47 protein-coding genes, 1 other RNA gene and 2 pseudogenes (2 of these 50 running past the window's edge) are annotated in these 57,671 nt (G+C 45.5%); 29 read left to right on the top strand and 21 right to left on the bottom strand.

Translation table 11 applies throughout. From position 1 onward, the window contains the following. Together nifJ and rho are read right to left on the bottom strand one after the other, a co-directional pair. Positions 1–3,406, bottom strand: partial view of a pyruvate:ferredoxin (flavodoxin) oxidoreductase gene (gene nifJ / locus ACHZA1_RS13120; protein WP_320052322.1) — the 5' portion only. Its footprint begins 128 nt before the window's first position; only the first 3,406 of its 3,534 coding nucleotides appear in the window; it begins with the start codon at positions 3,404–3,406; its stop codon lies off the left edge, out of view. Between the two features lie 238 nt (positions 3,407–3,644). Then, entirely contained in the window at positions 3,645–5,528 is a 1,884-nt protein-coding gene (gene rho / locus ACHZA1_RS13115) for a transcription termination factor Rho (protein WP_320052321.1), read from the bottom strand. Positions 5,529–5,795: 267 nt separating this feature from the next. Here rho and ACHZA1_RS13110 point away from each other — a divergent pair, with 267 nt between their 5' ends. From ACHZA1_RS13110 to ACHZA1_RS13090, 5 genes are all read left to right on the top strand, one after another. Then, positions 5,796–6,656, top strand: coding sequence for an RNA polymerase sigma factor RpoD/SigA (locus ACHZA1_RS13110; RefSeq protein WP_320052320.1), 861 nt, complete (start codon positions 5,796–5,798; stop codon positions 6,654–6,656). A gap of 57 nt (positions 6,657–6,713) precedes the next feature. Beyond that, positions 6,714–7,364 (top strand): ribulose-phosphate 3-epimerase, encoded by a 651-nt coding sequence (gene rpe / locus ACHZA1_RS13105; RefSeq protein WP_320052319.1) that lies wholly within the window; start codon positions 6,714–6,716, stop codon positions 7,362–7,364. A gap of 52 nt (positions 7,365–7,416) precedes the next feature. Then, positions 7,417–7,820, top strand: a transfer-messenger RNA (tmRNA) gene (gene ssrA, locus ACHZA1_RS13100). 717 nt (positions 7,821–8,537) lie between these two features. Next, positions 8,538–9,302, top strand: coding sequence for a 23S rRNA (guanosine(2251)-2'-O)-methyltransferase RlmB (gene rlmB, locus ACHZA1_RS13095; protein WP_320052318.1), 765 nt, complete (start codon positions 8,538–8,540; stop codon positions 9,300–9,302). 359 nt (positions 9,303–9,661) lie between these two features. After that, entirely contained in the window at positions 9,662–10,234 is a 573-nt protein-coding gene (locus ACHZA1_RS13090; RefSeq protein ID WP_320052317.1) for a sigma-70 family RNA polymerase sigma factor, read from the top strand. A 77-nt stretch (positions 10,235–10,311) separates the two neighbouring features. On the opposite strand, the gene ACHZA1_RS13085 is transcribed toward ACHZA1_RS13090, so the two are convergent. Then, entirely contained in the window at positions 10,312–10,824 is a 513-nt protein-coding gene (locus ACHZA1_RS13085) for a hypothetical protein (protein WP_320052316.1), read from the bottom strand. A gap of 115 nt (positions 10,825–10,939) precedes the next feature. Here ACHZA1_RS13085 and mltG point away from each other — a divergent pair, with 115 nt between their 5' ends. Beyond that, positions 10,940–12,013, top strand: coding sequence for an endolytic transglycosylase MltG (mltG, locus tag ACHZA1_RS13080; RefSeq protein ID WP_320052315.1), 1,074 nt, complete (start codon positions 10,940–10,942; stop codon positions 12,011–12,013). Between the two features lie 58 nt (positions 12,014–12,071). On the opposite strand, the gene murB is transcribed toward mltG, so the two are convergent. The 7 genes from murB to ACHZA1_RS13045 all read right to left on the bottom strand — a co-directional run bounded on the left by murB (position 12,072) and on the right by ACHZA1_RS13045 (position 19,821). Then, on the bottom strand, positions 12,072–13,076 hold the full coding sequence (murB, locus tag ACHZA1_RS13075) for a UDP-N-acetylmuramate dehydrogenase (RefSeq protein WP_320052314.1): 1,005 nt from the start codon (positions 13,074–13,076) through the stop codon (positions 12,072–12,074). Between the two features lie 74 nt (positions 13,077–13,150). Continuing rightward, a complete protein-coding gene (locus tag ACHZA1_RS13070; protein WP_320052313.1) occupies positions 13,151–13,555 on the bottom strand; it encodes a hypothetical protein in 405 nt (134 codons plus the stop codon). 446 nt (positions 13,556–14,001) lie between these two features. Beyond that, positions 14,002–14,937, bottom strand: a complete 936-nt coding sequence (locus ACHZA1_RS13065; RefSeq protein ID WP_320052312.1) for an NYN domain-containing protein — start codon at positions 14,935–14,937, stop codon at positions 14,002–14,004. Between the two features lie 356 nt (positions 14,938–15,293). Next, positions 15,294–16,880, bottom strand: a complete 1,587-nt coding sequence (locus ACHZA1_RS13060; RefSeq protein ID WP_320052311.1) for a carboxypeptidase-like regulatory domain-containing protein — start codon at positions 16,878–16,880, stop codon at positions 15,294–15,296. After that, positions 16,870–17,892, bottom strand: a complete 1,023-nt coding sequence (locus ACHZA1_RS13055; protein WP_320052310.1) for a FecR domain-containing protein — start codon at positions 17,890–17,892, stop codon at positions 16,870–16,872. Before ACHZA1_RS13055 ends, ACHZA1_RS13060 begins: the two co-directional genes overlap by 11 nt. 21 nt (positions 17,893–17,913) lie before the next feature. Then, a complete protein-coding gene (locus ACHZA1_RS13050) occupies positions 17,914–18,471 on the bottom strand; it encodes an RNA polymerase sigma-70 factor (RefSeq protein ID WP_320052309.1) in 558 nt (185 codons plus the stop codon). 84 nt (positions 18,472–18,555) lie between these two features. Continuing rightward, positions 18,556–19,821, bottom strand: a complete 1,266-nt coding sequence (locus tag ACHZA1_RS13045) for a carboxypeptidase-like regulatory domain-containing protein (protein ID WP_320052308.1) — start codon at positions 19,819–19,821, stop codon at positions 18,556–18,558. A gap of 569 nt (positions 19,822–20,390) precedes the next feature. Between ACHZA1_RS13045 and ACHZA1_RS13040 the strand changes: the two genes are divergently transcribed. Then, positions 20,391–21,125, top strand: a complete 735-nt coding sequence (locus ACHZA1_RS13040; protein WP_320052307.1) for a DUF6261 family protein — start codon at positions 20,391–20,393, stop codon at positions 21,123–21,125. Positions 21,126–21,792: 667 nt separating this feature from the next. Here ACHZA1_RS13040 and ACHZA1_RS13035 read toward each other — a convergent pair. The 6 genes from ACHZA1_RS13035 to mnmD all read right to left on the bottom strand — a co-directional run bounded on the left by ACHZA1_RS13035 (position 21,793) and on the right by mnmD (position 30,588). Then, a complete protein-coding gene (locus ACHZA1_RS13035; RefSeq protein ID WP_320052306.1) occupies positions 21,793–23,865 on the bottom strand; it encodes a ComEC/Rec2 family competence protein in 2,073 nt (690 codons plus the stop codon). A gap of 104 nt (positions 23,866–23,969) precedes the next feature. Then, the gene (carB, locus tag ACHZA1_RS13030; protein ID WP_320052305.1) at positions 23,970–27,197 is read right to left on the bottom strand and encodes a carbamoyl-phosphate synthase (glutamine-hydrolyzing) large subunit; all 3,228 of its coding nucleotides are present in this window, start codon (positions 27,195–27,197) and stop codon (positions 23,970–23,972) included. Between the two features lie 39 nt (positions 27,198–27,236). After that, a complete protein-coding gene (gene carA, locus ACHZA1_RS13025) occupies positions 27,237–28,319 on the bottom strand; it encodes a glutamine-hydrolyzing carbamoyl-phosphate synthase small subunit (RefSeq protein ID WP_320052304.1) in 1,083 nt (360 codons plus the stop codon). Between the two features lie 308 nt (positions 28,320–28,627). Further along, positions 28,628–29,107: a methylglyoxal synthase gene (locus tag ACHZA1_RS13020; protein WP_394701035.1), complete on the bottom strand. Its 480-nt coding sequence runs from the start codon at positions 29,105–29,107 to the stop codon at positions 28,628–28,630. A gap of 172 nt (positions 29,108–29,279) precedes the next feature. Beyond that, complete coding sequence (locus ACHZA1_RS13015; RefSeq protein ID WP_320052303.1) at positions 29,280–29,843, bottom strand: hypothetical protein; 564 nt, start codon at positions 29,841–29,843, stop codon at positions 29,280–29,282. Between the two features lie 61 nt (positions 29,844–29,904). Then, complete coding sequence (gene mnmD, locus ACHZA1_RS13010) at positions 29,905–30,588, bottom strand: tRNA (5-methylaminomethyl-2-thiouridine)(34)-methyltransferase MnmD (RefSeq protein ID WP_320052302.1); 684 nt, start codon at positions 30,586–30,588, stop codon at positions 29,905–29,907. 170 nt (positions 30,589–30,758) lie between these two features. Between mnmD and ACHZA1_RS13005 the strand changes: the two genes are divergently transcribed. The 5 genes from ACHZA1_RS13005 to lpdA all read left to right on the top strand — a co-directional run bounded on the left by ACHZA1_RS13005 (position 30,759) and on the right by lpdA (position 37,435). Further along, the gene (locus ACHZA1_RS13005) at positions 30,759–32,618 is read left to right on the top strand and encodes a sigma 54-interacting transcriptional regulator (RefSeq protein WP_320052301.1); all 1,860 of its coding nucleotides are present in this window, start codon (positions 30,759–30,761) and stop codon (positions 32,616–32,618) included. Between the two features lie 168 nt (positions 32,619–32,786). Then, positions 32,787–33,692, top strand: a complete 906-nt coding sequence (locus tag ACHZA1_RS13000; RefSeq protein ID WP_320052300.1) for a metal ABC transporter solute-binding protein, Zn/Mn family — start codon at positions 32,787–32,789, stop codon at positions 33,690–33,692. After that, positions 33,689–34,447, top strand: a complete 759-nt coding sequence (locus tag ACHZA1_RS12995; protein ID WP_320052299.1) for an ABC transporter ATP-binding protein — start codon at positions 33,689–33,691, stop codon at positions 34,445–34,447. The genes ACHZA1_RS13000 and ACHZA1_RS12995 overlap by 4 nt, the downstream gene beginning before the upstream one ends. After that, complete coding sequence (locus ACHZA1_RS12990) at positions 34,447–35,274, top strand: metal ABC transporter permease (RefSeq protein WP_320052298.1); 828 nt, start codon at positions 34,447–34,449, stop codon at positions 35,272–35,274. The genes ACHZA1_RS12995 and ACHZA1_RS12990 overlap by 1 nt, the downstream gene beginning before the upstream one ends. A gap of 769 nt (positions 35,275–36,043) precedes the next feature. Further along, a complete protein-coding gene (gene lpdA, locus ACHZA1_RS12985) occupies positions 36,044–37,435 on the top strand; it encodes a dihydrolipoyl dehydrogenase (RefSeq protein ID WP_320052297.1) in 1,392 nt (463 codons plus the stop codon). Positions 37,436–38,152: 717 nt separating this feature from the next. Here lpdA and ACHZA1_RS12980 read toward each other — a convergent pair. Further along, complete coding sequence (locus ACHZA1_RS12980) at positions 38,153–38,899, bottom strand: hypothetical protein (protein ID WP_320052296.1); 747 nt, start codon at positions 38,897–38,899, stop codon at positions 38,153–38,155. Between the two features lie 365 nt (positions 38,900–39,264). On the opposite strand from ACHZA1_RS12980, the gene ACHZA1_RS12975 reads away from it, so the two are divergent. From ACHZA1_RS12975 to ACHZA1_RS12930, 10 genes are all read left to right on the top strand, one after another. Beyond that, on the top strand, positions 39,265–39,546 hold the full coding sequence (locus ACHZA1_RS12975; protein WP_320052295.1) for a hypothetical protein: 282 nt from the start codon (positions 39,265–39,267) through the stop codon (positions 39,544–39,546). 489 nt (positions 39,547–40,035) lie between these two features. Beyond that, the gene (locus ACHZA1_RS12970) at positions 40,036–40,830 is read left to right on the top strand and encodes a hypothetical protein (RefSeq protein ID WP_320052294.1); all 795 of its coding nucleotides are present in this window, start codon (positions 40,036–40,038) and stop codon (positions 40,828–40,830) included. 174 nt (positions 40,831–41,004) lie between these two features. Further along, positions 41,005–41,217: a hypothetical protein gene (locus tag ACHZA1_RS12965; RefSeq protein WP_320052293.1), complete on the top strand. Its 213-nt coding sequence runs from the start codon at positions 41,005–41,007 to the stop codon at positions 41,215–41,217. A gap of 36 nt (positions 41,218–41,253) precedes the next feature. Next, entirely contained in the window at positions 41,254–41,766 is a 513-nt protein-coding gene (locus ACHZA1_RS12960; protein ID WP_320052292.1) for a hypothetical protein, read from the top strand. 505 nt (positions 41,767–42,271) lie between these two features. Beyond that, on the top strand, positions 42,272–42,904 hold the full coding sequence (locus ACHZA1_RS12955; RefSeq protein WP_320052291.1) for a porin family protein: 633 nt from the start codon (positions 42,272–42,274) through the stop codon (positions 42,902–42,904). Positions 42,905–43,131: 227 nt separating this feature from the next. Next, positions 43,132–43,653 (top strand): hypothetical protein, encoded by a 522-nt coding sequence (locus ACHZA1_RS12950; RefSeq protein WP_320052290.1) that lies wholly within the window; start codon positions 43,132–43,134, stop codon positions 43,651–43,653. Positions 43,654–44,222: 569 nt separating this feature from the next. Further along, positions 44,223–44,600: a type II toxin-antitoxin system RelE/ParE family toxin gene (locus ACHZA1_RS12945; protein ID WP_320052289.1), complete on the top strand. Its 378-nt coding sequence runs from the start codon at positions 44,223–44,225 to the stop codon at positions 44,598–44,600. Positions 44,601–44,603: 3 nt separating this feature from the next. Further along, positions 44,604–44,927: a helix-turn-helix transcriptional regulator gene (locus tag ACHZA1_RS12940; protein WP_320052288.1), complete on the top strand. Its 324-nt coding sequence runs from the start codon at positions 44,604–44,606 to the stop codon at positions 44,925–44,927. A 256-nt stretch (positions 44,928–45,183) separates the two neighbouring features. After that, positions 45,184–45,627, top strand: coding sequence for a hypothetical protein (locus tag ACHZA1_RS12935; RefSeq protein ID WP_320052287.1), 444 nt, complete (start codon positions 45,184–45,186; stop codon positions 45,625–45,627). A gap of 341 nt (positions 45,628–45,968) precedes the next feature. After that, positions 45,969–47,927 (top strand): sulfatase-like hydrolase/transferase, encoded by a 1,959-nt coding sequence (locus tag ACHZA1_RS12930; protein WP_320052286.1) that lies wholly within the window; start codon positions 45,969–45,971, stop codon positions 47,925–47,927. A gap of 101 nt (positions 47,928–48,028) precedes the next feature. Here the strand turns inward: ACHZA1_RS12930 and ACHZA1_RS12925 are convergent. Next, positions 48,029–48,382, bottom strand: a pseudogene (locus tag ACHZA1_RS12925) (methionine-R-sulfoxide reductase); the annotation flags it as partial. A gap of 363 nt (positions 48,383–48,745) precedes the next feature. Between ACHZA1_RS12925 and ACHZA1_RS12920 the strand changes: the two are divergent. Next, positions 48,746–49,960: a glycoside hydrolase family 27 protein gene (locus ACHZA1_RS12920; protein WP_320052285.1), complete on the top strand. Its 1,215-nt coding sequence runs from the start codon at positions 48,746–48,748 to the stop codon at positions 49,958–49,960. Positions 49,961–50,120: 160 nt separating this feature from the next. Here ACHZA1_RS12920 and ACHZA1_RS12915 read toward each other — a convergent pair whose 3' ends face one another. Beyond that, positions 50,121–50,303: a 4Fe-4S binding protein gene (locus ACHZA1_RS12915; protein ID WP_320052284.1), complete on the bottom strand. Its 183-nt coding sequence runs from the start codon at positions 50,301–50,303 to the stop codon at positions 50,121–50,123. Positions 50,304–50,594: 291 nt separating this feature from the next. Between ACHZA1_RS12915 and ACHZA1_RS12910 the strand changes: the two are divergent. Further along, positions 50,595–51,419: pseudogene (locus ACHZA1_RS12910) on the top strand (formylglycine-generating enzyme family protein); the annotation flags it as partial. 137 nt (positions 51,420–51,556) lie between these two features. Here ACHZA1_RS12910 and ACHZA1_RS12905 read toward each other — a convergent pair. Then, on the bottom strand, positions 51,557–51,946 hold the full coding sequence (locus tag ACHZA1_RS12905; protein ID WP_320052283.1) for a cyclic-phosphate processing receiver domain-containing protein: 390 nt from the start codon (positions 51,944–51,946) through the stop codon (positions 51,557–51,559). Between the two features lie 201 nt (positions 51,947–52,147). On the opposite strand from ACHZA1_RS12905, the gene ACHZA1_RS12900 reads away from it, so the two are divergent. The 3 genes from ACHZA1_RS12900 (at position 52,148) to ACHZA1_RS12890 (ending at position 54,020) form a co-directional block, all read left to right on the top strand. Further along, positions 52,148–52,780: a cytochrome b/b6 domain-containing protein gene (locus tag ACHZA1_RS12900; protein WP_320052282.1), complete on the top strand. Its 633-nt coding sequence runs from the start codon at positions 52,148–52,150 to the stop codon at positions 52,778–52,780. 212 nt (positions 52,781–52,992) lie between these two features. Next, positions 52,993–53,334, top strand: coding sequence for a CidA/LrgA family protein (locus ACHZA1_RS12895; protein ID WP_320052281.1), 342 nt, complete (start codon positions 52,993–52,995; stop codon positions 53,332–53,334). Further along, positions 53,322–54,020 carry an LrgB family protein gene (locus tag ACHZA1_RS12890; protein ID WP_320052280.1) on the top strand — a complete coding sequence of 233 codons (699 nt, stop codon included), beginning with the start codon at positions 53,322–53,324 and terminating at the stop codon, positions 54,018–54,020. The genes ACHZA1_RS12895 and ACHZA1_RS12890 overlap by 13 nt, the downstream gene beginning before the upstream one ends. 118 nt (positions 54,021–54,138) lie before the next feature. Here the strand turns inward: ACHZA1_RS12890 and ACHZA1_RS12885 are convergent, their stop codons facing one another. Continuing rightward, positions 54,139–54,900: a DeoR/GlpR family DNA-binding transcription regulator gene (locus ACHZA1_RS12885; protein WP_320052279.1), complete on the bottom strand. Its 762-nt coding sequence runs from the start codon at positions 54,898–54,900 to the stop codon at positions 54,139–54,141. 218 nt (positions 54,901–55,118) lie between these two features. Here ACHZA1_RS12885 and ACHZA1_RS12880 point away from each other — a divergent pair, with 218 nt between their 5' ends. Together ACHZA1_RS12880 and glpK are read left to right on the top strand one after the other, a co-directional pair. Further along, positions 55,119–56,684: a glycerol-3-phosphate dehydrogenase/oxidase gene (locus tag ACHZA1_RS12880; RefSeq protein ID WP_320052278.1), complete on the top strand. Its 1,566-nt coding sequence runs from the start codon at positions 55,119–55,121 to the stop codon at positions 56,682–56,684. A gap of 30 nt (positions 56,685–56,714) precedes the next feature. Continuing rightward, on the top strand, positions 56,715–57,671 hold the 5' portion of the coding sequence (gene glpK, locus ACHZA1_RS12875; RefSeq protein WP_320052277.1) for a glycerol kinase GlpK. 558 nt of this gene lie beyond the right edge of the window; the window shows 957 of its 1,515 coding nt (coding positions 1–957); the start codon lies at positions 56,715–56,717; its stop codon lies beyond the right edge, outside the window.

The raw sequence follows: 57,671 nt of genomic DNA, 5'->3' as shown, positions 1-57,671 counted from the left end.
GAACCTCACTCATAAGGAAGTTTTGGAACTTCGCCCATTCTGGTTCTTTAGAGTCGATGGTAAATGGATTTTTGCCTTCTGCTTCCAGTTGTGGGTTGAAGCGATATAGATGCCAGTAACCACATTCTACAGCTAACTTCGCTTCCTTTTGAGAGTGCCCCATACCATTCTTCAAACCATGGTTAATACATGGAGAATATGCAATTATAAGCGATGGTCCTGGATAAGCCTCTGCTTCCTTAATAGCCTGGAAGTATTGGTTCTGATTTGCGCCCATCGAAACTTGGGCAACATATACATAACCATACGACATAGCAATCATGCCTAAGTCTTTCTTACGAATACGCTTACCTGATGCAGCAAATTTTGCTACTGCAGCAACAGGAGTCGACTTAGAAGACTGTCCCCCGGTATTTGAGTAAACCTCAGTATCCATTACGAGAATATTTACGTCTTCGCCAGAAGCAATTACGTGATCGAGTCCACCGAATCCTATATCGTATGCCCAACCATCACCACCGAAGATCCACTGAGATTTCTTTACGAAGTAACTCTTAATAGCAAGCAGGTCCTTAGCAACTTCTGAAGTTTCGGTTGCAAGTGCAGCCTCCAACTTTGCAGAAGCAGCACGGCTCTTTTCTGCGAAAGCCATGTTCTCGATCCACTCCTTAGCAGCAGCAGCAGTATCAGCACTAAATGATTCAAGATTAGCAACGAGCTTATTCTTGATAGTTTCTCGCATTTTTTCAACCCCTACTCGCATACCAAGACCAAACTCTGCATTATCTTCAAATAGCGAGTTTGCCCATGCAGGACCATGCCCCTTAGCATTAGTACAGTATGGAGTCGCTGGTGCAGAACCACCATAGATAGAAGAACATCCGGTAGCATTGGCAACCATCATCCTATCACCAAAAAGTTGGGTAATAGCCTTAATATATGGGGTTTCACCACATCCAGCACAAGCCCCAGAGAACTCAAATAAAGGTTGAGCAAACTGAAGATTCTTAACAGTCTTAGTCTTGTCAAGAATTGTATCCTTGTAGCCAACCTTACCATGCATGTAGTTCCAACGCTCTACCTCATTCATTTGGGTGTCGAGATGCTTCATAACAAGAGCCTTGTTAGGAGCAGGACATACATCAGCACAGTTGCCGCAACCTGTACAGTCAAGCGGACTTACCTGAATACGGAATTGGAATTCCTTAACAGCACCATTCCCCTTAACCAATTGAGTTCCTTCTGGAACACCAGCAGCCTCTTCCTGAGTTAATAGGAATGGACGGATAGCTGCGTGAGGGCATACATAAGCACACTGGTTACATTGAATACAGTTATTACCTTGCCACTCTGGAATGTTTACTGCAGCACCACGCTTTTCGTAAGCAGTAGTTCCTGCAGGGAACGTACCATCTTCCCAACCAAGGAATGCGCTAACAGGTAGATCATCCCCCATCTGTGCGTTGATTGGATCGGCTATTTTTTGGATGAACTCAGGAGCATTCGTATTGAAAGTTAGAGGCTCAGCCACAATCGAAGCCCACTCAGCAGGAACTTCAATCTTAACAGCATCACCACCACGATCAACAGCAGCATTGTTCATGTTAACAATTTCCTCGCCCTTCTTTCCGTAACTCTTTACAATAGCCTTCTTCATTTGCTCAACAGCCTTTTCATAAGGGATCACGTTGGCAATCTTAAAGAATGCTGATTGAAGAATAGTGTTGGTACGATTACCAAGACCAATCTTTTCTGCAATTGCGGTTGCGTTGATAATGTAGAAGTTTACCTTTTTCTCAGCAAGAATCTTCTTTACTGAACTTGGCAGTTTAGCCTTGGTTTCCTCTACATCCCAAACAGAGTTCAAAAGAAAAGTTCCGTTCTCCTTAATACCACGAAGCATGTCGTACTTCCAAAGGTAGGAAGGAACGTGACAAGCCACAAAATCAGGAGTTGAAACCAAGTAAGAAGAACGAATTGGAGAGTCTCCGAAACGAAGGTGAGAAATAGTGATACCACCCGATTTCTTTGAATCGTAGGCAAAATATGCCTGACAATACTTATTGGTAGAATTTCCAATAATTTTGATAGTATTCTTGTTAGCACCTACAGTACCATCAGAACCCAAACCATAGAATTTACCCTCAAAGGTACCAGCAGCTGCTAGCGAAACTTCAGGGAGTACTGGAAGCGACTTGAAAGTCACATCGTCTACGATACCAATGGTAAAGTGATCCTTTGGCTCGTTAAGCTTAAGATTCTCGTATACTGCGATGATTTGTGCTGGGGTAGTATCCTTAGAAGATAAACCGTAGCGACCACCAACAATAACTGGTGCATTTTTCTTTCCGTAGAATAGATCCTTAATCTCGAGGTATAAAGGTTCTCCATTAGCACCAGGCTCCTTTGTCCTATCAAGTACAGCAACACGCTTAACCGTTTTGGGAAGCACATCGAAGAAATACTTGGCTGAGAATGGACGGTAAAGGTGAATGTTAAGCAAACCAACCTTTTCGCCCTTTGCCGCCATTAGGTGATCAATAACTTCCTTGATAGGATCGGTTACAGATCCCATAGCAATGATAATATTTTCTGCGTTAGGATCGCCGTAGAAAGTATAAGGCTTGTACTCACGACCTGTGATCTTGCTAATCTGCTTCATGTAATCAGCAACTACATCAGGAATAGCATCGTAGTACTTATTACTAACCTCGCGAGTTTGGAAGTAAATATCAGGGTTCTGCGCTGTACCGCGGGTAACAGGATGCTCTGGGTTAAGCGCTCTATCACGGAATTCCTGTAGAGCTTGGTGGTCAAGAAGTGACTCCAAATCGGCCATATCCAACTCCTCAATTTTTTGAATTTCGTGAGAAGTACGGAATCCATCGAAGAAGTGAAGGAAAGGAATGCGAGTTTTAATCGACGTTAGGTGAGCTATACCAGCAAGATCCATAACCTCTTGAACCGAACCAGTTGCCAACATGGCAAATCCAGTAGGACGAGCGGCCATAACATCCTGATGATCACCAAAGATAGAAAGAGATTGAGCAGCCAAAGCACGAGCAGATACATGGAAAACACCAGGAAGCATTTCTCCAGAAATCTTATACATGTTTGGCAGCATCAACATAAGACCTTGCGAAGCTGTAAATGTGGTGGTTAATGCTCCAGCTTGAAGAGAACCGTGTACAGCACCAGCTGCTCCTGCTTCCGATTGCATTTCTACTACTTTAACCGTCTCTCCAAAAATGTTTTTCTTACCATTTGCGGCCCACTCGTCGACATATTCTGCCATAGTAGACGAAGGGGTGATGGGATAAATGGCCGCTACTTCGCTGAACATATAGGCGATATGCGCAGCAGCATAATTACCATCACAGGTAATGAACTTTTTGCTTTTTGTCATCGTCACTTAATTTATTAAGGAATAAGCATTTGCTTTAGTCGTGGTACAAAAATAAGGAAAAATAATAGCTCTGCCACCTTGCAATATTTGTTTGGCTATACACCAAACTAACTGCTAATTAAATAACAATTTAATTGCAGGTATTCCAGCTAATTGAAGGATTAAAATATTATAAATCAAAAAACACTTATAACCCTATTTAACAAAAGAAGAGACTCTTAAGCCTCCTCCTTTATTATTAATCGCTGTTCATCGATATTAAAAACTCCTCGTTCGAGACGGTTTTTGACATTCGATCTCGAAGAAATGTCATTGCCTCTACGGAATTCATATCCGACAGATAGTTTCGGAGTATCCAAATGCGCTGCAGCGCTTCCTTGTCGAGAAGCAGGTCGTCGCGACGAGTGCTCGAAAGGGTAACATCTACCGCAGGGAAGACTCTTCTGTTTGCCAACTTTCTATCCAACTGAAGTTCCATATTTCCAGTTCCCTTAAACTCTTCAAAGATTACATCATCCATCTTAGAACCAGTATCAGTAAGAGCTGTGGCAAGAATGGTAAGTGAACCTCCGTTTTCGATATTACGGGCAGCTCCAAAGAAGCGCTTAGGCTTATGTAGTGCGTTTGCATCTACACCACCAGAAAGCACCTTGCCCGATGCTGGTTGAACAGTATTGTACGCACGAGCCAAACGAGTAATCGAATCGAGTAAAATCACCACGTCGTGACCACACTCCACCAAACGCTTAGCCTTTTCAAGAACAATATTGGCAACCTTAACATGGCGCTCCGCAGGCTCGTCGAAGGTAGAGGCAACCACCTCTGCCTTTACACTGCGAGCCATATCAGTAACTTCCTCTGGACGTTCATCAATAAGAAGCACTATCATATATACCTCTGGATGGTTGTCGGCAATTGCATTGGCAATTTCCTTTAGAAGCATCGTTTTACCAGTTTTAGGCTGAGCAACGATAAGACCTCTTTGTCCCTTACCTATTGGAGAGAAAAGATCAACCACACGAGCAGATAGGTTATTATGTCCCTTACCAACCAAAGTGAATTTTTCGGTAGGAAATAATGGGGTTAGGTAATCGAAAGGAACACGATCGCGTATAAAATCAGGATCGCGCCCATTTATTGATTGTACCTTTATTAAAGGAAAGTACTTTTCCCCTTCTTTTGGGGGACGAATCTCACCTGTAATTGTATCGCCAGTTTTAAGCCCGAAAAGCTTAATCTGCGACATCGACACGTAAATGTCATCAGGAGAATTGAGGTAGTTGTAATCCGACGAACGCATAAAGCCATATCCATCGGGCATTATTTCGAGAACTCCAGTAGCTTTTATTCGTCCATCAAACTCGTAACGATCATTCTTTTTTGAAGAAACCGATGGCTGAGGCTCCTGACTACGTGTATCGAAGAGATCTTCTGGCATTGTAGCAGCAACCTCCTCGGGCATCTTATTTACATCTGAAGAAATAAAAACATCACCCTCATCTTCAACCTCAACTGTGGGTTCGGAGTAAGCATCCTCAATAATTTCGTCTAAAACAACTTTTTCGGAAGATGGTTGCTTCGAGCCAAGGCCTCTTTGTTCCATTGGCTGACGCTGGGATGTTTTTTCTTGACGCTGTTTGCCTTCTTGCTGACGAGAAAAGGCTCTTTCTTGTCTACCGTGTGTTTTTTCTGACTTTTGTTGAGTACTATCAGCTGAAGAGTCGGTTGAAGAGCTGGTGTCTCCAGTATATCCTACAACACGTTCGAAACGAACGCTACCTTTTTTAAGACGCTCACGCTTAATTTTAAGTTCTTCGGGATCCTGAGGTTTAAGTTCTTCTACAGATTCTACAGAAGGAACTGATTTTTCCTCCTTTTTTGAAGTCTCTTCAGTAACCTGCTTAACTTCCTTTTTATCTTCTTTCTTAGGAGCATCCGCCTTTCGACGCGAAGACACTTCCTTTTGAGGAGTCGCAGTTGCCGCCTGTAAGGCTTGCTCATCCAATATTTTATATATCAAATCTTGTTTTTTAAGCGAATCGACACGCTTAATATTAAGCTGCTTGGCTATCTCCTTTAAATCAGATAGCAGCTTGCTGTTCAGCTCTAAAATATCATACATAAATGAACTATGAATTATTCCGCTTGAAAGTTATTTCATGGAAATGTTGTGAGAAAAACTCTTGAATAACGAAAGGGGGTTGATTTTATTAGAAGACCTAAATCTCTGCAAGTATAGAACAACTCCAAAGAAATTGCAACTTTTATCAAACATTTTTGTTGAAAGAGAGTAAAAAGAACAGCAAATACTATCTTATTTTTAGAGATTTATTTGCTACACTACCTTTTTGCTTATATTCAACAAGAATTTGTTAACCAACCTAAATGTATGAGACAGCTTAAAATAACGAAACAGGTCACAAATAGAGAAACCCCATCGTTAGACAAGTACTTACACGAGATTGGGAAAGAGGATTTAATATCAGCAGAAGAAGAAATTTTGCTAGCCAGACGAATAAGACAAGGTGACCCGAAAGCGATAGAAAAGATGATCCGTGCAAACTTGCGATTTGTCGTATCTGTCGCAAAACAATATCAAAATCAAGGGCTCACTCTATCCGATCTAATTAACGAAGGAAACCTTGGACTGATTAAAGCTACCCAAAGGTTTGATGACACAAGAGGCTTCAAATTTATATCCTACGCTGTTTGGTGGATTCGGCAAGCCATTTTGCAGGCCTTAGCCGAGCAAGCGCGAATAGTAAGACTACCTTTAAATAAGATTGGTTCGCTCAACAAAATAAACAAGGCTTTTGCAGAACTTGAACAGCAGTTCGAGCGCGAACCCTCAATCGAGGAAATAGCCGATGTAGTGGAAATTGGGCCTCGCGAAATTAGGGAGGTCCTCAAAAGTTCTTCACGCCCCGTTTCAATGGATGCTCCAATAGGAACCGACGAGGATATGGCGTTACACGACATCCTGCTTGATGCCGAAGAGCAAACGCCTGATGGCGATCTTTCTTACGACTCGCTTAAAACAGAGATTCATCGTATTCTAAACTCGCTCACCGAAAGAGAATCCATCATTCTTCAACTGTACTTCGGGCTAAACGGCAACCACCCCCATACGCTAGATGAAATTGGGCTTAAGGTCGATCTTACCAGAGAACGTGTTCGCCAAATCAAGGAAAAAGCGCTACGAAAACTCAAATGTATGGCCAAAGAAAAGGTTCTTAGAGGATACTTGTAATGTATAGGAATAGGCGGATTACCCGCCTTTTCCTATTTTTGCAAAAAAATATAGCAGATGCCACGTTTAGTTTCCCCTTCGCTTCTTGCGGCCAACTTTCTTCAGCTCGACAAAGAGATCGAAATGATCAATAAAAGCCAGGCAGACTGGCTTCATCTCGACATCATGGACGGCGTATTTGTTCCCAATATTTCGTATGGAATACCTGTTCTGGAGAGTATAAAGCCATTGCTGCAAAAGCCAATGGACGTACACCTAATGATTGTCGACCCCGACAGATACGTAGAGGTATTCAGAAAAGCAGGAGCCGAAATCCTCACCGTGCACTACGAAGCCTGCCCCCACCTTCATCGCACGATTCAGCACATTACGGATAACGGAATGAAGGCTGGCGTATCGCTCAACCCTCATACGCCGGTAGCGCTGCTTGAAAACATACTAAACGATGTTGATATGGTGCTTCTGATGAGCGTTAACCCCGGATTTGGAGGACAAAAGTTCATTGAAAACACCTATAGCAAGGTAGTAGAACTGCGAAAAATGATTGAGCAAAAGGGGGCCAGTACCATTATTCAGATTGATGGCGGGGTAGACAGCACCAACGCCAAGGCTCTATACGATGCCGGAGCGGACTGCTTGGTTGCCGGTAGCGCTGTATTTAAATCAAAAGATCCGCTATTGGCTATTGAGGGTTTGAAAAATGCCTAAATAGCGTATCTTTGCAAAACTATTTTCGTACTACAATTGCAAATCATCCGAAGGGGCTGTATTGGTTTTGACAGCAAGCCGAGTCGGAGTGGTAGCATGCCGAGCGTTGTGATGCTAGCTCGTAAATATCAGGTCTCAACTTTCAAATGGCGAAAATAGCTACGCTCTCGCTGCTTAATATCACTAAGTGATTTAGCTTAATCTCAGGGTCCAAGGTGGCTCAGAGACGAGAATCCCGCCCAAGTTCCTGCTCTTTGAACAAAGGCATACGGGGTTTCAAAAAACATAGAGCTGGTAGATGTGACGCCCTTAAGCATCTATAAGATTTAGGGGATAAGGATTCGGCTAGAAGGCCTCTGTCAGGTTGAATCTCGAAAAACAAGGTGACGGCTAAGCATGTAGCGACCATTTGGGTTCCTTGTTTGGACGAGGGTTCGACACCCTCCAGCTCCACAGAAGTAAAAAGGCTATGAATCGTTCGATTTATAGCCTTTTCTTTTGCAAGCACATACTACTTGCAAGTGCAGATTCGCACGTCCTTTATTTTTCTCGCTCAAGGTTCGATAGAGACGCCCTACAGATACTGCATTTATGCCGCCTCCGTGCATGGTTGTGACTAGAGCTACATCCTTCCTCAATGATGGCTGCCGCAGTAAAATGTAAAGCTAGAGGCGTACTTTGGTCCACCATTTATCCTCCTTTATGAGAGAATGATGATTCCCCATCTTTCGAAAGAAACCAGGACTTCGCTTTATTGGCAAAGCCTAATCGGCAGACCTCCAAGGCGGCCTGTTACACCTGTTGGGGTGGTCGCTACCACCTATGAGGGTGGTCGGTTGGGCCTCGGAGGTGGTACGGAATACCTATGTAGGTGGTCGGGAACACCTGTAGGGGTGGTTGCTCGGACATTGGAGATGTTGCGATGCCTCTCGGAGGCGTTACCGCTTGCCAATTACGGCAGTTCATGTGTAGTGTGCGTCATTTTTTTGAAGGGGAAAGGAAAAAAGCGCCAGCAATACGTTGTAGTAAACCTAAAAAAGGTCAGTCCAGTAAGAAAATAGGAGACTGCTAAAACCAACATGAATCGAGGCACAGCGAGGTCCTCCACCGTTCGGCGATGGGCTTTTTATTTACGCACAGAGTTTTTGTATCTTTGCGCCAAATAAAAACAATATGAGCGCAAGCAACCAAAATTCGATATTTGGAATTCGCCCTGTGATAGAGGCCATCAACGCCGGCAAGCCGCTGGACAAGGTTATGATTAAGAACGGGCTGGAGGGCGAGCTGATTCAGGAGCTGAAGGACCTGCTCCGTAGGAAGAAGATCTTCGCCCAGTACGTTCCAGCCGAGAAGCTGAACAGCATCACCAGCCAGAACCATCAGGGCGTAATTGCCTTTGCCGCTCAAATTGAGTACTACGAGCTCGAGGATGTGGTTACCGCCGCCCTCGAGGACGAGAAGAAAACCCCACTATTCCTTGTTCTCGATGGCGTTACCGACGTCCGCAACTTCGGCGCCATTGCCCGTTCGGCCGAATGTGCTGGGGTTAACGCCATCATCATTCCGGCCAAAGGCTCGGCGCAAATCAACTCCGACGCCATCAAGTCGTCAGCAGGGGCGCTTCACTTCATTCCCATCGTTAAAGTTCCCAGCCTGCGCTCCGCCATCTTCTACCTCAGGGATAGCGGCATTAAGATTGTGGCCTCGTCGGAAAAGGCCAAGGACATGATGTACAAGGTGGACATGACACCACCAACGGCCATCATCATGGGGTCGGAGGATAAGGGCATCTCTCCCGACAACCTCAAGTTTGTTGACGAGATGGTGAAGGTTCCGCTCAGCGGCCAAATCGACTCGCTAAACGTAGGCGTTGCTGCCGCCTTGGTGATGTTCGAAGCCGTACGCCAGCGCATCTTCGATGCCATGTACGAAGACTAGGCAGAAACCATTTTACGGGTAGAACACCATAAATCTGAAAAGCCCCGGGGAGTCAACCTCGAGGCTTTTACATTTTGGCCGCATGCCCAACCATGGCAGAAATACCCGGCCCCCTCCCCCACTTAGCGGCTTCCCAACAGCACCAGCGAGGGCAAGTCACCTTCTGGATTAACAAAATGTTTATTTCGCCAACCACTAATTTACAGCCAGTTACAGCCATTACAGCAAAACCATTAGCTGAATATTTAACAAGTTATTAACCGTTTTGTGGCGGATTTTAAATGCCAAGCCGATGCGGAATGGATATTTTGCAGCCGTATTTGAACAACAGCAGTAGAAACCTTCAAAATATCCAGACATTGAGAACTCCATTGCTTGCAGATAACGAATTGGTAGAGCGCGTTGCCAAGGGCAGCGATGCTTCGTTTGCAATCCTGCATAACCGATACCGAAAGAAAGTTCTAGGTTACGTTTGCCTGTTCATCCGGAGGCAGGATGTTGCCGAAGACATCGCGCAAGACGTCTTCATAAAGGCCTACCGCTCGCTTACCGAAGGGGCGTACAAAGATGCAGGCAAGTTCGTTCCCTGGCTGATGCGCATTGCCCGCAACATGGTTATCGACTACTACCGCAAGGACCTCCCAATTTCCATTGATGAGAATAGCGCCATCGAGAATAAGCTGCAGAACATGTCAGCCGATGAGTCGCCCGAAAGGACAATTATCCGAAAGCAGCAAAATAACAGCCTCAGATTGCTTGTCGATGAGCTTCCCAAAGAGCAAAAAGAGGTGGTACTCCTAAGGTACTACATAGGAATGAGCTTCAAGGAAATTGCCGATTTTACCGACGTCAGCGTCAATACAGCACTGGGCCGAATGAGATACGCCTTAATAAATTTAAAGAAGAGAGCGAATGTCTTAGAGAGATTCTAACCAGCATTTGTGTTTTTAGCAGTTTGTTTGTAAAAAATAAGGGGCGCATGCCCCTTATTTTTTACATCAACCATGCCCTAGTAGAGCAGAGCAACCTCCTGCTTTATCTTTTGCTTGGCGAGTGCCGTAGGCGAAGTTTCGATATTCGCATAAGCCTCGATAATGAGCTTCGACAGCTCAATAGCCCTCATATCGGGATGAAGTTTGCTGCTACACGAGTTGACCAAGCCAACAATATTATTCTTTGCATTAACAACATAAACCCACGACTCTGGGCTAACGTACAGTTGCTGCGATATGTTGTGCTCAAATTCAGTGCGAATGGTGCTTAACAACCTAGCCTGAAGGCTTGCAACCGTATCCTCGCCCTTGTTCACCCTAACAACCAAAGAATCGGGACTTATCCTCTCCAAGAAAACGACACACCGCTCGTAAGCCTGCAGCCTAAGGGGTAGCGTAATCTTATTGCGCACGAGCTGCTGCTCTATCTGCTGGAACGACTTTTGGTGCTTCAATGTAAGCGCAATAGCAACAATAGCAACTGCTGCAACGCAAATAATTGAAACTGCGAACAATATTACTTCTGTCATAGCCTGAAAAATTTACCAAATTTACCTAAAAGATACGATATTGATGCCTTAAATATTTAGGAAGCTAGCCGACTTTAGGCTTAAATGGTTTATTTTGCATAAAAAATAATAGACAATGGCTTCTGCAAAACAAAAGAAACCTGCCAAGACGCCCTTAAAGAAAATCGCTATTACAGTAGCAATTGCGGCATTTTCGATTGCCCTGTTTTTCGGCATAAGGCTCTACACACGGGTACTTATGCCCAATGTTGATCTGGGCGGTAAAAAATCGGCACACATACTAATTCCAACAGGCAGCGACTACAATGCCGTTGCTGCCATCTTTAGGCAGTCGGGCTACATAAAGAACTTCAACACGTTCGAAAGCTATGCCGAAAAAAAAGGATATGCTCAAAAAGTAAAGCCAGGTAGATATAAGTTGGTTGCAGGCATGAGCAACCGTCGGTTGCTTAATATGCTAATCTCAGGCAACCAAGATCCTGCACAGATCTACATCAACAATATTAGAACAAAGGAGAAGCTTGCATCAATACTAGGAAAACAGTTAGAGCCCGATTCTTTGGCTATAGTAACCATGCTCAATAGCGATTCTGTTGCCAAATCTATAGGAATGACACCAGAAACCATCATCAGCCTCTTCATTCCAAATACCTACGAGCTCTACTGGAACGTAACTCCCAACGATATCCTTAAGCGAATGAAGAAGGAGTACGACAAGTTTTGGGGCGAAAAGAATAGACAGCACAAGGCCGATTCGATGGGTCTTAGCCGCGAACAGGTAATCACCGTTGCCTCAATTGTCGATGAGGAGACCAACTACGTTCCAGAGATGAACACCATTGCCGGTGTTTACCTCAATCGCTTAAAGAAGGAAATGCTGCTCCAAGCCGATCCTACAGTTAAGTTTGCCATTGGCGATCCAACCATTCGCCGAATCTTAAACAAGCATTTATCGTTTGATTCTCCCTACAATACTTATAAGTACAAGGGATTGCCCCCAGGCCCTATAGCATTACCATCAATCGAGGCTATCGATGCAGTTCTCAATAGCGCAAAAACACCTTATATATACTTCTGCGCAAAGGCTGATTTCTCCGGAGCACATGCATTTGCCGTTACTAAAGAGGAGCACGAAAAGAATGCTCAGGTATACCAAGCCGCACTTAACAAGCGAAACATAAAGAAATAAAGAAAAAGAGAGGCGCTTACAAGTGCCTCTCTTTTTGCTTATCTTTTTCTCAATCACCTTAAAGGATATTCACCTCCTTTTCCAGAACAATCCCAAACTTATCGGATACCCCTGCTATTATTTCATCAGCCAAGGCAATCACCTCTTTACCGGTTGCATTGCCTAAGTTAATCAGCACAAGTGCTTGCTGGCCATGAACCCCAACATGCCCTTTCTTTATACCTTTATAGCCACAGGTTTCGATAAGCCAAGCCGCAGGAACTTTTATTTTGCCATCTGCCGCTGGATAGTTGGGAACATTCGAATATTGAGCCTTGACGGCATCAAATTCATCCTTCGAAATAGTCGGATTCTTAAAAAAGCTACCGCAGTTCCCTATAACTTTAGGATCAGGGAGTTTTCTTTCGCGAATAGAAATAACCGCATCGCGCACAGTTTGTACTGTTCTTTCGGAATAATTCTTTAATTCTTCTTCTATATTGCCGTAGTGAGTCTTTAGGACAGGGCTTTTACTTAGCAAAAACGTTACATGGGTAATCGCCACCTTCCCCCTCAACTCGTGCTTGAATATGCTATCGCGGTAGCCAAATTGGCAGTAGCCATTATCAAAGCAAAAACGTTCGGCGCTGTCAAGATAAAAACCTTCAACAGCAACTATGGTGTCTTTTACCTCTACACCATAAGCACCAATATTCTGCACCGGACAAGCCCCTACATGACCAGGTATTAGCGAAAGATTTTCTAACCCTCCCAATCCTTTTCCTACGGTAAGCTTAACCAAGTCGTCCCATTCCATGCCAGCCCCAACTCGTAGAGTTGCGCTATCACAATCCTCGCTTAAAACCTCAACACTTTTTCCTGTTGGTTGAAGCACTACTCCTTCAAAATCTGAAGTAAATATGATATTACTACCTCCTCCAAGTACAAAAATAGGTTGCGTCTTATTTGATTTCAGGAAGCCAACCACCTCATCGTCATTGGCAGGCTGAACAAAGTTTTTTGCATTTGCATCAATACCAAAGGTGGTAATCTCCTTTAAAGAGAAGTTTTCTAGTACGTTCATTGAGCTGCTGTTTAGTCGCACAAAGATATAAATCGTACAAAGGATATACGATTTACAGATTAATTTATCTTTTGTTAAAGAGGCTGATCAGCTTCCTTTTCTTCGGTTTCGACTCCTACTAGTTCAAACAACCCCTCCTTGCTTGGAAGAGCGATCATCTGATATACAATATATATTGCCCCTATAATAAGAAGATGAGTGTTGTTCGAGAAGAAGTATAGCACAAGATTTACAAAAAAAACCGAGCTAACTATAATGAGTTTTGTAAAGAACGCAACCCTATATATTCTAAGGCACAACTCGGTTGGATCATTACCGCTAATTCTTTTAATTCTTTTATTAAATAGCCAGTTTGTAAGAGGAATTGTCATAAGAGCAATTACAATTGCAGTAAAGTATAGTTTTGCGGCTGTCTCAGGCGAAATATACGAGGTTGTGTTTTTTTGGATAAAGGATGTAATAAGGAGTAGTACAATCATCGCACTGATGCTACTCCAATTTATCCGAGCAAGCATCGATAATGTTTTGTCTATTTGTTCGTTTTGGAAAGTCATATTTCTTTACTCATTAAGTTTAGGACTGTAGGTGTAGGTGTCGTTCATGCATCATTTTAAGGCATTAACCAGTAGCTTGCGAATCTCTAGTTTTTCCAATGTGAGTTGGTGACTTCTGGGATGACAATGAAAAACCTCCCTTTTCAGAATATACGTTTGAGAGATGGGCGCTTATTCAATTCCACTCTATAAAGTTCCGCGCAATGACCTCATGCCATCCTTGTTCAATTCCACTTAACACTTTACTCTAAATCCAAAACTAGATTAGCATCATTAAAAGCCCCCAAATTTATTAATTCAAACGAACAATTAACATTTTTAGTAAAAAAAAAGACCATCGCAAGGATGGTCTTTTTATGAAGAGAGGAGGTTTACTCCACCTTACGTACATTTTTTGCCACATCTTGTCCGTGGATGTTTTGCTCGATGGTGAACTCAACTGGATCACCAGGCATAAGATCGTTAAAATCGACATCCTGAAGATCAAGATAGTGGAAGAATAGGTTATTGTTTGGATGCTTGATGAATCCATAACCATTCTTTAAACTTAGAATTTCACCTTCTTGGTATTCTTCGGTAGCAATAGAAGCCTTCGATTTAGATGATACAGCGCTAATATTTGTTGCAATCACAGGCTTTGGAGCACTTTCGTTGCTAACAAAAAGGTTGTCTACAATGTCTGCTTCTTCTTCGTTTCCATCGATTTCAGCATGCATTGGAACAGGATAACTAACCTCTTCGAGTAGATCCTGCGAAGTTTTGGTTACTACTTTTTGTCCTTCATCGTTAGTGTATTCAAATTCCCATCCAAGAACCATCACACGTGTTCCTAGCGTATTGAGTTTACGAACCAATGGTACATAGTCACCATTCGACGCAATTAAAACAACGATATCAAACTGCTTGTAAATGGCAAGTTCGAATGCTTCAAGCGCTAACCATACGTCAATACCTCTCTCTTCCTTCTTACCAAAGTTGTTCTTAAAAGGAAGATAGTGGGTAATTACGCCTTCCGACATTAAAATATCGTCGAATACACGGTCGTAGTAAAGCTGGTTGCCGCGTTGACTGGCATCCTGAGCGCTATACCTACATCTAAAATAGTGGGCATCCGCAATTTTACAAAGCTTAATGTCTACATTTTCTTCTTTTGATACTAAGTGACGAATGTAGTAGTGGAGACCAGAAATGCTTAAGCGTCTTTTACGTGGGTGTACGTAGTTGTAATAGTTGCTTACCTGTAGGAAATAATTACCATCGTAAAAAACACCGATTCTTTTTAGAGAAGAGGCACATCCAATGTTCATAATTGTACTGTTATTAAAATTTTACTATAAAATTTATGTATACAGGGCGTGTAGGTACACTTCACTGTTGCATATTAGGGCAGTTTTATATCTGAACTAAAACCAAAGTAAAATTACTACCATTTTTTTATAAACACATCCTGTTTTGAATAAAAGTTCCTATTTACACTAAAAAAAGCACAATTTAACCTTGCATTCAAATTGCAAACCCTTGAAATTCACGTGACATTAACTCCATATTTTCCCTTTAAGTACAAAATATTTTGGAGATATAGCCTAACAGCAAATATGAGAGGTTGACTTTAAACTGATTTATGGCAAGTAAACACCATTAGAATAGCACCTATCAACTACGCTTACTCAACTTTTTCAATCTTAGTATTTATGCGTTTTAAGGCTTCGTTTAACTTCTCTTCGGGTATGATGTAATTAAAATCGCCCCAGAAACTGGGATCGTAGGTGTAGGGCAAATCCAAAAAGACTACATGAGGCCGAATGGTTTTCTGCTTGTCGAATTTGCTCACATTTTTGGTGTCGATATTGCAGGTAGCCATCTCCAAAAAGGCAGAATACGTGCTGCTAAATAGCCTTCCTTTTTTTCGCACCTTCAGCTGCACATCGCATTTAGCGTGGTTGATGTAATAGTAGTCTCCAACCTTTCGGTATGTGACGTTATATGTAAAGCGTTCGGGCTTAACGATATGTTTTTTGCTATTCTTCGAGATTAGGTAGTCTGCGGCCTTCGAAATGTATGCCGGATTAATCTCGAATTCGGCGCCAAGTATAGCAAGGCTATCCGCATCGATATACATGGTTCCTGTAAAAAGAGGATCGTCGACATCTGCTTTTTGTACAAAGTTTATGGCATACGCATTATGCGACTCGTACGACACCATATCGGAAAGGGTGTACCGATATCGTGCAATTTCGGATAGTTCAAGAAAATCAGGAGTACTTTTCGCAATATCTAGGCTAAGGCATGCTGAAATCCCGCCCTTTAGCTTCACAAACAGGGTGTCGGATTGCTCTGTGTTTACGATTTTGCGCGACTTGACCTCACTTACCTGCTCTACGCCGAAAAACTGATCAAGCGCAGGCTTATATACCTTAAAGATTGCTTCCGCATAGCTGAGATAACTTCCATTCTTAAGTACTCCCTCACGGTAGAATGTTGTCAAACAGTAAGGCGTTGAGGAGTAGTTTTTCTTGCGATTTTTAATTGCGCTAGTAACTATCTCGACAGGATCAACCCGACGAATTACTATTTCCTGCAGCGAAACAATATCAGGCTTAAGGTAGAGGTCGACATTCTGATCGCGAGCAAGCATTATCGGAAAGGTGTACGGCTTGTAGCCAATATGCGAGATCCTGACGTTGCATTGCTCATGACTATGAGGTAGCTTCAGAATAAAATATCCTTCGCCATTGGTAATCGTACCCTCCGATGTGCCCTCGATTGCCACAGAAACGTACTGAAGAGGCTTTCGCGATACCTCATCAAAGACTTTTCCCTTTACTAAAATTGTAGCTGCAGAGTCTTGTCTAACGGGTTCTTTCCGTTGAGCTGCTGCTACATTCTCATCTTTTTCGAATATGAGGATATGCTTCGAAAATACGCGGAAACCCAGCTTAGGGTTGTTAAGAAGATCTTTAAGAATGTATTCTAGCTTCGCCCCTCTTGCTTCTAGCTTTACCCTTTTATCGCTTTCAAGAATTTTGCTGTCGTATATGAAGAAGTAGCCGGTCTTTTGGCTAATAATGTTTAATGCGTCGTATAGCGAGGTTCGCTTTGCTTCGAAGGTGTAGCGATTTTCGAGGATGCTGCTTTGGGCATTCACCAGCAGGCTTACGAAAAGCAAGGAGCACATCAGCACCAATCCTTTTACGGATAGCGCCGATGTGCTTTTTACAGATCGTATAGCAGCTTGTTGCCTATTTTGCATCGGTAGAACTCAGAATAATTTGGTTATTCTTTTTCTCGCTCTGGAGGTTTAAGGTTATGCAGATTAGCTCGGTAATGGTGCTTAGCGAGTTCTCATCGAAGGTAACGGTGAGCCTGCGACTGGCGGTTTGCTCATCGGCAATGGTAATGTTCGACTGATAGTTTCGGTTGATTACCCTTACGATATTTTGCAGCGTTTCGTCCTTAAACTGCATCTTACCCAAGCGCCAGGCCAGAGAGCCATCGTCTTCCCAAGCGCTCTTTTGGAGATTATTCTTATTAATCACGAGTTTCTCGCCTGCCACTACAATCTGGCTTACGCTAGAATCGTTCTTAAGCGTCACCTTCACCTTGCCCCGCTCCACGATCAGCTCGAATGCCTTCTGATCGTAGGACTTTACGTTAAAGGCTGTCCCTAGCACCTGTATATAGGCATCTTCGGTTTCGATGATAAATGGCTTTTTCGGATTCTTGGCAACGTCGAAGTAGGCTTGGCCCTTAAGGGCAACCTTGCGCTCGTCTTTCGAGAACTTGACGGGATACTCGAAGCTGGTTTTTCCGCCAACGTACACGACAGAGCCGTCGGCAAGCGTTTTCACCATGGTGTTTTGCCCTTGAGCATTTAGCACGCTTACCATTTGAGGCGTCTCCTGCTTCGACATCATCCATAGGGATGCTGTTCCGAGAATGGCAACGCCCACCAGCATTGCGGCGTACCGCAGCATCCTCCGAGCACCTAGCCTGCGCTGCTGTGGCTCTGCTTGAGGTAGTAAATCCTCCTTTTCCAGCCGCTCATTGAGCTTTTCCCAGGCGCTGTTTACGTTTATGCTCTTTCGGTTGCTGTGCTTGTCTATCATTTCCCACTCCCCTCTCATTTCGTTTATCAGCCTTGCGTTGCTTGGCTCTAGGGCAATATCGATTTCGAAGTTGGCCCTTTCGTTTTCGTCCATCTCGTTAGCCAGATACTTGGCTATTAATTCTAGATGCTCGGTGTTGTTTTCGTTTAGCGTCATGGCAGTAAGAATTAATTGTGGTTACATGGCTACCCGGTTGAACCGCTTTAGGTTTTCCCTGAAATGGTGGAGGGCTTTCCCCATGTCGGCTTCTACCGTTTTTATCGAGATGGCTAGCTTATCGGCGATCTCCTGGTACTTTTTTCCTTCGAAGCGGCTCATCTGAAACACCATCGAGCACCTTTCGGGAAGCTGGTGTAGGGTGTCGTCGATGACCTTGCTTAGCTCCTCGGCAACCAGCTCGTCTTCTACGGTTACCGATTCTGCCTCGTTGTACTCGCTCTTGGCCTTCTCGGCATAGCGCTGGCGAACGGTTTGCTTCCGAAGGTGGGATAGCGAGTTGTTCTTAACCGATCGGTAGAGGTAGGCATTCAGCGATAGCTGGATGGAGAGCGTTTCCCGATTCTTCCAGTAATCGTAAAATAGCTCTTGAACGATCTCTTCGGCAACATCCATATCCTTTACTATGCCACCAGCGTAGCGGCAAAGCGGCTCGTAGTACCTCTTGAAGAGCTGCTCGAACTCCTTTATGTCGCCTTCCTGAATCCTTCGTTGTATCGAGATATCGGCAAGTCCCATACGGCTATTTTTACGGTTAAAGATACAGCTTTGGCGGTAAAGCGGAATCTCCCCGAGGGGAGATTCTGCATACGCCGGGAATTCCTAGTTGTTATTCTTCTGCATGTACTTTGCAATCTTTCGGATGGCATTCTCTATCGACTGCTCGGGCTCGATGATGTTGCTCTCGCCCCAGAAGTTCTGATCCTGCAAGTCCTGGATGCGGTCGTTGAGCACCATGTTGGTCTTAAAGGTTTCGTCGAATGGGATCTTGGCCACGTTGGCCTTGGAGATGTTGGTGATGGCCATCTCCGACATCACGGTGTAGTAGCTGTTAAACCAGCGCTTCTTCCAGTCGGCCTTAAACTTCATCTCGTTGCGGACGTAGTTTACGTAGTACTTGCCATCGGGGCCGGTCTTGTACGATACCAGGTAGCTCGTGGCGGTAGGCACCATCTTCAGCCCAATTGGCTTCTTCTTGATGAAGAACGATTCGGCCTTTGCCTTGTCGCTGATGTCCATGCTGAACTCGGCCATGGTGAGCGCTAGCGTCTCCTGGTTGATGTAGAACTTGCCGAAGAATAGCGGATAGGGCTGCTCGTAGGCAGGGCTGAAGCTGATGATGTAGTTGAGCTTGTTGTTGATGTTAACCACGCCGCTCATCTCGTACTTGTAGTCGCGGAGCGATTCAACCGAAAACAGGTAGTCGGGATTCTTCACCACGTCGAGCAGCAGCGCTACCGATGGCCCCCCCTGCAGCTTAACCAGCAGCGTGTCGGCCTTCTTGATGTTGGTACCCTTGCGGCCCTTCTCTACCCTTACGCGGTCGTTATCGTAGCTGGTGTACGACGTCTTGTAGATGTCAACTACAGCCTCGGAAACCGACAGGTAGTCGCGGCGCTGCTTGATGGTCTCGCGGTAGAAGCCCTCCATCATTGCGGGAGCAATGGCGTAGTTCTTCGAGATATCGGAAATGGCCATCCGAACAAGCATGTCGGGCGATTCGGGACGGACTATAATTTCCTGAAGGGAAAGAACGTGGGGCTCGATGAAGTAGACGCCGGGCTTTCCGTTGCTCTCCTCGATCTTCAGCGTGCTGTTCTTATAGCCCACGTGCGAGATCTCGAGCTCGGAGGCGTTGAGCGATTTGGGCACCTTAATCAGGAATTCGCCCTCAGAGTTGGTTACCGTACCGATGTTGCCGTTAGGGATGCTGATGTTGGCAAAAGCCACGGCGTTCCGGGTGTTGGCATCCTTCACAATGCCGTACACCGTGGTGTAGCTGCCGTTCTGGCCGTAGGCAAATCCGAAGCTGGCTACCAGCACGACTATCATGCCGATTTGTAGCATTCTCTTAACAAGATTTCTCATGGTCGTAGTATTTATTTTGTGCGTTCTACTTGTTGTTTGCTGTTTACACCCTTATGATGCGCCACCCGGAGAATCCCCTACGGATGCACCCAACTTTTTTTGATAAATAGCGCATACATCTCACGATCAACGCACAAAAAACACCACAGAAGAATTGGCCCGAGGTCGGGCAAGTACTGCTACCTGCCGAAAAGTGCTGGCCCGACCCCGGGCAAGTACCATCCTCTTCCGCGAAGGCTCGGCCCGACCTCGGGCAAGTACTACACCCACCTGATCACACTTGGCCCGCCCACGGGCAAGCATCTCTCACCACCGATCACACCTTGCCCGACGTCGGGCCACACTTGCCCAGCCCCAAACATTGCTTGCCCGACGTCGGGCCAAATCCATCCGCCACCAAGTACAGCTGCCCTGGGGCATGGCCAAGGCAATCCGCCAGCTTTAAGCCAGCGCATCGGCACCGCCACAGCCCCCGCTTCGCCGCCTTGCCCATCAATCTTTCCGTGCACCGCATCGGAATCGGCCATTTTTTTATACCTTCAAGGCGGTAGAACGTAAACGCTTAACCTATGATAAAGCCCCACGCCTTCCACGACATGCGCATCAACGAGAAGGGCTACTTTGGCGACAGGGTGCTCGACACAGTTGCGCCCTACGCCGACAAGGATGCCGACCTAGCCCTGCTGATCGAGGACGTACGCGCCAAAAACCAACTGCTGACCAAGGCGCTGATGAAGCTGAGCTACGCCAGCATCACCAAGCAGATGAAAGCCGACGATAGCCTCCGCGACCACGGATTTGTTAACCTGCGCACCTACGCCCAGGTGTGCGCAGGCCGAAAAGACCCCACCTGGGCGAATGCGGGGCAGCTGCTGGTGAACGCCATCAAGAAAACCGGCTGGGACATGAACCGGAAGGGCAACAAGGAGGAGACGATGCTGGTGGACACCCTGCTGGCCGAGTTCGACAGCCAGCCCAAGCTGCGGGAGGCCATAGCCACCATCAACGCCCAGGAGTGGATCGACGAAATCCGCGAGGGGCACGCCAGCTACGAGCAGCACAGCCTGCTCCGCGACAGCGTCAAGGAGTCGAAGAACAAGGTAAACGCCAGGCGGGCCGCCCAGGAGCTGTGCCAGGCCATCAACAAGCTGTTCCGCTACATCAACTTCTATGTCGAATTTAAGAAGAGCGAGCCCTACAAGACGCTCGCCGACTCGATAAACGCCACCATTGCCGAATGCCGGAAAACGCTCAAGCAGCGCGCTACCCGCGCCCGCTCGGCTAAGGCGCGCAAGAAGGAGTAGCACACACCACCATACCGCACACGAAAGCCCACCCAGTCAACCCGGGTGGGCTTTTTATTCTTATAGCGCTAATGATGGCTGATGAAAATGCCGGATGCAAAGCGGATTGCCCCAATGGCTAACGGCGTAAGCCCTCCGGCAGCGCGCACAGCCGCAGAAGCCCAACTCGCCGAGCATGCAAAATATACGAATCAAGATGGAATCGAAAACCCCGTAAAAAAGAAAAGAGGACCGATTCTCATCGTCCTCTTTGTTCCTAGCTCAATAAATGTGTCTTAACCAATATTCTAACATATGAAAACGAGCCAAGCAGTATCTTTAAGCTTTCGCTGAAATGTCATTTTAGTAGGAAGCTAAGGAAGTGCCCTAAAGGCAAGGAAGGGAATTCTTACAGATCGTAAGTAAAGTCAACCCTTACATAACTTTTTAGCCCGCTTTAAAATTTCGGTTCGAAAGTATATAAAAGTTTTTAGGATGCCATTCTATTAACGATGTTTAACGGCACATTCTATTACACTTTTTATTCGATCCGGTGATTTTAGCTAATACATTTAAGCTAGCAGACCTTCGGAGCTGGGGTGCTCTTTGCTGTAAGCCTCAACAACCAACACGATGTTCCATAGCTTTTTTCAAACACCTCCCTAGAGGCGCTGCATGCGGCTCTATTTTACAGATTGACGACAAAAGCGCCCTTTTTGCTTACACTATAAAAAGGTACACGCGCCAGCTTACACCTGTCAGCCCATTTAGCTGCTAAATATTTCGAGGCAGAGCCATCGATTACCACCAGCCTTGGCCGAATATACTTCAGCAGCTCTTCGGGTCTTCCCCTCGTCTTCCTGCAAACAATAAGATAGTCGACATCAACAGGAGGATCCGCCGTCCTCTTTTTCGCTATTGGTGCCGACGAAACATATATCACCTTTCCCCTAAAAGAGCACCAGCCGCTGCTATACTTGCAATCCGATTCGCTCAGAGAATCCTTAAAGCCGAAAAAGCGAACCTCGCTGGAGGCTAACCGCCCCCATTTCAGGAGCGACTGATCCATGAACTTGTAGCTGTAACCGTCGCGAACCGAATCGCAGAGGCAGTAGCTGCACTCACCACCGCTCATAAGGATGGCAGTTCCCCCGCGCATGGCATAAACAACTAAAAGCGGCCGCCTATCCTTAAGCCTACTAAAGGCGCTGCCTGATGCTACAGCCACCATCAGCGTAAGCGACAGCAGCACTAGCCGAGGCTTCCGGTGAAGCATGAAGATGAAAAGCAGCATAAATGCCACAAAGAGCAGCAGCATCTGCCAGCGCTCGAAGTATATGCTCGACAATACGGCTCCCGGAATATGCTCAATGTACGAAACGGAGCTATTGGTCAGCTTCAGCAGCCAAACAAGCGCAGCAGCCAGCCAATGCGCCCCCCATGTCCACCACGAGATTGAAAGCAAAGCCAATCCCCCATAAATTATTAGGGTTGTAAGCGGAATAAGAATGATGTTGGTGAGCAAAAAGACTAACGGAAGCTGATGAAAGAAGTAAACGGTAAGCGGCAAGGTTAGAATTTGTGCCGCCAACGAAACGGCAACCAGATCGTACCCCCACCTAAGGATTCTACTACTTGGAGCCCATGCGCCAAAGAACGGGTAAAACAGCAAGATTGAAAACACGGCAGCATACGACAGCAAAAAGCCAACATCGTATAGCGAGAAGGGGTTGTACAGCAGCAGAACTACAAATGATGCGGCAACCATATTATAGGTATTGGAGCTTCTATTCCACATCTTCCCCACCAGTATAAAGGTGAACATAACGGTTGCCCGCACAATCGACGGGGAGAATCCGGCCACAAAAGCAAACACCCATAGCGCAAGAAGAATGGCCATATTCTTGAGCAAACCGCCTACCCTACCTCGCATAAAAAAGAGCAGCCACACCAAAACCAAATAGTAAAGCGCAACATGCATTCCGGATACAGCCAAAATATGCATTGCTCCTATATTGGCATACATTGTTTTAAGATTTCCATCGAGGAGCTGCTTGTCGCCAATCATTAGCGCAAGGATAACGCCCAGCTCATCGCCCTCGAACCCAAACTGCCTAAATGTTTGCAGCGTGTACCGCTGTAGAAAGTAGGCCAACCGGAGCATCTGGTTAACCACAACTTTCCCTATAGGCAGCACCCCATCTCTCGAAACAAACACCGAAGCGTAGATGCCTTGATGCGCATAGTAATCCTTAAAGCTGAATTCGTACGGGTTCTTTGGCGGATCGATTGCTGCAACCCTGCCCCTGATCCGCAGAAGGGCAGCATAGTCTGGCACAGCAGTATCCCTACTATAGGTAATCGCCTTTGTACCTACCAAAGCCTTTAAATTTGATGGAGCCTCAACAACCCTCGACGTCCACCGGCATCCATACCTTGTTTTTACAGGATTATCGTCAACCTGAACGGTTAGGAACGAATTCTCATCAAAAGAAGCTCCAGGTATCTGAGACTTTGCCACGCTAACATAGGCTGCCCCCAACGAGAAGAAAAGAAGAAATGTGCCTGCACCAAACATCCAGCGGTAGCTATACCGCACCGTTTTATACCCCCAATACATTACAGGTAGCGCAAGCGGCGATAGCAGCAACCAGAAATACCAAGCAAGATCTAGCTCCGTAGCAAATGCAATACCTAGACTAAAAGCAGCTGCGATTTTTAGGATTGGCAGTAACCGCAATGGTTCAACAAGTGCTCTCATTGGTACGAGGAATGAGTGGTTCTCAACAATTATCTCAATCCTAAATATATGAAAAAGGCGGGAATCAAAATGAATCCCGCCCTTTTATGCTGATAAGTGTGCTGTTAACGGTACTCGTCCCAGCTCTTTATTTTCAGATCGTCCATGCTATACTTGCAAATGGCATACACAAATGCGCTTGCCAAACGTGCGTTGGTAATTAACGGAATGTTGAAATCTACCGCACTACGACGAATGGTGTAGTCGTTTGCCAGCTCCGATTTACTCAAGTTTTTAGGAATATTGATCACTAGGTCGATCTTCCTCTCACGAAGATAGTCGAGCGTATTTGGCTTGGCATCCTCATCAGGCCAGTGAAGAACGGTAACCTGAACCCCATTATCGTTAAGGAACTGCGCCGATCCGCGAGTTGCAAATAGGTTGTACCCCTTATCTCTAAGCATGCGGGCACTGTTCAACAGCTCAATCTTCGAGCGAGCATCACCTGTAGATAGCAGGATGTTCTTCTTTGGTACGCGATACCCTACCGAAAGCATGGCCTTAAGCAGCGTCTCGTAGTAGTTTTCGCCAATACAGCCAACCTCTCCTGTCGATGCCATGTCCACACCAAGCACTGGATCGGCTTTAGATAGGCGCGAGAACGAGAACTGCGAAGCCTTAATACCAATATAGTCGAGTTCGAAAATCGACTTATCAGGACGCTGAACTTCCATTCCGAGCATCACCTTAGTTGCCAACTCAATGAAGTTAACCTTTAGCACCTTCGATACAAATGGGAAGCTACGCGATGCACGCAGGTTGCACTCAATTACCTTAATATCGTTATCCTTGGCAAGGAACTGCATATTAAAAGGTCCGGTAATACTAAGCGCCTTAGCAAGCTGACGAGCAACCTTCTTAATGCGTCGAGCCGTTTCGAAGTAAATCTTCTGTGCAGGGAATACCATCGTAGCATCGCCAGAGTGTACCCCGGCAAACTCAATGTGCTCGCTGATAGCGTAGGCAATTACCTCGCCCTTATTCGCAACTGCATCAATCTCTATTTCCTTAGCGTTCTCGATGAACTCGGTTACCACAACAGGGTACTCCTTCGATACATTCGCTGCAAGCTTAAGGAAGTGTTCCAACTCGAAGTGGTTCGACACCACATTCATGGCAGCACCCGAAAGCACGTACGAAGGACGAATAAGCACTGGGAATCCAACCTCGTCAACAAACTTATGGATTTCATTCATCGAGGTAAGCTCCTTCCAGCGAGGCTGGTCTATCTTAAGCTCATCAAGAAGCGAAGAGAACTTATGGCGATTCTCTGCACGGTCGATATCAACTGGCGATGTTCCAAGCACCGTTACCTCTTGGTCGTAAAGTTTCATCGCCAAATTGTTGGCAATCTGTCCGCCTGTGGAAACAATTACTCCCTGAGGTGTTTCGAAGTCGATGATATCCATCACCCTTTCGAAGGTAAGCTCATCGAAGTAGAGACGGTCGCAGGCATCGTAATCAGTAGATACCGTCTCGGGGTTGTAGTTAATCATCACCCCACGAAGCCCCTGCTTACGAACCGTTTGAAGGGCATTCACCGAGCACCAGTCAAACTCCACCGAACTACCAATACGGTATGCTCCAGAGCCAAGAACCACAACCGACTGGTTGTCGTTTGGCTGCTCCACATCGCTTTCTGAAGCATTGTATGTTATATACAGGTAGTTTGTTTGGGCAGGATATTCTGCCGCAAGCGTATCAATCTGCTTGATATATGGCAATATCCCTAAATCCTTACGGTACTTACGAACTTCAAGAAGTTTTTCATGCATCGAGCGACCATTATCCTTAAGCACAAAACGGGCGATCTGGAAATCGGAGAATCCTTTTCGCTTGGCGTCCTTAAGGGTATCAGCTGGTACGCTCTCAATTTTATCGTATTCCTGAAGGGCTTTTTTGGTATCGAAAATCGACTTTAACTTAACAAGGAACCACTTATCAATTTTGGTAAGATCGTGCACCCTATCAATATCGTATCCTGCAGCAAAGGCAGCAGCAATGCTGTACACGCGCATATCGGTTGGTTCGGAAAGAGCCTTATCGATATCGTCGAACACTAGGTCGTTGTTGCCAACAAAACCGTGCATGCCCTGACCAACCATTCGAAGGCCCTTTTGGATAGCCTCCTCGAAGGTACGTCCGATGGACATCACCTCGCCTACCGACTTCATGCTAGAGCCAATCTCCTTCGATACGCCGATAAACTTGTTCAAGTCCCAACGAGGAATCTTACAAACGATATAATCGAGCGCTGGCTCGAAGAAAGCGGTAGTAGTTTTGGTAACGGCATTCTTTAGCTCATGCAAGCCATAGCCTAAGCCAAGCTTCGCAGCAACGTGCGCCAAAGGATAGCCTGTTGCCTTAGAAGCTAGAGCCGAAGAGCGCGAAAGACGAGCATTAACCTCGATAACGCGGTAATCTTCGGAGTATGGATCAAGCGCATACTGAACGTTACACTCACCCACAATGCCCACCTTGCGAACAATCTTTATGGCAATACGGCGAAGCTTGTGATACTCGGCATTGGTAAGCGTTTGTGATGGAGCAACAACAATACTTTCGCCCGTATGTATTCCAAGCGGGTCAAAGTTCTCCATATTACAAACCGTAATACAGTTGTCGAATCGGTCGCGAACCACTTCGTACTCTACCTCTTTCCAACCCTTGATTGATTCCTCCACAAGGATTTGCGGCGAGTATGAAAATGCCTTATCAGCAAGTTTTAGCAGCTCATCACGGTTGTCGCAAAAACCTGATCCTTGTCCTCCAAGCGTGTAAGCAGCACGAACTATAATTGGAAAACCAAGTTCTTCCGAAGCTTTAAGCGCTTCTTCTACAGAGGTGCATGAGATGCTTCGAGGAGTCTTAACATCAATTTCGTGAAGCAGGTCAGCAAAAAGTTGGCGGTCCTCGGTGTTCTTAATGGCCTGAACCGGTGTACCCAAAACTTCGATGCCATGCTTTGCCAAAACACCTGAGTCAAACAACTCCGTACCACAGTTGAGGGCAGTTTGTCCACCGAAGGAGAGCATAATTCCATCTGGTTGCTCTTTTTCGATAACCTTTTCTACGAAGTAAGGCGTTACAGGAAGAAAGTAAATCTTATCGGCAACACCTTCGGATGTTTGTACGGTTGCAATATTGGGATTAATCAGTACCGATTTGATTCCCTCTTCCTTTAGTGCCTTTAGTGCTTGCGAACCAGAGTAGTCAAATTCGCCAGCCTCACCAATTTTAAGGGCACCCGAACCCAGTACGATTATCTTCTTAAATTTCTTTATTTCGCTCATTATCTGATCTCGAATATCGGTTAAACGGCAAAAACGTTGCTATTCGGCCTTGTAAGCCTCAATGTTACGGATGAAATCATCGAACAAAAATTCGGTATCAGTTGGACCACTCGAAGCTTCGGGGTGGAACTGAGCCGAGAAGATACGCTTTGTTTTGTGGCGCACACCCTCGTTTGTACCGTCGTTTAGGTTGATGAAGTAAGGTTCCCATTCGCCGCTCAGGGTGCTGTTATCAATGGCAAAACCGTGGTTTTGCGAGGTAACAAACGCCCTATTGGTTCCTACTTGAAGAACTGGCTGATTGTGGCTACGATGTCCGTACTTCAACTTATAAGTATTTGCACCCGATGCCAAAGCAAGCAATTGGTTCCCAAGACAGATACCCATAATAGGCTTATTTTGGGTAATTGCCACCTTTAAATTATTAATGGTTGCCTCGCACATCTTAGGATCTCCCGGTCCATTCGAGATAAACAGCCCATCGTACTCCTCATTTAGGAAATTGTAGTTCCAAGGAACACGAACAACCGTTACATCGCGCTTAATAAGGTTACGAATAATGTTGTTCTTAACCCCACAATCGACCAAAACTACCCGTTGCCGCCCTTCTCCGTAAATTTTAACCTCTTTAGTGCTGACTTGGTCTACAAGGTTTTCCTTATTAGGATCTCGAAAGGCGATATCCTGTCCTTCGAAAACGATTTTGCCCATCATGGCCCCCTTTTCGCGAAGGATTTTGGTTAACGCCCGAGTGTCAATCCCCGTAATTCCGGGAACCTTGTTCCGCTTAAGCCAGTCACCTAAGCTTTCGTTTGCATTCCAATGGCTGTACTCCTCAGAGTAGTCTGAGATAATCAATCCATCGATGTGGAGTTGATCGGATTCGTAAAATTTAAAGAGGTTATCCTCCTGATTGGCACCCGGAACACCGTAGTTTCCGATAAGAGGATAGGTGAGGACTAGAAGTTGACCTCGGTAAGAAGGGTCTGTAAGGCTTTCAGGATAACCGGTCATGGCAGTATTGAAAACCACCTCACCTGCAGAACATCCTTCGTAGCCAAAAGACTTACCGATGAATTCTGTACCGTCCTCCAGAACAAGCTTAACGTTTTTAAGATCCATTGAAGCGTTTAATAAAGTTACGGAGGGCCTTTCGCAAAGAAAAACCTTGTAAACTTAAGGCTTTATGTGATAAAGAAAAAAGGAGTACCAGTTTAAAAAGCGTAGAACTAATCTGACATAGCATTGACTATTTGCATAATACGAATACGGATTCACGAAATCCATTAGGAGAGTTTAACGGATTAAAAACACATTAAGCATTAACTTAAGACTAGTTACTAAAGGGATTCTGCTTAAAAAATAATATGTTCTAAAACAAAAAAAGCTGCCCTTTCGAGCAGCAGCTTGTTTGAAGCCTAAGAATAAGGCTACAGGTCGATATTACGGCTGATGTAACTCGAGTAGTCGTACACCTTGGGGGTATAATCCTTACTCAAAATAGGAGATGTTACTATAAAATCGGCAGTTGAACGATTTTGTGCAGTTGGAATGTTGTAAACTGCTGCGATACGTAGTAACGCCTTAACATCTACATCATGAGGTTGGGCATGCATAGAATCCCAAAAGAAAATAAGCACATCAATTTTGCCCTCTGCAATCATCGAACCGAGCTGCTGGTCGCCCCCTAGAGGTCCTGATTTTAACCGGCTGATTGAAACTTTATCTATTGCTTCATCTCCGTACTTATGACGAAGTGCATCCTCAATCATTCGACCGGTAGTACCGGTACAGGTCAAATCATGACCAATTATACTTTCGGAATTTTTCTCGACCCATTGAATCATATCCTTTTTGCAGTTGTCATGGGCTACTAATGCGATACGTTTTTTCGCTAGCATTTTTCTCATATAATTTATTTAGAACACTCGACAAGATACCATATAACTTGCATCATGCTTCCTCAACCATCTTTGATTTAAGAATTTTTAATCAATACAATAATTCAATACTAAATGGTAAAAGCATCTGCTAATGAATAAAAGCAAATCTACTAGGGAATTGAATTTAACTTAAATCAGGTTATTCTTCTGACACTTCATCTTCTACTGCAATTCCCTCTCGCGAAGAAAGCTCGCTCACTGCATTTCTAGAGCTCAAATGACGCATTTCCCACAAAAGAACAAGGTCACCGACAGACGCGATGGTAAATACGAATCCAAAGATAAATATTATTGGATGGTTGATTACAACTCCAAAAATCAGAGGAAAGACGCCAACTATTAGATGCGGAAGGAATAATGCCAAGCGGTAATAATCAACCCCAGCAGGGATATCCCTATCACCACATTTCATTAGTTGACCCAAATTAAAACCGTACCAAAAGGTTGACATTGGAAACTTGCAAAAAATAGCAAGCGTTAGCCTATAAAAGAATTCATTCAGGAAAAGCCCTATTAATACAATAGGAACGCACATATAGGAAAAAAACTTCTGCACACCCCAAAGAAGAGGTTCTATCCCCCAGATTAGATAGTATAAAACCACACATAGAGATACAAGCACTAACAATGGAGTCCCTATGTTGAAGAGCTTTACCTCACTCAAGGTCAACTCTTGTTTTTCGGTATTATTAGCAGTAAGCATAGCCGTTTGTATTTGGCTTGAATTTAACGCAAATTCAGTCGATTAGCAACGGATGGATAAATTATTTTTGAGCTAAAATCATATGTCTTTTACCCTTAGGACCAGGCAATCTCTTAACATTAAAACCCGATTCTCTCAAATTATTCTTAACGAATCCTTTTGATGAATAGGTAACCAGGACACCACCTTCATTCATTGCCTTATAGATTTTCTCGAAGATAGATAACGCCCAGAGTTGAGGCTGCAAATCGGGAGCAAAAGCATCAAAAAACACAACATCAATACCTGACGATGGGCTATACTCAACTAAATTGCCCTCTATTTTTTGAAGTGAAAAATAGCTATCGAGTTCAACCTTGTAACTCCAAGGAGCACTATGTAGCGCGTTGAAGTATTTTTCTCTATCAAGTCCTACTTGTTCATGATAGGTTAGTTTCGCAGTTAGTTCCAAAGGTAACGGGTAGCGCTCGATTGACGTATAGTTTACCTTAGTGCCATTGCATACTGCAAATTGATAGGTCAACATGGCGTTAAGACCTGTACCAAAACCAACCTCAAAGACATTTACTTCGCGACCTAAAAACGGTGCTAGACCAGCATTTATGTACACATGAAGCGCTTCGGCTATAGCCCCATTGGTTGAGTGGTAATGCTCAACTCCACCATCAACAGAAAGTGTTTGAGATCCGTCGGAAGTTTGTACGAGATGAACTCGTTGTTGTAAATGGTCGCTACTAAAATCCATGGTAAAATCCTTTGTTCGATGCAAAGTAAGGAGTTTTGCGACGCCATCCCAACAGTGAGCACTTTTAGTACAACTTGCCATAATTTGCTACATTTGCCATACACACTTTAACGATGCCAACCTCCGCAAAAAAACACGAAGAAATCGTCCGCCATTCATTTGCCCGAAGTATGGCATTCGGACTTGAACGACGCCAGAATCCTCATCCTAAAATTATTTCGAAAGATGAACTGATAGAAAAGCAATCGGATAACGAGGTGCTAATTGCTATTGCTGAGCCTACAGTACAAGCCCTAAATGGCTACTTCAACGAAAAGGGCACATTTTTGGTGCTAACCGATAGCGAGGGCTGCATCCTAAAGGTTTACGGAGATTCGCAATCGGTAAAAGGAGCAGCGAAGTGCTTCTTAAAGCCAGGTGCTTTTTCCGATGAAGAAAACTTGGGTAGCTCATCAATCGGAATCACATTGCATGAAAAGCACCCAATCCAACTAGCCCCAAAGGATCATTTTCATTTTTTCTTTAACGAATACACAAGCATTGGTGCGCCAATAACAAACGAAGAAGGTGCCCTTATTGCAGTGCTATCGATTTTCTTTAAGAGCGAGAGTGTTGCCCCAAACACCATAAACATTGTACAAGCGGCAGCATTGGGCATTAGTACGCAAGTGAGAAATTCTCAGACGCAGCAAAGCCTAGAACATAGCAACCGACTGCTATCAACCATCATCAACACATTAAATCACGGGCTTATTGCGGTTGATGCTAACGGCAAGGTGCTATGCCACAACAAAACTGCACTATCAGAATTAGGCTTAAACGATAAAGAACTAGAGAAGCGTAATATATCCGACATCCTGCCCCAATGGGATTTGTCATTACCAATCCTAAAACGCAACGAACGGATCTTCGATGAGGAGGTTGTATTCGATAACGTCCCTAACAAAGAGCGCTACGCGGTAAACCTTCTTCCAACTATTATTGAAGGAGAGTTTGTAGGCGCTGTAATTCTAATTAGGGAGATGAAGCGCGTTTACAACATCGTAAACAAGTTTACCGGAATGAACGCGCGCTACACCTTCGAGGATATTATTGGCGAAAGCTACGAGATGCAGCGCGTAATTGAATACGCAAAGATTGTAGCAAACAGCCCATCGACCATACTAATTGATGGAGAAAGCGGAACCGGTAAGGAGCTGCTTGCCCAATCGATACACACCTACTCGAACCGCAGGAACGCTGGATTTGTAGCGGTAAACTGCGGTGCCCTACCCGAATCGCTCATTGAAAGCGAACTTTTTGGATACGATAGCGGCGCTTTTACAGGTGCAAGCAAAGGTGGCAAACCCGGTAAGTTTGAGCTGGCAAATGGTGGTACACTTTTCTTAGACGAGGTTGGCGAAATGCCCCTCGACATGCAGGTGAAGCTGCTACGAGTTATCCAAGAAGGGGTAATAACCCGCGTTGGCGGAACCAAGAACATCCCGGTTGATGTGCGCATTATTGCCGCTACCAACAAGGATTTGAAGGAGGAGATTAAGGAAGGACGATTCCGTTTGGACCTATACTACCGATTAAGCGTAATACCTCTTCGACTACCATCGCTGCGCGAGAGGAAGGAGGACATTCCTATGCTAATCAACTACTTCCTACAGTCGAAGGCGCTGAAGCTGAACAAGGATGTGCCCGAGATATCGCCCGAAGTATACCGTTTCCTGCTAAGCTACAGCTGGCCGGGCAACGTTCGCGAGCTGGAGAACTTCATCGAAAAGACGGTGAACCTGAACGGCAACATCGTTTGGGATGTCACCAAAGATCAGGTAAAGAACCTTCCCGATGTTGGCTCAGCACCTCACAGAGGCAGCTCATCATCAAAAGTTAGCCTTACCTCCATCGATGAAATGGAGAAAAGGATGATTAAGGAGGCGATAAAGGAACTTAACAGCAACATCTCGCAGGTGGCAAAAACACTGGGCATAAGCAGAAACACGCTTTACCTGAAGATGAAGAAGTATGGGATTGACCATTAAAAAGCAAAACCACCCCGCCCTACGGGCACCCCTCCTTTAAAAGGAGGGGAATAAGCCTCAGGCAATAATTGCTATTAACTTCAAGATTCTTGCTTTGGACGAAGCTAAAGAGTGAACATTTTATCGATACAACTGTATATTGACAGATTAAAGAACTTAGGCAAAGAGATGAACTATAGAAAAGAATTTAGGAAGGCTACTGCTGTACTGGCTGCAATTGTGCTGATTGGGGGATTTACCGCGTGCAGCAGCAAGTCAACCGAAAGCAATAGGAAGACAATTACCGTAAGCATTCCTCCCATTAAATATTTGGTTGATCGAATTTCGGGAAATGAGTTTGATGTAAACGTGATGGTGGCAACGGGAGCATGCCAGGAAACCTACGAGCCTACGCCATCGCAAATGAAGGATGTGGCAAAGTCGAAGCTATACCTTGGCATTAGCGAGCTGGAGTTTGAGCAGAAATGGCTTAACAACATTAAAGCAAACAACCCTGAGCTGAAGTACGCCAACCTATCGGAAGGTGTCAAAATGGTTGAAGGCTCATGCAGCCATGAGGAGTGCGAGGAGCATGAACATCATCATGGAGGGATGGACCCTCACATCTGGCTATCGCCTGCCAACTACAAGGTAATGGCAACGGCAACGCTTAACGAGCTGGTTACACTGAATCCGAAGAATAAATCAAGCTACGAAAAGAACTTTAAAAGCCTTGTTGCATCAATAGACAGCATCGATGCCATAGCAAAAAGCAAACTGGCTAACCTAAAGATTAAGAAGTTTATCATCTACCATCCGGCGCTAAGCTACTTTGCACGCGACTACGGACTGGAGCAGATATCCATCGAACAGGATGGCAAGGAACCTGCCGCCGACTACATGAAGCGACTTGTATCGCAGGCAAAAGAGGTTGGCATCAAAACGATATTCGTGCAAAAGGAGTTCGACCTAAGCCTAATCAAAAGTTTTGCCGGAGAAGTTGGCGCTACTATCGAACCAATAAATACCTTTGCGTACGATTGGCTTGAAAGCACAAACCATATAATTAACGCACTTTATTCCGCCAACCAATGAGTGAAAAGCTGGTTGAGCTAACCGATATTACCACCGGATACGACGGCGTTGCTGCCATCGAGCACGTTAACCTGACTATTAACGAGCAGGACTACATCGGCATCATCGGTCCGAATGGAGGCGGAAAGACTACGCTGCTTAAGGTAATCTTGGGTATCCTCCCTCCATTTTCTGGCAAGATAGCGCTACATGGATCGACCGATGGCAAGCGCGACTTCATCGGGTATCTTCCACAGGTAAATAACATCGATAAGAAATTTCCTATAACCGTTCAGGAGGTGGTGCTTTCGGGCATCATGTCTAGGAAGGGCATCTTTACCCAATACACCAAGGAGGATAAGGCGCTTGCACGCGAGCTGATGGAGAGAACTGGCATCGAGCATCTCCGAAAAAAGGTAATTGGCGAGCTATCGGGCGGACAGATGCAGCGGGCGTTTCTTAGCCGTGCGCTGATATCGAAGCCGAAGCTGCTGATCCTCGACGAGCCAAACACCTACGTGGATAACAAGTTTGAGGGGGAACTCTACGAGCTGCTCACGAAGCTAAACGAGCAGATGGCCATCGTAATCGTTACGCACGACCTTGGGACGGTGAGCCAGTACGTAAAGTCGATTGCCTGTGTAAACAGAGGGCTACACCTCCACCCATCGAACATCATCAGCCAGGAGCAACTGGACAACTATAACTGTCCGATACAGCTTATCACGCACGGGCATATTCCGCATACCGTTCTCGAAAATCATAATAAGAAGTAATGGTAGAGTTTGTAAACGACATATTCGAGTACCAATTCCTGCAGAACGCCTTTATCGCCGGACTGCTGGTGAGCATCGCCTGCGGGATTGTTGGCACCTATATCGTAGCAAAGCGGCTGGTGTTCCTCAGCGGAGGTATCACCCACTCGTCGTTTGGGGGGATTGGGATTGCCTACTACCTAGGGTTGAACCCCATCTTCGGAGCGTTTGTATTCTCGGTGCTTTCGGCAATGGGGATTGAGTTCTTTGCAGATAAAACCAAGATGCGCGAGGATTCGGCCATTGGCATCCTCTGGGCATTGGGAACGGCCATCGGGGTAATATTTGTTTCGATGACGCCAGGCTACGCACCTAACCTGATGAGCTTCCTCTTCGGAGGTCTGCTAGGCGTTACCAAGGTTGACCTTGGGGTGATGCTGGCCCTCGATGTGGTGCTGCTGCTTCTCTTTATTCTGGGACTTCGAACTATCCTATATATAGCCTTCGACAAGGAGTTTGCCATATCGCAAAATGCTTCGGTGAAGCTGGTAAACTACATGATGATGATCCTGATATCGGTTACCATCGTGATGTGCATTCGGGTGGTGGGGATTATCCTGCTGATTGCGCTCCTTACCATTCCTGTTGTTACGGCCAACATCTTCTATAAAGATTTTAAGCGCATAATGGTTGCCTCCATTGTGCTTGGATTTGTGGGGATGCTGGTGGGGCTGTACGTCAGCTTTGAGGTGAACTTGCCTTCGGGGGCGGCTATCATACTTGCACAGTCGGTGATTTGGCTGGCGTGTAAGGGGGTGGAGTTTTTGAAGAAGGTGAGAAGGGAGTAGTGAATAGATAAAGCCCTGAAGGGGCGACATCTATAAATTCCCGTGTGATTTATCCCGCAGGAATAAAGGTTGGAGAGGATATTGGTTGTGACCATTACCCACCCCTACCTCCCGCCTAAGCGGGAGGATAACGTGCTGCAATTGGGCGTTTGTACTTTTGAATTAGACCTTAGCTTGACGGCAATGGGCTTGAAGCCTTCGCCTAACACAGAGGTATAGGGATAGGATATATTTACTTTCATTTCTTTTGTGTCCAAAAGAAACGAAACAAAGAAAAGCCTATCGTGCCTTAACTTGCAGACTTCGGCGTAGGGTGTTTTACCATGATAATGGTTTGCACGCGCATTGAGACTTTGAACTTTACGAAGTGCTGTGGATGCTTCGTCCGCTTCGAACAGAACCCACGACGAAGATGGTATGGCCAAGGCCACGGTATTTACGGAATAAGGTGGTTTAACGAATTAATGTTTATATACCGTAGGTTGGTTTGTGAGTTATATCAGGAGAGAAACAACTGGGATTTATCCCACGGAGATAAAGGTGGTAGGTTAATTGAAGTAACTATTACCCACCCCCTGCCCTCCCGCCAAAGCGGGAGGATAAAGTAGAAGCAAGAAAGGCAAACGATATTTATGAATTTTAGCGAAAAAAGAAAGTTCAAGTGAAAGATATTCTAAACACAAACCTTCGAACCTCTTCTAACATCTAAAGTCTAATATCTAACGTCTCTTAGTAGAAGAAACACTTAACACTAAATAGAACTAACGACATGAATTTTGACCTGATAGTTATAGGTAGCGGTCCTGGAGGCTATGTGGCAGCCATCCGCGCGAGCCAGCTGGGCATGAAGGTGGCCGTTGTTGAACGTGCCGAACTTGGTGGCATCTGCCTAAACTGGGGATGTATCCCAACCAAGGCGCTGCTTAAGAGCGCATCGGTGTACGAGTACGCCCAACACGCAGCCGAGTACGGCGTGGTGGTTGAGGGTGCCATCAAACCCGACTTTGCGGCAATCGTAGCCCGCAGTCGTGGCGTGGCCGACAGCATGAGCAAGGGCATTCAGTTCCTTTTCAAAAAGAATAAGGTTGAGGTGATAGAGGGCTTCGGCAAGCTGGTTGCCCCACACCAGGTAGAGGTTACCGCAGCCGATGGCACCGTAACCAAGGTTGAGGCTAACCACATCATCCTGGCAACGGGCGCACGCAGCCGCGAGCTTGCGAACCTGCCCATCGATGGCGAGAAGATCATCGGATACCGTCAGGCGATGACGCTTGCCAAGCAGCCAGAGTCGATGGTGGTGGTAGGTTCGGGCGCCATTGGTAGCGAGTTCGCCTACTTCTACAACGCCATCGGAACAAAGGTGACGCTGGTGGAGTTCCTTCCTAACGTAGTTCCATTGGAGGATGAGGAGGTGTCGAAGCAGCTCGAGCGCTCGTTCAAAAAGGCGGGCATCAAGGTGATGACCAACAGCGAGGTGCTTTCGGTGGATACTACCGGCGAGCGGTGCTCGGTGATCATCAAAACAAAGAAGGGCGAAGAGACCGTTGAGGCCGACATCGTTCTATCGGCAGTGGGTATTGCCACCAACCTCGAAGGCTTGGGCCTTGAGGAGGTAGGCGTGGCCAACGAGCGCGGCAAGGTGGTGGTGGACGAGTTCTACCGCACCAACATCGAGGACGTGTACGCCATTGGCGATATCGTGGCCGGACCAGCCCTTGCCCACGTGGCATCGGCCGAGGGTATCTGCTGCGTGGAGAAGATTGCCGGCTTGGACGTGCATGCGATTGACTATAGCATCATCCCCGGATGTACCTACACCACGCCCGAGGTGGCATCGGTGGGACTATCCGAAAAGAAGGCCATCGAGGCTGGATACGAGGTGAAGGTGGGCAAGTTCCCATTTACGGCTTCGGGCAAGGCGACAGCTGCCGGCGCTAGGGATGGCTTCGTGAAGGTGATCTTCGATGCCAAGGATGGCAAGCTGCTGGGCGCCCACCTGATCGGTGCCAACGTTACCGAGATGGTGGCCGAGATGGTGCTGGCCCAAAACCTGGGGGCTACCGGTCACCAGATTATCAAGGCGATCCACCCCCACCCTACCATGAGCGAGGCTATCATGGAGGCGGCTGCGGCAGCCTACGGTGAGGTGATTCACATCTAGACGTTAGATGTTAGATATTAGATTTTAGACGCCTTTTTACCACAAAGGACGCTAAGGATAACACGAAGGGCGCTGAGATTTTTTCTCGGGGCCCTTCCTTTTTAGATGCAAGTGTTGAGATATTAGATGTTAGACGTTAGATATTAGATTCTCTTTTACCACAAAGGGCACGGAGGATGGCACAAAGGGCACGGAGATTTTTTCTCGGGGCCCTTCGTTTTTAGATGCAAGTGTTGAGAGATTAGATATTAGACGTTAGATGTTTTTTTAGGCGCGAAGGGGCAGAAAGTGGATAAGGGTAATAATGGATACGAAGAGAAGAAGCTCGGCGCAGGAGCAAATGTGTAAAGCGCAGGAGCGATTGTGTAAGCCGCAGGTCTGATTGTGTAAGTCGCAGGTGCCGATGTGCAAGTCGCAGGTGCCGATGTGTAAGTCGCAGGTGCCAATGTGTAAACCACAGGTGTGAATGTGTAAGCCGCAGGTGTGATTGTGTAAACCACAGGTCCGATTGTGCAAGTCGCAGGTGCGATTGTGTAAGCCGCAGGTGCCGATGTGTAAGTCGCAGGTGTGATTGTGTAAAGCAACGGAGCCAATGTGTAAAGCGACGGAGCCAATGTGCTTAAAAACGAAGCGAAGGCTACGTTTTAGGTAACCTCCGCTCTAAAACATGAAGCGTATGCTTCTATAAGGACGGGCAATGAGTAAACAAATTCACGATCATTTTACGGTGCGAAACTCGAGCGAGGAGATACGCTTGAACTCTGCGCTGGTAGCACCGAAGAGCGACTTAACGTAGGCCTTAGCGCTTAGGGCCACATCAACCAGCCCGGTGCTGGTGGTGTAGAGCTCGGCGTTGCGGTTGGCACGTGCGGCATCGAGGGCGTAGCTGGTGGTGTTGCACTCGTCGTTAACCTTACGGAGCTCGGCAGCATAGGCCTTTAGGGCCTCCACCTTTAGCTCGGGCTCGTTGGGCTTATACTCGGGGATGTTGGCCAGCGCCTCCACGAAGCGGTCGAAGTTATCGACCTGGCTATCGTAGCTGCGCTGCGATGTGGACACCTTCTTGACCTTAACGGCAGGTCCAGCGGCAGGCGCAGGAGCCTCCTTGCTGGTAGACCCTTTGGGCGCACGGGTGTTCAGTATCTTTCGGGCAATGGTAGCTACGGCAGCATCGGTGTTGTCGTCCGATGGCGAGGCGCGAAGGGAGTTGAGCCCGCGGGTTATCGTTGAGTTGAAGGGTACGAAGGCCGTCTCGCGCTTATTGGTAGCGTTGGCGTACTGAATGGAAGCGGTGTTAACGGCGTTGATGGATGTACGGGCCGACTCCTTCTTGGCCTTTAGCGCGGCAAGAATGGTTGAAGGATTCGAGGGGTTGTACGTAGCGCCAAAAGAGGCAATTCCATCGATTAAGCTGCTGAAGTTATCCACGTTCTTGGCGTGGCCTGTTTCGGAGGTGCTTGCCATAATAATTATTTTTTAAAGTTTAGCATTTGGTCTGAAACGGCCTAAAACTAGAAGTTTTAATTAACACAACCAAAGAATTGCACAACTTTTTTTAGCTGCACAATAAGTTTTTTTTCTGGTATATGCCTCTGGTAGCGTATAAAGGTGTTTTAGGCTGAACTTTTTTTAAGCTTATGGGTGCTAATGGTGGGGGAAAGTGGGTATATTTGGGGGCGGTTTCTGCTAGTTGCGGTCAGAAGACCGCTTTTTAGTAAAGACGAAGTTGCAGACTTCGCCTAGCCTTGAAAAGGTTTAAAACTAAGGCTAGCAGAGTTTACCCCTAGCAAGGAGTTTTCATTTTTAACTAGAAACACGAAATCAAAAACATGACTAAATTAAAAATTAGAAAGATAGAATCTACACCCGAAGAAATTATCTCAAGAATTGATAAAATCATTGAAATATCAGAACAAATTCCCAACAGAGTGTACCTAGGAACATCCCTAAAAGAAATATGGAGTACACTTGGCATAAAAGAATTAGAATTTGGGGAATTGCGTTTTGAAAATAAAGAATTATTTGATGAATTATTTGAGATACACACCACACAGTATAGCGACGCTACAAAAACAATATTTAGAAGATCATTTTTAAGTAAAATCAAATAAACTTATTTGTCTGTGGTTTCTGCGGTGCTAACCGCAATATATAATCACTATATTAAATGAAACTATGCTTTGCTAATCCTCATCAAGCCCTTATTGTGAGTTAAGCAGAGCCCTAATGAATAAGTATAAATCGAAGTTTGCAAGAAAACAATAAACACAGTTAGAATGCCTAAAAATTTACCATCTCCAAAACAATCTAGCAAAATAGATATCAAAGATATTCATCAAACACTATGGAAATGTAGAGATTTTGAACTTACATCATTATGGCAACGATCTATATTTTTAACTACACTTTTAGTGTTATGTTATACTGGATATGGATTTCTAATTTCAGCAATAGTAAATAAACAAGAAACGAATATAGTAATAATTAATGCTATAAAAAATTCATCACAAGTTCAAGATTCAAAGAGTCTCATATTATTACATACCTCGGCCTTTTTTTTATCTATTATTTGAATTCTATTTTCATGCTTATGGATAGCAATGGCAAAAGGTTCTAAAGCATGGTACGAGAGATATGAGAAAACTATATATGCATTTGAAATGGATTATAGAAATATTGAAAATAGAGCAAAGCCTTATGCAGCATTTCAAGGCTATGATATGGTAAAAGAAAAAGATAGGGCAGACGTTAACTCATCTCTGTTTTCCATGAATGGAGGAGCATACTCTCCTTCCAAAATAAATATTGCAATTGGACAGATATCTGCCTCAATATATTTAATAACATGTATTGTACATACAGTGTCACTATTTCAAATATTCAATACTTTTAGTGTAAACTACGTCTTAAATTCAAATTATTTTGTAATAAATTCAATTTTAATATTTACTCCAATATTAATCATTACTCTATTATTAATATGGCATTGCGGTTGGCTCAAGAGTTCATGTATTGAAGAAGAAGATAATATATTAGACTTTACTCCGATAGAAACAAAGGTGGATAACGAAAGTAGTAACAAGGAAGAGATTGACAGATTAAAGTCTAACTACTACCACGCATATATTAGAGTGCTAAAATTCATAAAAGAAGCACCAGATGGCACCATTATCCTTACTGCGGATAAAAAAGAACTCAAAGTAACATCAGCGCTTTTTAATATGTTAACATACTTGATAGATGAGCAGAATAGACTGTTTAAAAAAAACAAAAATAAGAATAGGGTTAGCAACGATACGATTAGTCCAATTATCAACTTTAGAATGAAAAGCCATGATGATATCTCAATTAAAAAACTGAATAAAATTTACAATCTGGCAAATAAGTGGTTTTAATCTGCGTCTACTAAGAATTCTGCTATGCTAAAATACAAATTAAAAATTCTGTTTGGCCCTCCGCTAGTCGTAGCATATAAGCACGAGGCTCGGCGGAATTTACAATTCCGCCGAACTTAAATAGAGGTCTTAGTCCGCAGCAAAACGTAAGCATTAACAATTACACACACCGCCATGAGAAAAAGCACAAGCGCCTTCGAATGGGTAAAGGCGAGAATATGGATTCTACTACTAATAGGGTTGATGGTAATGAATTTCTGCTACCTGCTTGGCCGAGAGGGGAGCTTTAGCGAGGCCGCAAAGGCGGGGGTAAAAATGCTGCTGATATACCTTCCGATGCTGGCGTCCGTTTGGTTTTCATCGTATAGGCAGAGGCACCACAAGTAATAGAGGTTGAAGTAACCAACGATAAAAGGAGACCTGATGACGAAGCTGAGCATTGTTACACCCAATAGGAAGATCATTACCATTAGGATGGCATTTTTTGTACTAACGATAGCGCCAATTATTTTATCGGTTGTATTGAATATTGAATCCAGCTTTTATACTAATGTTTTTAATTCTACTTCATTTCTTTTCCTTTTAATCTGGCTATACACCATTTACGTTGTAAAGCCGTTTAGCGTAATTGGCAGCGTAGAGTTTCACACTAGCTACTTGACTACTATAATTCCTGCAAATGGTACTAGCGAAACAATAGCATATTCAGACATTACCCAGCTTGCATTTTACCATAATGAGACAAAAGGCGATAGCTATAGTGGGGCTTATGTTGGTGTTGGTGCACTAAGAACAAAGGATGGAATAAACAACTACATAGACATCAATGGAAGGCGCTATCAGGTGGAAATAGAATCAAAAGCAAAGTTATTTTTAATGCGAAACACCATAGAGATGCTGCAAAGTAAAGGGGTAAATGCAGAGATTTATAAGTAAGCACCTCGCTCCTACAACCATGTCCTCTGGCCTGATACAAGAATGGGCGGAGGCGGCAGAAAACAAAAGCGGAGGCGGAGCCTCATAGCCGTCAGCCCAAGAAGAAAAAGATTCTGCTAGCAGTATTGTATGCTCTAGTACGACCCGTATCGGGTCGGTATGGTTGCCAAGCTTCGATCTACAAACCTTAAATCCCTCTGGGATTTTTCGAACGAAAGCATAATGCCAGAGGCATTAAAGGTTTGTAGATAGGTGGATCATCATGGAATCACGACTCCGGAGGAGTCATTAAACCTTAGCCTGACGGCTATGAGCGCCCTCGCTCCGCTCCTTCGGCCAAGGCATCAGTCCTAATATAAAAAAGGCTGGAGACCGTAGAAAGCAAAAGCGGAGGCGGAGCCTAACACTTAGCAAAGCTTTGGATGCGTTTTTACGTTCGGTTGGGGCTAAAGCTTTGCATAGGATTACCTACATTTGCACCTCCTAAAAATATATTACCTACAAAATGAAAAGATTCATAATCGTTCCGCTAATGCTGGCATTTACCATTTCGGCCTTAGGGCAATCGTCGAAGCTAACCGTTGGGGTAGAATCAACCACCACCATCACATCAATGCGCGGTAGCGATCCTAACGGCATCTTTACAAGCCAAATGGGCTTCGGAAGCGGGATCACCGCCAGCTACAGCATTCTTCCGCATCTTGCGATTAGCACAGGACTTGGTTTTGAGAGGAAGGGTAGAAAAATGAAAGATATCTCGTATATGGATGACGAAGGAAATAAAGTAGCAACCAACGATCAGCGCTTCAACTTCGACTACCTCGTACTTCCCATTAAAGCTTCATTTCAGACAGGTGGAAAAATCAAAGGGTACATCAACGGAGGCCTTTTTGTGGGATACCTGCTAAAGTACTCGGAGGATTGGGATGGTGAAGATGTTCAGCCACTAGCTACGAACAGCGACTTTAAGCGAATCGATGGAGGCTTGACGGTGGGGGTTGGAGCTTTAATCCCTATCTATAAAAGGTTAATACTCGACGTTGGGGGTGTGGAGAACTTGGGACTATGCAACATTGCGGACAACAGCCTTAAGACAAACTCGGTAGGGTTGCTTGTAGGTCTTAAGTATTCCTTATAGAAAAGATGGGCTAACCTCGGCGAGTGGTGAGTCCTTGCTCCGCTCCTACAACCAAGGCCTATGTCCTGATACAAGAATGGGCGGAGGCCGCAGTAAACAAAAGCGTAGGCTCCGCCTACGCTTAGCAGAGGAAAAGGGTGCTTACGCAAAGCTGAGGGCTTAGGCAAAACCTCAACACAAAGCTACCGACAACAACAAGTATTCATAATAAATAGAAAACTTACACTATGAGAAAAGCAGACGTTTACGAGCTAGGGGTAAAGCTATTTGGCATTTACCTGCTCTTTAAAGCCATCGACCTTACACGTGAGGTGCTTAGCTACCTTGTAATCCTTACAAAGAGCAGCGAAATGATGGACACTCCCGCACAGACTGGCATATTCTGGATCAGCGTGCTTAACCTAGCCATAGTAGCCCTGGTTAGCTACCTATTTGTTTTTAGAACAAGGGCGGTAGCCAAGCACATCTGCAGCACTGCCGACTACGAGGAAAGCGCAAAGCTATCGACCGAAAAGCGCACCATCTACGAGATTGCCCTAACCCTAATGGGGCTGGTGGTTATCGTTTGGTTTCTACCCGACTTGGGGGTTAAGCTCAAATACCTGGCAACGCCTAAGCCCATGGGGATGCCTTGGATGGCTAACGATTGGGATGCCGTAGTGGCGCTAGGGGTAAAGGTGGTAGTTGCCTTCCTTGCCATCTGCTACTCGCGGACAATTGCCGGATTTCTGACCAAAGGGGGGAAATAGCAGGTGGAGCCTTCATGGACTTACCCCACAGTAAACCGCAAGCATATAGACAAGCAATAATGAAGCGCAGCCCAAGGGGGTGCGCTTCACTTTTTTGCTACCTGCTAATCGTAGAGTTGTAGCACAAGAATCAGCAAAGCTTTGAGCATTGTTGAAGGAAATAGTGTCTTAGCAGCAAGCCGGATCAGAGATTTCTCTTTTTTTAGGAGCTGCAGGTAAACTCATCCGTATTCACCCCCAACCCCCTAAAGGGGGCTACAGCGCAGCACGTATCGTAACCAGAAGCCGAATAGGAGTTCGAAATTCCCCATGATGGTTGAGCTGCGCGAAGTCCCCTTTAGGGGATTTAGGGGTGAATTCAACGTTTAGCATATCCAAAAAGTGAAACGAGCATGAATGCAGTAATTCAGCAAAGTTGATGAAAGACTGCGATGCGAGTTGCATGTGACCACTAAAAAGACAATTACTTTCACATGAAATCCATGCAAATCGAATGCTTTGTTTTTCTTGATTTTTACGAAACAGGTTTCTATATTTGGAAACCTATTCGCACATAACCAGTTTAACCTATGGAGAAACCGATTGAAGCCATTTTCCTACCGCAAGCGGAACGTTTCGTGGATAGGCTAGACGAGAAATCGAGGCGCAAGTTCTTTCAGGCAATTCGAAAAACGAAGGAAAGGTTAATTGGCCAATGGTTTACTAAACTGAAGGACAGCGATGGGATCTACGAGTTTCGCATCGACGAAAGCGGTAAATTTTACAGGCTGTTCGCATTTTGGGATACCAAAGGCGAAAAGGAAAGCCTGATAGTAAGCACCCATGGTATAGCCAAGAAATCCAACAAAACACCGAAGGAAGCAATACTAAAGGCCGAACAAATTAAGAAGGCATACTTTAAGGAGAAGAGGCTAGAGGAAGAGCGCAAAAACAGAAAAAAGCAATAATCCATGGAAAAGAAGAAGTACACCACCCTAGAAGAATTGGAGGATAAGTACGTTGGTGAAGCCGGCACCCCCGAAAGAGAGCAATACGAGTTTGAGCTTAGCATGGAGATTCTTGGTGAAAAGCTCAAGAAGATGAGACTGGAAAGGAATCTCACGCAGGAGCAGCTGGGGAAACTTATTGGCGTACAGAAGGCACAAATCTCGAAGCTGGAAAATGGAGCCAGCAGCGCAACGGTTGCAACAATAACCAAAGTTTTTAAAGCATTAAAGGCAAAGGTTAAGCTGCAGATAGAGATCGATGATGAATCGAAGATTGCAGTATCGTAAAAAGAAAGGTCTTCTGCAAGCAAGATCTCAGCCTACTGCAAAAACAGTCAAAACCCCAATAGTCGAAGGCGTATACGACCGAGTGGAGGCTCAACTCAAGCTGTAAGCTAGCCAATGCTAAAGCACAGCGACCACCAGTAGCTGCGCTTTACTTTTTTGCTACTTTTGTTTGTGGTTAAAAGAGCTACCATCTGCTGTAGCACTGATAATACCACCGGCTTTTAAGCCATAGCAAATCTCAAACAAACCGAATACTATGAAAAGATTTCTACCGTTACTTGTAGCCGCGTTCCTACTCCTAGGATGCGAAGGGCCAATGGGGCCAATGGGACCTGATGGTCCAACCGGTGCTCCCGGCGAAGGAACCAGCTGGGATGTGTCGGAATGGACCGTAAACAAATGGACGCTTAGCGGAAACGTAGATGGGAATGGCTCGTATTACTATGCCGACTTGGCTATCCCAGAGCTCACATCGTTTATTGCCAACAAAGGAAATGTATTTGTATACAAATTTACCAACGACAACGTACAAGCTCCACTACCCTACGTTACCCACAAGGCCGAAGGGAATGCCCTATGGACGGAGACATACGACTTCGACTTTACGCCAGGCTCTATAAGGGTGTACGTGCAGTACAGCGATTTCAAAACCTCCATTGTACCTCCAAGCAGCAGGTTTAGGGTGGTAATGAACTGGTAGAAATAGCATGCCTATCAATATAGAAGCGCAGCCCTAGGGTTGCGCTTTTCGTTTAGTGTTGCTTTTTCGCTTAATCAAATATCTAAAGGTCAAAATTTCTACTCCTTATCCAGCAACAGGCAAACGAAAGACTTAAAAAAGTACCTTTGCAAGCAGATTTGGGATGACATTGTAATTGTAGGTAAAATGTACAGGTGGCTGTTGCCCCCTTAGCCATTTGCATTAACTTGAATGAGGGGATATAGCAAACTGGCTAAGATTCCTCTTTTGGTCCATCAAACTTGTACCTCCGCCGCAACATTCGGTCCTCCTAAGAAAAATTTGTAAGGCTAGCAATCTATATGAATAAAGTTGGTTACTACCGGTGTGTATTCCGGTTTGTGGTGGTAGGGTTTCTTATCTTTTTCCTATTCAGAATTCTGTTTATGCTTCGATTCGGCGATTACTCGGCCATAGCGAGTAACATGGAGGTAACATGGCGCCTGCTGCTAAACGCCATTCGATTCGATGCTCAGGTTCTGGCCTACATCTTCACGCCCATATCGCTACTTATGATTTGGCTGCTGGTCTCGAAGAACGATAAGGTGCCCAACACCTTTATCTCCATCCTAAAATGGTATATCGTTATCGTATATACGCTGGTATCGCTAATTCTGATGCTCGACCAGCAGTACTACCTCAACTTTAAGACGCACTACAGCCTTGTACTGTTCGACTTCTTTAAGGAGAGCCCCTTGGTGCTAACCAAAAGCATATGGAAGGAGCATCCGGTGCTTCTGTTTTTGGGATGCATTTCAGCCATCTTTATAGGACTAAAGTACTGGTCGGACAAGATACTAAGCCGACCAACCCACCCGAACGCCAAGCGCATCATAGCCTTTGTTATCGGGTACTTTATTCTCCTGCCAATTGCCATTAGGGGGTCTGTAACCACATTCCCGTTACGCTCGGAGGATATATACATATCGGAAAACCGCGAGGTAAACGATTGCGTACCCAACGGCGTGTTTATGCTGAAAAAGGCTTTCAGCGAAGAAGGAAAACAGTTTGAGCTAGGACAGCCCCAGACAATCCTGAAAGAGGAGGGATTTAGCAACATCAACGAGGCAATAGCCACCTACTACAACATCCCGGTGCAGGAAGCGGCAAAAAAGCCACTGGAGGAGTGGATTTACAAGGTAACACCGCCGACCGCTAATGCCCGTAAGTACAACGTGGTATTTATTGTTGTGGAGAGCTGGAGTAACAAACTTATGGACTATAGCAGTCAGCACGCAAATCTGTTATGCTCCATGGAGAAGCATTTGAAGGAGGATATCCTGTTCCGCCACTTCCAATCGGCGGCCAACGGCACCATCAACACGCTAGAGACAATAACCACCAACACCCCCTACCAACCGCTATTCACCTCGAAGTATCGCTATACGCAGCTACCAACATCGATTGCCGAACCCTTCAACGAGAACGGGTATAATACGGAGTTCATTTCGGGAATAGAGCTATCGTGGAGAAACCTTTTTGAGGTGCTCCCCAACCTAAAGTTTAAGCGCGCATTAGGGAAGTACGAAATACTGCACGACTACCCCAAGGCAACATACAATAACACATGGGGAATATACGACCACGAAATGCTTCGGTGCGTTTTCGATAAGCTTAAGAAACAGCGTAAGCCCAACTTTTTTCTGTGCTTAACCTCTACCAGCCACACGCCATTTGAGTTTCCTCAGGGATATCCGCTACCTCCACTAAACCTTACACCCAAGGATATGGCGCTATACCAAGGCGAAGAGAGTTTGGTGAAGGAGTACCTTAAGGGATACCAGTACTCCAACAAAGCATTGGGCGATTTTATGACGTGGATAAAAAGTTCGCCGTTGGCCGCCAACACCATCGTAGTTATAACCGGCGACCATAACATTCGAATGATCTTGCCCTACAACAAGCCAGGCTCCGACCTGTACGAGAATTCGGTGCCGCTATATATATACCTCCCTCCTGCGCTAAAAAAGCAGGTGCAAATCGATACGGCAAAAATGGGATCGCACTACGATATAATCCCAACGCTTGCCCCCCTTGTGCTTAGCAAGGCAAAGTACTTTGCCCTCGGCCAAAATCTCTTCGATGCAAGAAAACCAAGAGAACAATACTACAGCATTAACGAGAAACAGACACTTGGAGGTAATCTACTGACATCGAAACAAGCACAAGATGTAGCACGGGCTCGAAGGGCAATGCTTAAATGCTACTTTCAAAGCCTATTTACAGAAATCAATAAACCGACAGCAAAGACAAACTTATAGCGAACCAGAATAAAAGCGCAGCCCTAGGGTTGCGCTTTGCTTTTTTTACGGAATTAGATCGCATCTTCCACAATTGGCAAACAAACTCACTACTTCCTATCGGGGATAAACTCCATAGAGATGGAGTTTACGCAGTGGCGGGTGTTGGTTTTGGTAAACCCTTCGCCCTCGAATACGTGCCCAAGGTGGGCTCCACAATGGGCACATATAATTTCGACACGCATACCATCGGCATCGGGGATTCGCTTAACGGCACCCTTAATCTCGCCGTCGAAGGCGGGCCATCCGCAGCCCGCATCAAACTTGCTCTCCGAACGGTAGAGGGGCGCACCGCAGCGCTTGCACACGTAGGTTCCCTTTTCGTAGAAGTTATCGTACTTGCCGGTAAAGGGGCGTTCGGTTGCCTTGCGAACGATTACTGCCTCTTCCTCGGGTGTTAACTTCTTTAGTTCCATCTTCTTGGTATTTTTGTGGACTGCTTTCCCTGTTTGAGCATTGGTACCTACTGCTAGTAGCGCCAATGCAATAGTCAATAGCCATTTCATGGTATTGGGTTTTGCGAATAAACAGCAGTTACACCAAAAAGATTAGCTCGCTGCAAAAGTTAACATCAACTAGGACGCACCCCTCGCGGTTGGAACCTCCTCTCTAGTGGCCATCAGGGTAAGGGTGCTGAGCTCTGCCATCAAATATGTACTATTACATCCATTCGTTGTACTATTCTCTAAAAGCGACATATTTAGCCAATCGCGCTATATATTTGAAGGGATAAGGCATGGGCAATAGCCATGCAACACGTATTCTTCAACACACATGTAATGAAAAAAATCGTACTAATGCTAGCCCTAGCAATTGCAGTGGGCAGCGGCTACGCGCAAAAGTTTGCCAACCTAGCCAAAACGCCTCCAATGGGCTGGAACAGCTGGAATAAGTTTGCCTGCAACATCGACGAGAAACTAATCCGCGAGATTGCTGACGCTATGGTAGCCAACGGCTATAAGGCAGCCGGCTACGAGTACATTGTTATCGATGATTGCTGGCACGGCCAACGCGATAGCCTTGGATTTATTCACCCCGATCCTACCCGATTCCCTTCGGGAATAAAGGCGCTAGCAGACTACGTTCACTCCAAGGGGCTAAAGTTTGGCATCTACTCCGATGCCGGAACGCAAACCTGCGGAGGGAAACCCGGCAGCCTTGGGCACGAGTACCAGGATGCCATTACCTATGCGCAATGGGGTGTAGACTACCTAAAGTACGACTGGTGCTTCACCGAGAACGTGAACTCGAAGGGGGCATATACCACCATGAGCAAGGCGCTTGCTGCTGCCGGACACCCTATCCTCTTTAGCATGTGCGAGTGGGGTACCAACAAGCCCTGGCTTTGGGCCTCCAACATAGCCCACATGTGGCGCACCACAGGCGATATCTTCAACTGCTTTGATGGTATTCAGGATCACGGAACCTACAAGTGCTGGGGAACAATGCAGATCCTCGACATGTCAGAACCGCTAAGGCAGTATGCCGCTCCTGGCCACTGGAACGACCTAGATATGCTCGAGGTTGGCAACGGCATGCCGGCCAACGAAGACCGTGCCCACTTTACCATGTGGTGCATGGTAGCATCACCCCTTATTATGGGACACGACTTGCGTAACGCCTCGGCACAAACGCAAGAAATCCTTACCAACAAGGAGGTGATTGCCGTAAGCCAAGATTCGTTAGGCATTGCCGCATTTAAGCATTCGACAAAGGACAGCATTCAGGTTTGGTGCAAACCTCTTAAGGGTGGCGATTGGGCCATCTGCTTCCTCAACAGAGGGAAGAACGCCGCCAACGTTGAATTCGACTGGAAGACCCAAGCGGTGGTGGATACCCTATCGAACACCAGCGCCAGCCTCGACAAGGTAATCTACCAGCTAAAAGATTTGTGGGCGAAGAAACCAGCAGGGACTACAAAGAGCAAGCTAAAGGCTGTCGTTCCTGGACATGATGTAGTCCTACTCCGATTGACGCCAATTAAAAAGAAGTAGTATACCTTCTTTTGCATCCTCCCTGGTAGCCGAAGAGCCATTAAAAGTATATTACCGGAGCCGAACTGCTCCTAAGCAATAATTGAGAAGGCGAAACGAGCATGATATAAAAGCGTAGGCTGCTTAGCCTACGCTTTTATTTTGAACAATGCTTGTAAGGCTACTGCTTATGCACGGCGCCCATCCCGCAATGGCGGATGCACTTGCCGCATTCAATACATTTTGCTTCGTCGATAACCGGAAGCCCATAGCCATTCTGCGATATAGCGCCAACCGGGCAGGTTGGGATAAGGGGACATCGGTGGTTCTGCGGGCATCTGCTTTTGCTAACTGTTAAAGCCATGTGATCATCTTTTTGGTTTATGCGGCAAAGCTAACGCAATACGAATAGTGGAAAGATATTTTGATGCTGTTGTTCGCCCATCGGCGAGCTGATATGCATCAACGCAGCGTGCAAACAGGCTGCTTACTTTACAAATACATATAGAAGATAAAAAGGCAGGTGTTTCTCGTAGCATAGCAGCAATAATGCTACCTTAACGCCCCCTAAAGCAATGCACAACCAACAGACAACAGACAATCACCTGTAAACAAGAACCTCCTCACAAATAGGAAGTAATCAATATAGAAAAAGATGATTTTCATGACGAAGATTGAAAAAAGTAGAGTCACACTTGTTGCAGCTTTGCTGATAGGCATACTGCTTACAAGCGGTTGCACCAAACGTATCCACATACAAACGACAACCATATCTGCAGGTACTTTTACCATGGGCTGCACAAAAAATGAGAAGGGATGCTACGAAAATGAGGCAAAGCACCAGGTAACCGTGAGCGCTTTTAAGATGAGTCAGCATGAGATAACCAACGCTGCATTCGCCAAATTCCTAAATACGAAAGGAGTTGGCCGCGATGGAAAGTATGCTGCGGGCTCCTACCCAACGCAAACGCTAATATGCACGAGCTCGGGCATTCAGGATTGGGGGCTACACTATATAAACGATCAATGGGTACCAGCCGCTGGCTTCGAAAATCATCCCGTGGTATTTGTATCATGGTACGGCGCAGCCGAATTCGCCACCTATGTAGGGGGAAGGCTACCAACCGAAGCCGAATGGGAATATGCCTGCCGTGCAGGAACCTCTACACCATTTAGCACGGGCTACTGCCTAAGCAGTACGCAGGCCAACTACGACTGCAAGTACCCTTACGACTCCTGCTCTAATACGAATACCACCGCATCCTACACCAAAAGTCCGCAGCCAGTAGGCAGCTATCCGCCCAATAGGTGGGGGTTGTACGACATGCATGGTAACGTATGGGAGTGGTGTGGAGATTGGTACAAATCCTACGGCATTGCCGAACAAATAGACCCTACAGGGCCAGCGGAGGCAACAGCGCTAGCGTCGAAGGTTCTCCGCGGAAGCAGCTGGATCTTTTCGGCGACTTACAGCCGAAGTGCACGCCGCGACTATCGCAGCCCAAGCGGCAGTGGCGATGATATCGGCTTCCGAGTCGTTTTCCCCTTGTCTGAAAAAATAGGAAATGAATCCAAAAAGAAGGGACAGAAAGTGATTTCAGGTTCCTTCTATGTTTGCTACAATTCTCCCTTAACGGCTTTTACTACCTCGAAGATGCTTTGGGAGATTTCGCCGCTTGATGCATGGATTTTCACCTCTGGCATTTCGAGATGGTTCTTAGCCACATACTCTGCGAGCCATTCAGCGCAATCAACCGTACTTTTCTCAACATAGGTTTCTAAATCTCGCCCAACATCACGGCTTAGGTGCAGCGTAGAGATGGCGCCATCGAATGATACCAGGCTGGGAAATGCTCCACGATGGTAGTATCCGCTAATGTTAGCGGTAAACTCTTCGAAGCTGCGAACCACCAACCAACCTTGCTCGAGGTAAACCTCGTCGTGGTTGTAGTAGTAGAGATCTTCGGGATCGCGGTAGTCATCTAAAAGAACTTTGTATGTTTTCATTCTGCAGCCTATGGTTTCTGATAAGAGATGTTCAATGCTATACGCTTTAAGAATTGCAAAAGTAGCACTAGTATTTGTATAGAGTCTCGTAATAGCAACATTTTATCTTTCATTATGATGATCTCCAAAAAACATCGCAACATCGTGCTTGATTAATTACATAATTCAGTTAATTTGGTGGTCGACAAAACTAGCAAACCTATGAAAACAAATGTTTGGACATTACCCACCCGAATATTCCACTGGTACTTAGCAGCAGGCTGCGTGCTGGCATACCTTCTAAGCGATTACACCCAAACCCATGCTGCAATTGGGCTGAGCATAGGCACGCTCCTACTCTTTCGGTTGATTTGGGGCATTACAGGTCCTCGCTACTCCCGATTTAAGGACTTTCCCATCTCACCCAAAAAGGTAATTCACTTTATAAAGAACATCAAAGCTGAAGAACACCTCTATACGGGGCATAATCCTGCAGCAGCTACCATTATGCTGCTTATTATCCTTACAGGTATTTGCGTAGCAGCAACAGGTCTGCTCACAGCGCTGTCTGATGATACCGATTTCTTTGGACCAGCCCGCTTCTCCAACTTCGAAGGTCACCTCGAACTGCATGAGACCTTTATAACGATACTAATGATTCTAGTTGGAACGCATATTATCGGTCTAGCCACAAGCTTCTACACGGAAAAGAACGCCAAAACAATATTTTCAATGTTCTCTGGGACAAAAAGGCTTCCCGGAATAAATGCCAACCTAAACCTGTGGCAAAGAGCATCTGCCGTTATTGCAGGTGTAGCAACCATATCTGTGTTGGTTTACGTGCTTAGCCTATAAGGAGACACGAGTATCAAGACACAAGAATCAAGATTTTGCTGTAATTCTTATCGTAAAGGGTAACATATAATAAAGAATAACTTCCTTGTGTTTCGGTTTAGCGTATTCAAAAAAGGGAAGCCTTAATAAACCCTTTTATTGTTAATCACTACAAATCAGCATGCCAAGATTTTTAAAAGGGGGCTACCTTTGCCCCTAAACATCTCAAAAGCATGATTTACGGCCTATTCATCATCTTCCTATACCTAACGATAGGAAATTTGATTAGCAGCATGATCGATGGCTTTATTCCTGGAAGTGTGATTGGAATGCTTCTCCTTTTTGCCTCATTGCTCCTTAAAATCGTAAAAGCAGATAAAATCCGTCCAACAGCCAATACATTAACTCAAAACATGTCGCTGTTTTTCCTGCCAGCAGGAGTTGGAATTGTTACGGCAACTGCCATTTTAGAGGAATACTGGGCTTCGATTTTGCTATCGAGCATTATTAGCACCGTGCTGGTTATTATTACTGTAGGTTGGATTCAACAAAAGATGGAGAAATGGAAACTGTAAAAGAGTTATTCGCCTCGCAGGCCTTTGTACTTGGTTTTGTGCTCGGAATTTACACCTTTAGCTTATGGCTATTCCGCAAAACCAAGATAAGCCTACTCCATCCGCTACTTACCAGCATACTGCTGATTATAGTTATTCTGAAGATATTTGGAGTTGAGTACAAGACCTTCGAAAAAGGCTCCGACATCGTCAACTTTATGCTAGGGCCCACCGTTGTTGCCCTCGGAGTTACCCTATACGATCAGGTTACCCATATTAAAGGAAATCTGTTTTCTATCCTTACATCAATTTTTGTTGGGGCTATAGTAGGTATTGCCAGCGTTACCGCAGTATTGTATGCGATGGGCGCAAACAAAGCCCTCGTGGCAACGCTCCAGCCCAAATCGGTTACTACGCCAATTGCCATGAGCATCTCCGAAAAGTTTGGAGGATTACCTGCACTAACCGCTGTAATTGTTGTTGCCGTTGGCATATTTGGAGGAATCGTAGGACCATTTGTACTCGATAAGATGGGTATATCTAGCAAGATTGCGCGAGGATTGGCTCTTGGAGCCGCTGCTCATGGAATGGGAACCGCCCGCGCAATGGAGCTGGGTGCCATAGAAGGAGCCATCAGCGGGCTTGCCATTGGACTAATGGGCGCAGCTACAGCGCTGCTTGTCCCAATTATGAGGATGATAATGTAACTTTAAGATTTTAGACCATAACGCAGGAATCTATTGACACAACCTTACGAGATTCCCCTTGCTAATCAACGTTTGAAAATTTGGCCCATCAACATTCAAACCACGGCACGCCGCTCCTCTAAGCGACAATCAATTTAACGCCGGCCTCCTCAATCTTCTTGACAAAAGCAGAACTAATGCCGCTATCGGTAATAATGATATCAACAGCGTCGATGTCGCAAATCTTGCCAAACCCTTTGCGCCCGAACTTCGATGAGTCGGCAACCACGATTATTCGTTGAGCAGCTTTTATCATCTTTTGATTAAGGTGAGCCTCAAGCATATTGGTGGTAGTCAAACCAAATTCTAAATCGATACCATCAACTCCCAAGAAAAGCTTATTGCAGGCAAAGTCGTTAAGCATCTTTTCGGCATAAGGCCCCACGGCAGAGAAGGAGCTCTTTCGCACCACACCACCAAGCATCACAATTTCCAAATCCTTATGCCCCAGCAGCGATTCTGCAACATTCAGCGCTGCAGTAAGCACCGTAAGCTTTGTGTAAGGATCGATAGCACGAGCAACCTCTAGCACCGTAGTGCCCGAAGCTATAATAATCGAATCTTCTGGCTTAATGAACTCTACAGCCTTCTGAGCGATTTGCCGCTTTTCATCTACATGAATGCGCTCCTTTATATTAACAGGACTATCGTTTACGTAAGGATCGAAGTGGCTTGCACTGCCATGAGCACGAAACAAAAGCTTCTTCTCCTCCAAGAATTTCAAATCCTTTCGAATAGTTACAGCCGAAACTTTCAGTTCTTCACTTAAGTCTACAACCGAAACCGTTCCTTCCTTAAGCACCTTATCAAGAATAAACTTATGTCGATCAGTGATTTTCATACAAACAGATTACTTTTTTCTCAGCACATCAAATATAACACTTTCCTTTTCAAAAAAAATCTTTATCTCTTTTTACGATCTTTTCTTTCGTTTTGTTTTGTTTTTCATTTTTTATTCTTTCATTTGCAACTGTAGTCGAAACTTTACGTAAGGTCTAAAGCACAAGTTCGAAACCAATTCGGAACACAACAAAAAGGAGAAACAAAAATAAAGCAACCATGAGAAGAGAAGAACAGATCCATAAAATGGAGGATGCCAGCATTGTTTGGGACATAGTAGTAATCGGTGGAGGAGCAACAGGCCTAGGTACTGCGCTCGATGCAGCACTCCGAGGATTAAAAGTTTTACTAATAGAACAAGCTGACTTTACAAAGGGAACATCAAGCCGAAGCACCAAGCTAGTACACGGAGGTGTACGATACCTGGCTCAGGGCGATGTTGCGCTGGTTCTTGAGGCATTGCACGAACGTGGACTTCTACTCAAGAACGCCCCTCACCTCGTTAAGAATCAATCGTTCATCATTCCAAACTATCGTTGGTGGGAAGGTGCATTCTACACTATTGGACTTACGCTTTACGATATTCTTGCAGGAAGATTAAGCCTTGGAAGATCGGTTCATATCGGGAAAAAGAAGGCGATAAAAAATCTGCCTCTCCTTAAGCAAAGCAGCCTTTATGGCGGCGTAATCTACCACGACGGACAGTTTGACGACTCTCGCCTTGCCATCAATGTGGCTCAATCGTGCGTAGAGAACAGCGGATGCGTTGTAAACTACGTAAAGGCAACCGGATTGACAAAGGACGCCAACGGAAAAATCTCCGGCGTTGAGGTGAAGGATCTCGAAAGCAATCGAAACCATACGGTAAAGGCGAAAAGCGTTGTTAATGCAACCGGGGTATTCGTAGATTCAATCATGCAGATGGACACCCCTGAGGCTAAAGATATGGTTCGCCCAAGTCAAGGCGTACACCTTGTACTAGACAGATCGTTCCTACAAAGCGACTACGCGCTGATGATCCCAAAGACCGACGACGGTCGCGTACTCTTTGCCGTACCTTGGCATAACCAAGTGGTAGTTGGAACAACCGACACCCTTCGCGAAAAGCCAGAACTAGAACCTCAAGCCCTTGAGCAGGAAATCGAGTTCATCCTCAATACAGCTGGAAGGTATTTGACCAAGAAGCCTACACGCAAAGATGTTCTTTCTATATTCGCAGGGCTTCGTCCGCTTGCTGCACCAAAGGGTGAAGGAAAGAATACCAAAGAAATTTCGCGTAGCCATAAGGTTATTGTATCTGATAGCGGTCTGATTACCATCACCGGAGGTAAATGGACTACCTTTAGAAAGATGGCAGAAGATGCTGTAGACACCGCCATCAAAAATGTAGGATTGATAGCAAACAAATGCGTCACCACGAAGTTTAAGATACATGGATACCGACCAAACCCCGACCTTAACAACCACATGTACGTATACGGCTCGGATATGGATCAGATCCTCGATTTGGAAAAACAAAATCCCGAATTCGCTGAAAAGCTCCATCCTAACCACGAGTATCGTGCATCGGAAGTTGTTTGGGCGGTACGCAGCGAAATGGCACGCACTGTAGAAGATGTTCTTGCCCGTAGGGTTAGAGTTCTCTTCCTCAACGCAAAGCTAAGCATCGAGATGGCGCCTAAGGTTGCACAAATCATGGCAAAGGAGCTGGGTAAAGACCAGCAGTGGATTGACGAGCAAGTAATTGCATACACAAAACTAGCAAATGGGTTTATTGTGAGATAGTAACAACCAATATATAAAACGCACTTAACCATGAGCAAGACAACAGAAAAGTACATCTTAGCCCTAGACCAAGGTACAACCAGTTCCAGGGCAATTATTTTCGAACATTCGGGCGAAATTAAGGCAGTATCGCAAAAGCCTTTTGAGCAAATCTTCCCCAAACCTGGCTGGGTTGAGCACGACCCAAACGAGATTTGGTACACCCAGGCATCGGTTGCAGCCGAAGCTATCGCTAAGGCAGGACTTAATGGTACCGACATCGCGGCAATTGGTATTACCAACCAACGTGAAACTACCATTGTATGGGACCGCGAAACCGGGCTACCTATATATAATGCGATTGTCTGGCAGGATAGACGTACCGCAAAGTACTGCGACGAGCTAAAAGAGCAAGGCTTAGCTGCGAAGATCCAGGAAAAAACGGGGCTAGTTCTTGATGCCTACTTTTCTGCCACTAAGGTTAAGTGGATTCTCGACAACATCGACGGAGCACGCTCGAGAGCCGAAAAGGGCAAGCTCTGCTTCGGCACGGTGGACAGCTGGCTGATATGGAAATTCACCCAAGGTAAGGAGCACCTAACCGACGTAACCAACGCTAGCCGGACCCTGCTATTCAACATCAACACGATGCAGTGGGATAAGGAGCTGATGGAGCTGTTTACCATTCCAGAAAGCATGTTACCCGAGGTTAAGTCGTGTAGCGAGGTGTACTGCGAGACAGCAACCACCCTTTTTGCAACACATATTCCTATTGCAGGTATTGCCGGCGACCAGCAGGCAGCTCTTTTCGGACAGCTTTGCCTACACGAAGGTATGGCAAAGAACACCTACGGAACCGGCTGCTTCCTGATGATGAACACCGGAAGCACCCCTGTAAAATCGAAAAACAACCTACTCACCACCGTTGCATGGAAGATTAACGGACAAACCACCTACGCCCTCGAAGGTAGCGTATTCGTAGGTGGTGCAGCCATCCAGTGGCTTCGC

Source organism: uncultured Acetobacteroides sp., assembly GCF_963667355.2.
Lineage (GTDB): Bacteria > Bacteroidota > Bacteroidia > Bacteroidales > ZOR0009 > Acetobacteroides.
Note: the sequence above shows the minus strand (reverse complement) of the source record. Positions and strands in the feature narration are given on the sequence as shown.

Coding starts and splice junctions, on each gene's coding strand:
- ACHZA1_RS12920 (WP_320052285.1), top strand. CDS start 48,746: ATGAAAAAAATCGTACTAATGCTAGCCCTAGCAATTGCAGTGGGCAGC.
- ACHZA1_RS12890 (WP_320052280.1), top strand. CDS start 53,322: ATGGAAACTGTAAAAGAGTTATTCGCCTCGCAGGCCTTTGTACTTGGT.
- ACHZA1_RS13110 (WP_320052320.1), top strand. CDS start 5,796: ATGAGACAGCTTAAAATAACGAAACAGGTCACAAATAGAGAAACCCCA.
- carB (WP_320052305.1), bottom strand. CDS start 27,197: ATGAGCGAAATAAAGAAATTTAAGAAGATAATCGTACTGGGTTCGGGT.
- ACHZA1_RS12915 (WP_320052284.1), bottom strand. CDS start 50,303: ATGGCTTTAACAGTTAGCAAAAGCAGATGCCCGCAGAACCACCGATGT.
- ACHZA1_RS12905 (WP_320052283.1), bottom strand. CDS start 51,946: ATGAAAACATACAAAGTTCTTTTAGATGACTACCGCGATCCCGAAGAT.
- ACHZA1_RS12940 (WP_320052288.1), top strand. CDS start 44,604: ATGGAAAAGAAGAAGTACACCACCCTAGAAGAATTGGAGGATAAGTAC.
- ACHZA1_RS13045 (WP_320052308.1), bottom strand. CDS start 19,821: ATGAGAAATCTTGTTAAGAGAATGCTACAAATCGGCATGATAGTCGTG.
- ACHZA1_RS12960 (WP_320052292.1), top strand. CDS start 41,254: ATGACGAAGCTGAGCATTGTTACACCCAATAGGAAGATCATTACCATT.
- ACHZA1_RS12955 (WP_320052291.1), top strand. CDS start 42,272: ATGAAAAGATTCATAATCGTTCCGCTAATGCTGGCATTTACCATTTCG.
- ACHZA1_RS13000 (WP_320052300.1), top strand. CDS start 32,787: ATGAACTATAGAAAAGAATTTAGGAAGGCTACTGCTGTACTGGCTGCA.
- murB (WP_320052314.1), bottom strand. CDS start 13,076: ATGAACGTACTAGAAAACTTCTCTTTAAAGGAGATTACCACCTTTGGT.
- ACHZA1_RS13005 (WP_320052301.1), top strand. CDS start 30,759: ATGGCATTCGGACTTGAACGACGCCAGAATCCTCATCCTAAAATTATT.
- ACHZA1_RS13050 (WP_320052309.1), bottom strand. CDS start 18,471: ATGGGACTTGCCGATATCTCGATACAACGAAGGATTCAGGAAGGCGAC.
- ACHZA1_RS12880 (WP_320052278.1), top strand. CDS start 55,119: ATGAGAAGAGAAGAACAGATCCATAAAATGGAGGATGCCAGCATTGTT.
- ACHZA1_RS13040 (WP_320052307.1), top strand. CDS start 20,391: ATGATAAAGCCCCACGCCTTCCACGACATGCGCATCAACGAGAAGGGC.
- ACHZA1_RS12975 (WP_320052295.1), top strand. CDS start 39,265: ATGACTAAATTAAAAATTAGAAAGATAGAATCTACACCCGAAGAAATT.
- rho (WP_320052321.1), bottom strand. CDS start 5,528: ATGTATGATATTTTAGAGCTGAACAGCAAGCTGCTATCTGATTTAAAG.
- mnmD (WP_320052302.1), bottom strand. CDS start 30,588: ATGGATTTTAGTAGCGACCATTTACAACAACGAGTTCATCTCGTACAA.
- ACHZA1_RS12935 (WP_320052287.1), top strand. CDS start 45,184: ATGAAAAGATTTCTACCGTTACTTGTAGCCGCGTTCCTACTCCTAGGA.
- rlmB (WP_320052318.1), top strand. CDS start 8,538: ATGAGCGCAAGCAACCAAAATTCGATATTTGGAATTCGCCCTGTGATA.
- ACHZA1_RS12885 (WP_320052279.1), bottom strand. CDS start 54,900: ATGAAAATCACTGATCGACATAAGTTTATTCTTGATAAGGTGCTTAAG.
- ACHZA1_RS12895 (WP_320052281.1), top strand. CDS start 52,993: ATGATTTACGGCCTATTCATCATCTTCCTATACCTAACGATAGGAAAT.
- mltG (WP_320052315.1), top strand. CDS start 10,940: ATGGCTTCTGCAAAACAAAAGAAACCTGCCAAGACGCCCTTAAAGAAA.
- lpdA (WP_320052297.1), top strand. CDS start 36,044: ATGAATTTTGACCTGATAGTTATAGGTAGCGGTCCTGGAGGCTATGTG.
- ACHZA1_RS12980 (WP_320052296.1), bottom strand. CDS start 38,899: ATGGCAAGCACCTCCGAAACAGGCCACGCCAAGAACGTGGATAACTTC.
- ACHZA1_RS13035 (WP_320052306.1), bottom strand. CDS start 23,865: ATGAGAGCACTTGTTGAACCATTGCGGTTACTGCCAATCCTAAAAATC.
- ACHZA1_RS12945 (WP_320052289.1), top strand. CDS start 44,223: ATGGAGAAACCGATTGAAGCCATTTTCCTACCGCAAGCGGAACGTTTC.
- ACHZA1_RS13070 (WP_320052313.1), bottom strand. CDS start 13,555: ATGATTGTACTACTCCTTATTACATCCTTTATCCAAAAAAACACAACC.
- ACHZA1_RS12990 (WP_320052298.1), top strand. CDS start 34,447: ATGGTAGAGTTTGTAAACGACATATTCGAGTACCAATTCCTGCAGAAC.
- ACHZA1_RS13060 (WP_320052311.1), bottom strand. CDS start 16,880: ATGCAAAATAGGCAACAAGCTGCTATACGATCTGTAAAAAGCACATCG.
- ACHZA1_RS12970 (WP_320052294.1), top strand. CDS start 40,036: ATGGCAAAAGGTTCTAAAGCATGGTACGAGAGATATGAGAAAACTATA.
- carA (WP_320052304.1), bottom strand. CDS start 28,319: ATGGATCTTAAAAACGTTAAGCTTGTTCTGGAGGACGGTACAGAATTC.
- ACHZA1_RS12950 (WP_320052290.1), top strand. CDS start 43,132: ATGAGAAAAGCAGACGTTTACGAGCTAGGGGTAAAGCTATTTGGCATT.
- rpe (WP_320052319.1), top strand. CDS start 6,714: ATGCCACGTTTAGTTTCCCCTTCGCTTCTTGCGGCCAACTTTCTTCAG.
- ACHZA1_RS13085 (WP_320052316.1), bottom strand. CDS start 10,824: ATGACAGAAGTAATATTGTTCGCAGTTTCAATTATTTGCGTTGCAGCA.
- ACHZA1_RS12930 (WP_320052286.1), top strand. CDS start 45,969: ATGAATAAAGTTGGTTACTACCGGTGTGTATTCCGGTTTGTGGTGGTA.
- ACHZA1_RS12900 (WP_320052282.1), top strand. CDS start 52,148: ATGAAAACAAATGTTTGGACATTACCCACCCGAATATTCCACTGGTAC.
- ACHZA1_RS13015 (WP_320052303.1), bottom strand. CDS start 29,843: ATGCTTACTGCTAATAATACCGAAAAACAAGAGTTGACCTTGAGTGAG.
- ACHZA1_RS12995 (WP_320052299.1), top strand. CDS start 33,689: ATGAGTGAAAAGCTGGTTGAGCTAACCGATATTACCACCGGATACGAC.
- ACHZA1_RS13020 (WP_394701035.1), bottom strand. CDS start 29,107: ATGAGAAAAATGCTAGCGAAAAAACGTATCGCATTAGTAGCCCATGAC.
- ACHZA1_RS12965 (WP_320052293.1), top strand. CDS start 41,005: ATGAGAAAAAGCACAAGCGCCTTCGAATGGGTAAAGGCGAGAATATGG.
- ACHZA1_RS13065 (WP_320052312.1), bottom strand. CDS start 14,937: ATGAACATTGGATGTGCCTCTTCTCTAAAAAGAATCGGTGTTTTTTAC.
- ACHZA1_RS13055 (WP_320052310.1), bottom strand. CDS start 17,892: ATGACGCTAAACGAAAACAACACCGAGCATCTAGAATTAATAGCCAAG.